53 protein-coding genes, 1 tRNA gene and 1 riboswitch (2 of these 55 running past the window's edge) are annotated in these 56,788 nt (G+C 65.8%); of the genes, 33 read left to right on the top strand and 21 right to left on the bottom strand.

Annotated features, from left to right (window positions below):
• Positions 1–595: the 3' end of a VaFE repeat-containing surface-anchored protein gene (locus ACUYV6_RS08220; RefSeq protein ID WP_449278171.1), read on the top strand. It extends 1,217 nt beyond the left edge of the window; only the last 595 of its 1,812 coding nucleotides appear in the window; the start codon falls outside the window, past its left edge; it ends in the stop codon at positions 593–595.
• Positions 596–683: 88 nt separating this feature from the next.
• Here the strand turns inward: ACUYV6_RS08220 and glsA are convergent, their stop codons facing one another.
• The 6 genes from glsA to xseA all read right to left on the bottom strand — a co-directional run bounded on the left by glsA (position 684) and on the right by xseA (position 7,061).
• Entirely contained in the window at positions 684–2,483 is a 1,800-nt protein-coding gene (gene glsA / locus ACUYV6_RS08225) for a glutaminase A (RefSeq protein ID WP_449278172.1), read from the bottom strand.
• 153 nt (positions 2,484–2,636) lie between these two features.
• Complete coding sequence (locus ACUYV6_RS08230; protein ID WP_449278173.1) at positions 2,637–4,046, bottom strand: class II fumarate hydratase; 1,410 nt, start codon at positions 4,044–4,046, stop codon at positions 2,637–2,639.
• 133 nt (positions 4,047–4,179) lie between these two features.
• A complete protein-coding gene (locus ACUYV6_RS08235) occupies positions 4,180–4,854 on the bottom strand; it encodes a carbonic anhydrase (protein WP_449278174.1) in 675 nt (224 codons plus the stop codon).
• Positions 4,851–5,519, bottom strand: coding sequence for a DUF4245 domain-containing protein (locus tag ACUYV6_RS08240; protein ID WP_449278175.1), 669 nt, complete (start codon positions 5,517–5,519; stop codon positions 4,851–4,853). Before ACUYV6_RS08240 ends, ACUYV6_RS08235 begins: the two co-directional genes overlap by 4 nt.
• Positions 5,520–5,524: 5 nt before the next feature.
• Entirely contained in the window at positions 5,525–5,797 is a 273-nt protein-coding gene (locus ACUYV6_RS08245) for an exodeoxyribonuclease VII small subunit (RefSeq protein ID WP_449278176.1), read from the bottom strand.
• 10 nt (positions 5,798–5,807) lie between these two features.
• On the bottom strand, positions 5,808–7,061 hold the full coding sequence (gene xseA, locus ACUYV6_RS08250; RefSeq protein WP_449278177.1) for an exodeoxyribonuclease VII large subunit: 1,254 nt from the start codon (positions 7,059–7,061) through the stop codon (positions 5,808–5,810).
• Positions 7,062–7,197: 136 nt separating this feature from the next.
• Here xseA and ACUYV6_RS08255 point away from each other — a divergent pair, with 136 nt between their 5' ends.
• Positions 7,198–8,229, top strand: coding sequence for a 4-hydroxy-3-methylbut-2-enyl diphosphate reductase (locus ACUYV6_RS08255; RefSeq protein ID WP_449278237.1), 1,032 nt, complete (start codon positions 7,198–7,200; stop codon positions 8,227–8,229).
• An 81-nt stretch (positions 8,230–8,310) separates the two neighbouring features.
• Here the strand turns inward: ACUYV6_RS08255 and ACUYV6_RS08260 are convergent, their stop codons facing one another.
• Entirely contained in the window at positions 8,311–10,077 is a 1,767-nt protein-coding gene (locus ACUYV6_RS08260; protein ID WP_449278178.1) for an acetyl/propionyl/methylcrotonyl-CoA carboxylase subunit alpha, read from the bottom strand.
• Between the two features lie 529 nt (positions 10,078–10,606).
• On the opposite strand from ACUYV6_RS08260, the gene ACUYV6_RS08265 reads away from it, so the two are divergent.
• From ACUYV6_RS08265 to panB, 6 genes are read left to right on the top strand one after another with little or no spacing between them, the layout of a single operon-like run.
• Positions 10,607–11,053: an FAS1-like dehydratase domain-containing protein gene (locus ACUYV6_RS08265; RefSeq protein ID WP_449278179.1), complete on the top strand. Its 447-nt coding sequence runs from the start codon at positions 10,607–10,609 to the stop codon at positions 11,051–11,053.
• Positions 11,053–11,472, top strand: a complete 420-nt coding sequence (locus ACUYV6_RS08270) for a MaoC family dehydratase (RefSeq protein WP_449278180.1) — start codon at positions 11,053–11,055, stop codon at positions 11,470–11,472. Before ACUYV6_RS08265 ends, ACUYV6_RS08270 begins: the two co-directional genes overlap by 1 nt.
• Before the next feature lie 50 nt (positions 11,473–11,522).
• Positions 11,523–12,710 (top strand): FAD-binding protein, encoded by a 1,188-nt coding sequence (locus ACUYV6_RS08275; protein ID WP_449278238.1) that lies wholly within the window; start codon positions 11,523–11,525, stop codon positions 12,708–12,710.
• A 25-nt stretch (positions 12,711–12,735) separates the two neighbouring features.
• On the top strand, positions 12,736–13,485 hold the full coding sequence (locus ACUYV6_RS08280; protein WP_449278181.1) for a DUF2520 domain-containing protein: 750 nt from the start codon (positions 12,736–12,738) through the stop codon (positions 13,483–13,485).
• Positions 13,482–14,357: a pantoate--beta-alanine ligase gene (gene panC, locus ACUYV6_RS08285; protein WP_449278182.1), complete on the top strand. Its 876-nt coding sequence runs from the start codon at positions 13,482–13,484 to the stop codon at positions 14,355–14,357. Before ACUYV6_RS08280 ends, panC begins: the two co-directional genes overlap by 4 nt.
• A gap of 1 nt (position 14,358) precedes the next feature.
• On the top strand, positions 14,359–15,207 hold the full coding sequence (gene panB, locus ACUYV6_RS08290; RefSeq protein ID WP_449278183.1) for a 3-methyl-2-oxobutanoate hydroxymethyltransferase: 849 nt from the start codon (positions 14,359–14,361) through the stop codon (positions 15,205–15,207).
• Between the two features lie 4 nt (positions 15,208–15,211).
• On the opposite strand, the gene ACUYV6_RS08295 is transcribed toward panB, so the two are convergent.
• The 6 genes from ACUYV6_RS08295 to ACUYV6_RS08320 form a co-directional block, all read right to left on the bottom strand.
• Positions 15,212–16,633: an O-acetylhomoserine aminocarboxypropyltransferase/cysteine synthase family protein gene (locus ACUYV6_RS08295; RefSeq protein WP_449278184.1), complete on the bottom strand. Its 1,422-nt coding sequence runs from the start codon at positions 16,631–16,633 to the stop codon at positions 15,212–15,214.
• A gap of 45 nt (positions 16,634–16,678) precedes the next feature.
• Positions 16,679–17,878: a MalY/PatB family protein gene (locus ACUYV6_RS08300; RefSeq protein ID WP_449278185.1), complete on the bottom strand. Its 1,200-nt coding sequence runs from the start codon at positions 17,876–17,878 to the stop codon at positions 16,679–16,681.
• A 69-nt stretch (positions 17,879–17,947) separates the two neighbouring features.
• Positions 17,948–19,612, bottom strand: a complete 1,665-nt coding sequence (locus ACUYV6_RS08305; RefSeq protein ID WP_449278186.1) for a SulP family inorganic anion transporter — start codon at positions 19,610–19,612, stop codon at positions 17,948–17,950.
• Positions 19,609–19,980 (bottom strand): ArsR/SmtB family transcription factor, encoded by a 372-nt coding sequence (locus ACUYV6_RS08310; protein ID WP_449278187.1) that lies wholly within the window; start codon positions 19,978–19,980, stop codon positions 19,609–19,611. Before ACUYV6_RS08310 ends, ACUYV6_RS08305 begins: the two co-directional genes overlap by 4 nt.
• A 145-nt stretch (positions 19,981–20,125) precedes the next feature.
• Positions 20,126–21,106 (bottom strand): diacylglycerol/lipid kinase family protein, encoded by a 981-nt coding sequence (locus ACUYV6_RS08315; RefSeq protein WP_449278188.1) that lies wholly within the window; start codon positions 21,104–21,106, stop codon positions 20,126–20,128.
• A 23-nt stretch (positions 21,107–21,129) separates the two neighbouring features.
• On the bottom strand, positions 21,130–21,828 hold the full coding sequence (locus ACUYV6_RS08320) for a hypothetical protein (RefSeq protein WP_449278189.1): 699 nt from the start codon (positions 21,826–21,828) through the stop codon (positions 21,130–21,132).
• Here ACUYV6_RS08320 and ACUYV6_RS08325 point away from each other — a divergent pair.
• From ACUYV6_RS08325 to ACUYV6_RS08375, 11 genes are all read left to right on the top strand, one after another.
• Positions 21,827–23,449 (top strand): deoxyguanosinetriphosphate triphosphohydrolase family protein, encoded by a 1,623-nt coding sequence (locus tag ACUYV6_RS08325; RefSeq protein ID WP_449278190.1) that lies wholly within the window; start codon positions 21,827–21,829, stop codon positions 23,447–23,449. The two genes, ACUYV6_RS08320 and ACUYV6_RS08325, sit on opposite strands and share 2 nt — an antisense overlap.
• A gap of 117 nt (positions 23,450–23,566) precedes the next feature.
• Positions 23,567–24,412, top strand: a complete 846-nt coding sequence (locus ACUYV6_RS08330) for a GntR family transcriptional regulator (RefSeq protein WP_449278191.1) — start codon at positions 23,567–23,569, stop codon at positions 24,410–24,412.
• Positions 24,330–25,397, top strand: coding sequence for a BMP family lipoprotein (locus ACUYV6_RS08335; protein WP_449278192.1), 1,068 nt, complete (start codon positions 24,330–24,332; stop codon positions 25,395–25,397). The genes ACUYV6_RS08330 and ACUYV6_RS08335 overlap by 83 nt, the downstream gene beginning before the upstream one ends.
• Positions 25,398–25,426: 29 nt before the next feature.
• Positions 25,427–27,058 (top strand): ABC transporter ATP-binding protein, encoded by a 1,632-nt coding sequence (locus ACUYV6_RS08340; RefSeq protein WP_449278193.1) that lies wholly within the window; start codon positions 25,427–25,429, stop codon positions 27,056–27,058.
• Positions 27,055–28,188, top strand: a complete 1,134-nt coding sequence (locus ACUYV6_RS08345) for an ABC transporter permease (protein WP_449278194.1) — start codon at positions 27,055–27,057, stop codon at positions 28,186–28,188. Before ACUYV6_RS08340 ends, ACUYV6_RS08345 begins: the two co-directional genes overlap by 4 nt.
• Positions 28,185–29,087, top strand: coding sequence for an ABC transporter permease (locus tag ACUYV6_RS08350; protein WP_449278195.1), 903 nt, complete (start codon positions 28,185–28,187; stop codon positions 29,085–29,087). Before ACUYV6_RS08345 ends, ACUYV6_RS08350 begins: the two co-directional genes overlap by 4 nt.
• A 16-nt stretch (positions 29,088–29,103) precedes the next feature.
• Positions 29,104–29,673 (top strand): cysteine hydrolase family protein, encoded by a 570-nt coding sequence (locus ACUYV6_RS08355; RefSeq protein ID WP_449278196.1) that lies wholly within the window; start codon positions 29,104–29,106, stop codon positions 29,671–29,673.
• Positions 29,670–30,557, top strand: coding sequence for a carbohydrate kinase family protein (locus ACUYV6_RS08360; protein ID WP_449278197.1), 888 nt, complete (start codon positions 29,670–29,672; stop codon positions 30,555–30,557). The genes ACUYV6_RS08355 and ACUYV6_RS08360 overlap by 4 nt, the downstream gene beginning before the upstream one ends.
• An 89-nt stretch (positions 30,558–30,646) precedes the next feature.
• A complete protein-coding gene (locus tag ACUYV6_RS08365) occupies positions 30,647–31,384 on the top strand; it encodes a phosphorylase family protein (RefSeq protein ID WP_449278198.1) in 738 nt (245 codons plus the stop codon).
• 58 nt (positions 31,385–31,442) lie between these two features.
• Positions 31,443–32,231, top strand: a complete 789-nt coding sequence (locus ACUYV6_RS08370) for a sugar isomerase domain-containing protein (RefSeq protein ID WP_449278199.1) — start codon at positions 31,443–31,445, stop codon at positions 32,229–32,231.
• Entirely contained in the window at positions 32,231–33,685 is a 1,455-nt protein-coding gene (locus ACUYV6_RS08375; RefSeq protein WP_449278200.1) for an aldehyde dehydrogenase family protein, read from the top strand. Before ACUYV6_RS08370 ends, ACUYV6_RS08375 begins: the two co-directional genes overlap by 1 nt.
• A 48-nt stretch (positions 33,686–33,733) precedes the next feature.
• Here ACUYV6_RS08375 and ACUYV6_RS08380 read toward each other — a convergent pair whose 3' ends face one another.
• From ACUYV6_RS08380 to ACUYV6_RS08390, 3 genes are read right to left on the bottom strand one after another with little or no spacing between them, the layout of a single operon-like run.
• Complete coding sequence (locus ACUYV6_RS08380; protein ID WP_449278201.1) at positions 33,734–34,435, bottom strand: NUDIX hydrolase; 702 nt, start codon at positions 34,433–34,435, stop codon at positions 33,734–33,736.
• Between the two features lie 14 nt (positions 34,436–34,449).
• Positions 34,450–34,725 carry a hypothetical protein gene (locus ACUYV6_RS08385; RefSeq protein WP_449278202.1) on the bottom strand — a complete coding sequence of 92 codons (276 nt, stop codon included), beginning with the start codon at positions 34,723–34,725 and terminating at the stop codon, positions 34,450–34,452.
• 30 nt (positions 34,726–34,755) lie between these two features.
• Entirely contained in the window at positions 34,756–36,360 is a 1,605-nt protein-coding gene (locus tag ACUYV6_RS08390; RefSeq protein WP_449278203.1) for an acyl-CoA carboxylase subunit beta, read from the bottom strand.
• Between the two features lie 198 nt (positions 36,361–36,558).
• Here ACUYV6_RS08390 and ACUYV6_RS08395 point away from each other — a divergent pair, with 198 nt between their 5' ends.
• Positions 36,559–37,464, top strand: a complete 906-nt coding sequence (locus tag ACUYV6_RS08395) for a biotin--[acetyl-CoA-carboxylase] ligase (protein WP_449278204.1) — start codon at positions 36,559–36,561, stop codon at positions 37,462–37,464.
• A gap of 41 nt (positions 37,465–37,505) precedes the next feature.
• Here ACUYV6_RS08395 and purU read toward each other — a convergent pair whose 3' ends face one another.
• Positions 37,506–38,402 carry a formyltetrahydrofolate deformylase gene (gene purU / locus ACUYV6_RS08400; protein ID WP_449278205.1) on the bottom strand — a complete coding sequence of 299 codons (897 nt, stop codon included), beginning with the start codon at positions 38,400–38,402 and terminating at the stop codon, positions 37,506–37,508.
• Between the two features lie 167 nt (positions 38,403–38,569).
• Positions 38,570–38,656: riboswitch (ZMP/ZTP riboswitch) on the top strand.
• A 61-nt stretch (positions 38,657–38,717) separates the two neighbouring features.
• On the opposite strand from purU, the gene glyA reads away from it, so the two are divergent.
• The 3 genes from glyA (at position 38,718) to ACUYV6_RS08415 (ending at position 42,874) form a co-directional block, all read left to right on the top strand.
• Positions 38,718–40,001, top strand: coding sequence for a serine hydroxymethyltransferase (gene glyA, locus ACUYV6_RS08405; protein ID WP_449278206.1), 1,284 nt, complete (start codon positions 38,718–38,720; stop codon positions 39,999–40,001).
• A gap of 3 nt (positions 40,002–40,004) precedes the next feature.
• On the top strand, positions 40,005–40,889 hold the full coding sequence (locus ACUYV6_RS08410) for a bifunctional methylenetetrahydrofolate dehydrogenase/methenyltetrahydrofolate cyclohydrolase (RefSeq protein WP_449278207.1): 885 nt from the start codon (positions 40,005–40,007) through the stop codon (positions 40,887–40,889).
• 137 nt (positions 40,890–41,026) lie between these two features.
• Complete coding sequence (locus ACUYV6_RS08415) at positions 41,027–42,874, top strand: ABC-F family ATP-binding cassette domain-containing protein (RefSeq protein ID WP_449278208.1); 1,848 nt, start codon at positions 41,027–41,029, stop codon at positions 42,872–42,874.
• Between the two features lie 79 nt (positions 42,875–42,953).
• Here the strand turns inward: ACUYV6_RS08415 and ACUYV6_RS08420 are convergent, their stop codons facing one another.
• Positions 42,954–43,373 (bottom strand): PIN domain-containing protein, encoded by a 420-nt coding sequence (locus ACUYV6_RS08420; RefSeq protein ID WP_449278209.1) that lies wholly within the window; start codon positions 43,371–43,373, stop codon positions 42,954–42,956.
• Positions 43,370–43,606 (bottom strand): FitA-like ribbon-helix-helix domain-containing protein, encoded by a 237-nt coding sequence (locus ACUYV6_RS08425; protein WP_449278210.1) that lies wholly within the window; start codon positions 43,604–43,606, stop codon positions 43,370–43,372. The genes ACUYV6_RS08420 and ACUYV6_RS08425 overlap by 4 nt, the downstream gene beginning before the upstream one ends.
• A 438-nt stretch (positions 43,607–44,044) precedes the next feature.
• Between ACUYV6_RS08425 and ACUYV6_RS08430 the strand changes: the two genes are divergently transcribed.
• Complete coding sequence (locus tag ACUYV6_RS08430) at positions 44,045–45,226, top strand: acyl-CoA dehydrogenase family protein (protein WP_449278239.1); 1,182 nt, start codon at positions 44,045–44,047, stop codon at positions 45,224–45,226.
• Positions 45,227–45,281: 55 nt separating this feature from the next.
• On the opposite strand, the gene ACUYV6_RS08435 is transcribed toward ACUYV6_RS08430, so the two are convergent.
• Positions 45,282–45,818 (bottom strand): MarR family winged helix-turn-helix transcriptional regulator, encoded by a 537-nt coding sequence (locus ACUYV6_RS08435; RefSeq protein ID WP_449278211.1) that lies wholly within the window; start codon positions 45,816–45,818, stop codon positions 45,282–45,284.
• Positions 45,819–45,939: 121 nt separating this feature from the next.
• On the opposite strand from ACUYV6_RS08435, the gene ACUYV6_RS08440 reads away from it, so the two are divergent.
• The 7 genes from ACUYV6_RS08440 (at position 45,940) to mfd (ending at position 54,910) form a co-directional block, all read left to right on the top strand.
• Positions 45,940–46,011: transfer RNA gene (locus ACUYV6_RS08440), tRNA-Gln, on the top strand.
• A 187-nt stretch (positions 46,012–46,198) separates the two neighbouring features.
• On the top strand, positions 46,199–47,632 hold the full coding sequence (glmU, locus tag ACUYV6_RS08445; RefSeq protein WP_449278212.1) for a bifunctional UDP-N-acetylglucosamine diphosphorylase/glucosamine-1-phosphate N-acetyltransferase GlmU: 1,434 nt from the start codon (positions 46,199–46,201) through the stop codon (positions 47,630–47,632).
• On the top strand, positions 47,629–48,606 hold the full coding sequence (locus tag ACUYV6_RS08450) for a ribose-phosphate diphosphokinase (RefSeq protein ID WP_449278213.1): 978 nt from the start codon (positions 47,629–47,631) through the stop codon (positions 48,604–48,606). Before glmU ends, ACUYV6_RS08450 begins: the two co-directional genes overlap by 4 nt.
• Before the next feature lie 204 nt (positions 48,607–48,810).
• Positions 48,811–49,542, top strand: a complete 732-nt coding sequence (locus ACUYV6_RS08455) for a TSUP family transporter (RefSeq protein ID WP_449278214.1) — start codon at positions 48,811–48,813, stop codon at positions 49,540–49,542.
• A 189-nt stretch (positions 49,543–49,731) separates the two neighbouring features.
• Positions 49,732–50,325 carry a 50S ribosomal protein L25/general stress protein Ctc gene (locus ACUYV6_RS08460; protein WP_449278215.1) on the top strand — a complete coding sequence of 198 codons (594 nt, stop codon included), beginning with the start codon at positions 49,732–49,734 and terminating at the stop codon, positions 50,323–50,325.
• A 248-nt stretch (positions 50,326–50,573) separates the two neighbouring features.
• Complete coding sequence (gene pth, locus ACUYV6_RS08465) at positions 50,574–51,185, top strand: aminoacyl-tRNA hydrolase (protein WP_449278216.1); 612 nt, start codon at positions 50,574–50,576, stop codon at positions 51,183–51,185.
• The gene (gene mfd, locus ACUYV6_RS08470; protein ID WP_449278217.1) at positions 51,182–54,910 is read left to right on the top strand and encodes a transcription-repair coupling factor; all 3,729 of its coding nucleotides are present in this window, start codon (positions 51,182–51,184) and stop codon (positions 54,908–54,910) included. The genes pth and mfd overlap by 4 nt, the downstream gene beginning before the upstream one ends.
• A gap of 143 nt (positions 54,911–55,053) precedes the next feature.
• On the opposite strand, the gene ACUYV6_RS08475 is transcribed toward mfd, so the two are convergent.
• A complete protein-coding gene (locus tag ACUYV6_RS08475) occupies positions 55,054–55,533 on the bottom strand; it encodes a hypothetical protein (RefSeq protein WP_449278218.1) in 480 nt (159 codons plus the stop codon).
• A 196-nt stretch (positions 55,534–55,729) separates the two neighbouring features.
• Here ACUYV6_RS08475 and ACUYV6_RS08480 point away from each other — a divergent pair, with 196 nt between their 5' ends.
• A complete protein-coding gene (locus tag ACUYV6_RS08480; RefSeq protein WP_449278219.1) occupies positions 55,730–56,506 on the top strand; it encodes an enoyl-CoA hydratase in 777 nt (258 codons plus the stop codon).
• Between the two features lie 41 nt (positions 56,507–56,547).
• Positions 56,548–56,788: the 5' portion of a MazG nucleotide pyrophosphohydrolase domain-containing protein gene (locus ACUYV6_RS08485; RefSeq protein WP_449278220.1), read on the top strand. The gene runs 482 nt beyond the window's last position; 241 of the gene's 723 nt are visible here — the first part of the coding sequence; its start codon is at positions 56,548–56,550; its stop codon lies off the right edge, out of view.

Genomic DNA, 56,788 nt, shown 5'->3' on the forward strand with positions numbered 1-56,788 from the left:
TGAGGATGCTGTGGCTGAGCACACCGATATTGATGATGCGGCGCAGACGGTCACTGTTGAGGAGGCGCCCAGCGCTTCGGAGCCGGTGATTGGTACGTCGCTTGTGGATACTGCTGATGGTGATCGGGTGTTGGCTTGGAATGGTGGTGTCGTGCGTGACACGGTCGCCTACCAGAACCTGGTGCCGGGTACTGAGTACACCGTTTCGGGTGAGTTGATGGACAAGGCCGATGGTTCGGGTACCGGGATCACAGCGGAGCGGACGTTCACTCCGACTGAGGCGAACGGTGAGATCGATCTCGAGTTCACGGTTCCCGAGGGGTATTCCGGGTCTGATCTGGTGGCGTTCGAGTGTTTGTTCGAGGGCGACGTTGCGGGTGACCGTGAGGATGCTGTGGCTGAGCACACCGATATTGATGATGCGGCGCAGACGGTCACTGTTGAGGAGGCGCCCAGCGCTTCGGATGCGCAGGAATCGGCAACGAAGGACGCTCTGAGCAAGACCGGTGGCTCTCTTCCAGCCTTCGGTTTGGCTATCGCGGCTCTGCTGATTGTTACGGGTATTGCATTGCCGCTGACCGCCCGCCGATCGTAAGATCTGGTCGGCCAGCCTCACCCTCTGAGGTGCCGCGAAGGCCCGAAGCATCGTGACTGCTTGTCACGATGCTTCGGGCCCTCTCTCTTTATTCCCTGAATCGGGTCGCGAGCGCGCCGCTGAGTCGATCCACTCGCACCGAAGCATCGCGTGCCAAGGCGCGCCACAACAGCACAGCCAGTCTCGGATCCTCGGTCTCGAGCCGTTCGATGACTTCTGATTCCAGCACCATGATGTCGACGAGACCCTCCGCTTTCACCGTAGTTCCCTCGCGCTCATCATCACCGATCACGGGCTCACCGAAGGTCATCCCGGCGCCCAGCGTCCGCAGCCTGAAACGAGTCCCATCCTCGCGGGTCGCGACGATGTCGACGAGCCCTGAACGGATGAAGAACAGGCCGCCGAATCGTTGGCCGACACGTCGAATGACCTCCCCGTCCTCGTAACGACGGGCGGTCATCAACGAAACGAGCTTCGCCGCATCCGCGTCGTCGAGTCGCGCCAGAACTGAGGAGTCCGTCACCGACACCGCTCGAGGCAGCGCCGAGGGGCCGCCGTAGCGCTCCAGCAGCAACTGCTCGCAGATCGCGATGGCGTGATCGTAGGAATCAAAGCACCGTATGCCATCGGTGGCGACCCCCTCGAGCACCTGCTCCGGGTCGATGAGGAGTACCCTGCGATCCGAATCCCGAAGCTCGGCAAAGATCGCGTTGATCATGCGAAGACCGACAGCGCCCACCTCGTCGACATCGCGCGCGTCGACCACGATGAAATCGATATCGGGATCAAGCGCCGTGAGCTCCCGCACCACACTCTCGGTGCCCGCGAAGAACAAGTCTCCGGTCAGTTGGAGCACGAGAGCTCGGCGGCTGTGCTCTCGCAGCACCTCGGCACCCTCCTCGGTGCGGCGGATGTTCGAGGGCTCATGATCGATCGTGTGCGATGACTTGATCGACGAACGGCCGGTTCGAGCGGCCCGAACGAAATGCATCTGCATATCGCGCGAGATGCGACGGCACGCTGCGACCCCGCGCACGCTATTGCCGTGCCTGTTCAGCGGCGGTGAGTAGACGGCGAGACCGGCCTGACCCGGAAGCACCGCCATGATGCCCCCGCCCACCCCAGATTTCGCGGGCATTCCGACCTGTGTGATCCAGTCGCCCGCATCGTCGTACATGCCCGAAGTCATCATGACCGACAGCACCCGTTCCACTGCTTCGAAGGGCAGTGCCTCGACACCGGTGATCGGATTCGTCCCACCCGCGGCAAGGGTTGCTGCCATGATCGAGAGATCGTGGCAGGTGACCTCTACTGCGCACTGACGCAGATAGATCTCGAGAGCGCGAGTGGGATCGTTCTCAATGATGCCGGCCGAACTTAAGAGGTAGGCGAGTGCGTGGTTCCGGTCACTGCGAGACCGCTCGGCGCGGTACTCGCGCTTGCTGCTGCGGAGCTCACGAGCAGCGAAGTCGGAGTATGTGCTCTCGATGCGCTGAATCGGCGAGCGACCCCCGGAGCCTTTGATCAGCGAAGCCACGGCGATCGCACCGGCATTGATCATCGCATTTGCGGGGCGACCGGTATCGGGATTCAACGAGATCTCATTGAACGGGTCTCCCGAAGGCTCGACATCGACCTTCTCATCGACGGCCTCGGCGCCGAGGTCTGCCAGCACCAACCCGTAGCTGAGCGGCTTCGAGATGGACTGGATGGAGAACGGCGTGCGAGTCGTACCGACCTCGTATACGTGGCCGTCTGCCGTGGCGAGGGCGATGCCGAAATCATCGGGGTCTGGCGCGGTCGAGGCGAGCGGAGACGGCGTGCCATCGCTGAGCCGAGCGAGCTCCTCGTGTACTCGGCGCAGGTACTTCAAGACCGGCGATTCCATACCGTTGAGCTTAACCGTCGAGGGTCTCAGGCGCGCGGGTGAGGAGTGCTGGCGGTGCGAGAAGCGGCGGAGCGCCGGAAACTTCGGAGCGCCGGAAGCGGCAGAGGGGCTCGAGACCTTGCGATCCCGAGCCCCTCTGTCTGAGGCGCAGCCTTACTTCGCGACGCCTGGGTGCGTCATCGACAGCAGATCGAGGGCCTTGTCGAGGTCGGCCTCGGTGACGTCGCCACGTTCGACGTAGCCGAGATCGACCACTGCCTCGCGCACGGTAATGCCCTTGGCGACCGAGTGCTTTGCAATCTTCGCGGCCGCCTCGTAACCGATGAGGCGGTTCAGCGGGGTGACGGTCGACGGGCTCATACCCGCGAGCGTGGCCATGCGCTCGACGTTCGCCTTGAGGCCGTCGACGGTCTTGTCGGCGAACACGCGTGCAACGTTCGAGAGCAGGCGGATCGACTCGAGCAGTGCGGTGCCCATGACGGGAATCATCACATTGAGCTCGAAGTTGCCGCGGGCGCCGCCCCAGGCGATGGTTGCATCGTTACCGATGATTCGGGCGCACACCATCAGTGTTGCCTCGGGCACGACCGGGTTGACCTTGCCGGGCATGATCGAGGACCCGGGTTGCAGATCCGGGATGTGGAGCTCTGCGAAACCGGTGTTCGGGCCCGACCCCATCCAGCGTACGTCTTCGGCGATCTTCGTGAGCGAGACGGCGATCGTGCGCAGCGCGCCCGAGGCCTCGACCAGGCCGTCGCGGTTGGCCTGGGCCTCGAAGTGGTTGCGTGCCTCGGTGATCGGCAGACCGCTCGACTGCGCGATCTCGGCGATGACCTTCTCCGGGAAGCCGAGCGGGGTGTTGATGCCGGTGCCGACGGCCGTGCCGCCCTGCGGCACCTCGGCGACGCGGGGAAGCGCGGCCTCGATGCGCTCGATCCCGTAACGGATCTGCGCGGCGTAACCACCGAACTCTTGGCCGAGGGTGACCGGCGTCGCATCCATGAGGTGGGTGCGCCCCGACTTCACTGCGTCCTTCCACAGTTCGGCCTTCTTCTCGAGAGCCTCGGCCAGATGCTCGAGCGAGGGCTTCAGCTGCTCGATCAGCGCGCCGGTGACCGCGATGTGCACCGAGGTCGGGAAGACGTCGTTCGACGACTGCGATGCATTGACGTGGTCATTCGGGTGCACCGGCGAGCCGAGGTGCTTCGAGGCGAGGTGCGCGAGTACCTCATTGGTGTTCATGTTCGACGAGGTGCCCGAGCCGGTCTGGTACGTGTCGACCGGGAACTGATCGTGGTGCTCGCCCGCGATGACCTCATCGGCAGCGGCCACGATCGCCTGGGCGATGGGAGCCTCGAGAATTCCGAGCTCCTGGTTCGCGATGGCCGCGGCGCGCTTGATGCGGGCCAGTGCCACGATCTGAGCGGCTTCGAGCCCGGTACCCGAAATGGGGAAGTTTTCGACGGCGCGCTGCGTCTGTGCGGAGTAGAGGGCGTTCTTCGGGACGCGCACTTCGCCCATCGTGTCATGCTCGATGCGGTAATCGGTATCAGTCACGGTCATCCTTACTCTTCGTCTTCCTGCGCGGACTCGCAGGATCTGATCGTGCATTCGGTTCTCAGTAGTGGGTCCTGCGACTCGTTGGGCTCGCGCAGGGTGTCGGGGGGCAAGGGGGGCAGGGGAGCGACGAGGATCCCTAGAGGGTCGGCGCCAGATCGATCTCGAGGTGGCCGACAGCGGTGTAGGGAACCGCGCGACCCTCGGTCAGGCGGTACTGGCAACCGACGATCGCGAGTTCTCCTCGATCGACGGCATCGCTGATGGTGCGGGAGGCGCGGAGCAGCTGATTGACGGTCGAGGCCAAGTGGATCCTGCCCGCCGCATTCGCGTCGATCTTCGCCGGATCGACATATGGGGTCTCATGCTGCTCGCGGTGCCACAGCTGCTGTACCGACGGCTGGATCGGAGCCAGCGTGTTCGCGATGGTCTGCGTGACTTCGCCCGGTGTACGGCTCGACTGATCGATCGCCGCAGCAACGGCGCCGCAGGAGTCGTGCGCGAGCACGACGATGAGCGCCGAACCGAGCTCCGCCACCGCGTACTCCATAGACGCTGTGATGGATTCCGCGACGACGTGCCCCATGTTACGGGCGATGAACAGATCGCCCAGGCCGCAGTCGAAGATGATCTCGGCGGCGAGGCGGGAGTCCGAGCAGCCGAAGAGCGCCACGTCGGGGGTCTGCGTGTTGACCAGTTCGCTGCGGCGCTCGACATCCTGGTTCGGGTGGTTCGAACTGCCGCTGATGAAACGCTCATTTCCGGCAATGAACGCGTCCCAGGCCTGCTGCGGGGTGACACGGGGTGTGGTCATGGAAGCTCCTTTGCGACTGAGGCTGCGAGGGTGCGGATCGTGCCGCTCGTATCTGTCCCGTAGACGAGCACAACCGTGTCGGCTCCATCTTCCCGGGGGGTCGAGGTCTGCATGCCGAACAACATATTGGCATCGTCAGCATCGCGATCCGAATGATCGTAGACGGTCCAGTCGAAGCCGCCCATCTGCTCTGCACCAGTGGGATCCTGCTCCTCCAGGTGTTCGGCGACCCAACGCTCCGACACCTCGGAGCCGTCTTCCGTGAAAGCCTGCACGACAGCCGCGTACTGCTCATCCGCGGTCGTGTAACCGACGTACCAGAAGGTCACGCCATCGGCGTCCGAGTATCTGAGCTCCGCCTGCTTCGCTTTCCACCCCTCGGGCACGTCAGGCGCGACCAGGTCGAGGCCCGTGCCGGCCGAGGCCTGCTCAGCGAGCTCTGGGACGTCGACCGAACGGTCCGAGTACTGATCGACACCGCGCGGCACCATCAGGAAGATCACGAGCATCAAGCCGAGGCTCACGAGCAAGGAGAAGACCAGGTTGTTGACTGTCTTGCGCTCCCGGTACAGGCGGCTGTCGCGAGCCTTCCGTGCCGAAGTCTCCTCCGCAGTCTCGGGACGCCCGAGCTCTGCAACGACGACGGGGGCCTTTTGCTTCTTCACCACGGTTACGCGAGGGTTCCTGACTCGGCGGCGCTCGATGATCCAAGCTCATCGTCCGTCGACCCCTGCGAACGCTCCCGGGCTTCCTCAAGACGCTTCCGGGCGCCGAGTAGCCACTCCTCGCACCGCGACGCGAGCGCCTCACCCCGCTCCCACAACTGCAGCGACTGCTCCAGCGTGGTGCCGCCCTGCTCGAGACGACCGACAACCTGAACGAGCTCGTCGCGAGCCTCTTCGTAGCTCAAATCGGCGACCGCTGCGGGTGTCTGGGCACTCATGGGCTCCAGTCTACGCCTCACCCGACTGATCATGCCCCGAAGAGACCGCAGCAAGACGCCCGCCCGCGAGCACCACACGCAACCGCGCGCCCTCGGGGGCCTCAGACGGATCTCGCAGCACCCGCCCCGCCCCGTCGTCCTCGGACTCGATGAGCTGCGCGATCGCGTACCCCCGCTCGAGCGTCGCGCGCGGGGAGAGCGCCGTCAGGCGGGCCCGCGCCTGACCGAGCTCGCGTGCGCGATCCTCAACCGCGCGCTCCGCGAGCTCAGCACCCCGCGCCGCCCATCGCACGAGCTCATCGGCTTGCGTATCGATCAAGCGCTCCGGCTGCGCGAGCACCGGGCGACCCCGCAACTGAGAGATGCGCTCTGCTTCATTCGCGAGCAGATGCCCGAGCCGAGAACTCATGCGCGCTCGCGCCTGGTCGATGCCCGCCAGCTCCTCACCCACATCGGGAACCACTCGCTTCGCGGCATCGGTCGGGGTGCTCGCCCGGAGATCTGCCACATCGTCAAGCAGCGGGCGATCCGCCTCGTGCCCGATCGCACTCACGATCGGAGTGGTCGCGCTCGCCGCAGCGCGCAGCACGCGCTCGTCGCTGAACGGGAGGAGGTGCTGGAAATCGCCTCCGCCGCGGGCCACGATGATGACGTCCACTTCCGGATCCTGATCGAGCGCCTCGATACCCGCCGCGACCTCGGCCGCCGCCCGATCGCCCTGCACCGCGCTGTACCGAATCTCGAAACTGACACCCGGCCACCGCAGGGTCGCATTGCGGATCACATCTTTCTCGGCATCGGAGTCCCGACCTGTCACGAGACCGATCCGGTGGGGGAGGAAGGGCAGGCGGCGCTTACGTTCCGGAGCGAACAGGCCCTCGGCCTGCAACTGACGACGCAGCCGCTCGAGGCGCTCGAGAAGCTCGCCCAGACCGACGTGCGACAACTCGAAGACCTGCACGGTGAGCGTGCCGCCCTTCACCCAGAAATTCGGCTTCACCAGGGCGATGACCCGGTCACCCTGAGCGAACTCGCTCGTCAGCTTCTGCGCGACCGAGCGCCACACCGTGAAGCTCACGGTCGCGTCCTGGCTCAGATCCTTGAGCTTGCCGTAGACGTGACCGCCGCGTGGCTGCCACTGGGTGATCTCGCCCTCGATCCAGACCGTGCCCAGACGGTCGATCCAGGCGGCGATCTTCTCGCTCATGAGCCCGACCGGCCAAGGATCCTCGCGCGTCGCAGGGGAGACGGTGGTTTCGACCATGCGTCGAGCCTAGCCGCAGGCTTCTCGGCCCGGGGAGTCGATCAGTTGAGGGCGGTAAACTCGGAGCATGACTGAAAGCCGAACCCTGACGCCGCAGGAGCAGCGCACGATCGGTGCTCCGGTGGTGAGCCTCGCGATGCCGCGACTGCGGCGCGAAGTCGGTCGGTTACAGGATCGTCCCGTCGATGGCGAGAAGAAGGTGCTGCTCGCGGCGCCCCGCGGATACTGCGCGGGAGTCGACCGAGCCGTCGTCGCCGTCGAGAAGGCGCTCGAGCGTTACGGCGCCCCGGTCTACGTGCGCAAGCAGATCGTGCACAACGTTCATGTCGTGCGCACGCTCGAGAAGATGGGCGCAATCTTCGTCGACGAGGTCGACGAAGTGCCCGAGGGGGCGAACGTCGTGTTCTCCGCTCACGGGGTCTCTCCCGCGGTTGTAAACGCGGCTGAGGATCGGGGCCTCCACGCCATCGATGCCACCTGTCCGCTGGTGACCAAAGTGCACCGCGAGGCCGTGCGCTTCGCGAAGCAGGATCGCGAGATCCTGCTCATCGGGCACACCGGACACGAAGAGGTTGAAGGTACCGCGGGTGAAGCGCCGGATCACATCACTATCGTGAATTCGCCGGAAGACGTGGACACACTCGAAGTGAAGGATCCGAGCCGACTGGTGTGGCTGTCGCAGACGACGCTGTCGGTCGACGAGACGATGGAGACCGTGCGCAGGCTGCGCACGAAGTTCCCAGAACTGCAGGATCCGCCGAGTGACGACATCTGCTACGCGACGCAGAACCGCCAGGTCGCGATCAAGAAGATCGCCCCGCAAGCAGATCTCGTGATCATTGTCGGGTCAGCGAACTCCTCGAACTCGGTACGACTCGTCGAGGTCGCGCTCGAATACGGCGCCAAGGCCGCGTATCGTGTCGACTTCGCTTCGGAAGTGCAGCAGGAGTGGCTCGACGGCGTGCGCACCGTCGGAGTGTCGAGCGGAGCATCGGTTCCCGAGGTGCTCGTGCAGGAGCTGCTCGATGACCTCGCCGATGCCGGCTACGGCGACGTCGAAGCGACGGTCACCGCGGAGGAGGACCTCGTCTTTTCACTGCCGAAGGAACTCCGTCAAGACGCGATGGGCAAGCGCGATGCCCGCGCGCTCGGCGGACGCGTGCGCTGAGGCGCTTGCCGGCGACGCTTAGCGGCGGTGGAGCGAGGCGATGCTGGGGTGAGTCGACTCTGACGTGAGGTGACGCCGGCGTTAGGCAGGATCCACAATGCTGAGCAGCAGGTGCCCGTTCGGCACCGTCTGACCGATCGGCGCCTCGATGCCCTGGACCACGCCGTCGCGGTGCGCGTAGATCGACTGCTCCATCTTCATCGCCTCGAGTACGACGACCAGATCCCCGTTCTCCACGGGCTGGCCCTCTTCGACCGCGACCTTGACGACGGTTGCCTGCATGGGCGCGGCCACGGAGTTGCCCGCGGACCCTGCGATGGCGGCGTTCTTCGCGCGACGGGGAGCGGGGCCGCGGGTCACGTCCTGGTTCACGAGCGGCAGCAGTGTCGCCGGCATCGTGACCTCGACGCGACGCCCCGCGACCTCGACGACGACCGACTGGCGCTTCGGATCCTGCGAGAGTGCCTCGAGCTCGCCTTCCCAAGGCTCGATGTCGTTCTCGAACTCGTTCTCGATCCAGAGGGTGTACACGCCGAATGCTCCATTCGGGGCGGTGAATGCCGGATCACGGACGATCTTGCGATGGAACGGCAATACGGTCGGGAGCCCGAGCACCTCGAACTCGTCGAGCGCACGACGCGCGCGCTCGAGCGCGATCTCGCGTGTGGCACCGGTGACGATGAGCTTGCCCAGCATCGAGTCGAACGCGCCCGAGACGATGTCGCCCGAGCGAACGCCAGTGTCGACACGCACGCCGGGGCCGGAAGCCGCTTTGAAGTGAGTGACGGGCCCGGGGTTCGGAAGGAAGCCGTTACCCGGATCCTCACCGTTGAGACGGAATTCGAAGGAGTGACCGTGCGAAACCGGGTCGTCGTAGTCGATGACGCCGCCCTCGGCGATACGGAACTGCTCGCGGACAAGGTCGAGCCCGGTGACCTCTTCGGACACGGGGTGCTCGACCTGCAGGCGGGTGTTCACTTCGAGGAACGACACCGTGCCGTCCTTCGCGACGAGGAACTCGCAGGTGCCGGCACCGACGTATCCGACCTCGCGGAGAATCGCCTTCGACGCACGGTACAGCTCGGCGTTCTGCTCGACGGAGAGGAACGGAGCCGGCGCTTCTTCGACGAGCTTCTGGTGGCGACGCTGCAAGGAGCAGTCGCGAGTCGAGACGACGACGATGTTGCCGTGCTGATCGGCGAGGCACTGGGTCTCGACATGGCGCGGCTTCTCGAGATACTTCTCGACGAAGCACTCGCCGCGACCGAACGCGGCCACCGCTTCACGGGTCGCGGACTCGAAGAGTTCGGCGACCTCATCACGCTCGTAGGCGACCTTCAGACCGCGGCCGCCGCCGCCGAACGCGGCCTTGATGGCGATGGGCAGGCCGACCTCGTCGGCGAACGCCAGAACTTCGTCGGCGTTCTCGACCGGGTCGCTCGTGCCCGCGGCGAGCGGAGCTCCCACCTTCTCTGCGACGTGACGGGCTGACACCTTGTCTCCGAGCCGTTCGATGGCGTCGGGGCTCGGTCCGATCCAGATGAGACCCGCGTCGATCACGGCGCGCGCGAAGTCGGCGTTCTCCGCCAGGAACCCGTAACCCGGATGCACGGCGTCAGCACCCGAGCGGCGGGCGACACCGAGGATCTTGTCGATGACGAGATACGTCTCAGCGCTGGTCGCACCGTGCAGGGCGTACGCTTCATCGGCGAACTGGGCGTGCATGGCATCGCGATCCTGGTCAGCGTAGACGGCGACCGAGGCGATGCCGCTGTCGGCGGCTGCTCGGATGATGCGGACGGCGATCTCACCACGGTTTGCGATGAGCACTTTACGGATGCGAGACATGGTTTCCACCTTATTCCAGGTCGCGCGCTGACCCTTGGATATACGGCACAAAAGTTCGCCGGGAATCGTTGGGTGAAATGCGACACCGTGCGGCGTGCTCGGGCTGGTGCGTTCCGCGCTCGGGCTGGCGTCGGGCATGCCTCACGCCCGAGCGCCGGGCGCTGAGCGCCGGACGCGGGCCGCGGCGAGATGAGCCGGAGTGTTGGGCGCAGAACCGGGCTGGCGTTGGGGTGCCTCTGCCCTGAGCCCTGAGCCCTGAGCCCTGAGCCCTGAGCCCTGAGCGCCGGCGCAGACTCCGGCGAGATAAGCCGAAGTGTTGCTTCGCGAGTGCCGAAGCAACACTTCGGCTCATCTCGGTGAAGGTGACGGCCAGGGAGAGGGAACGGGAGCGGGAGTGGGAGAGGAGAGGGAAGCCGGGGATGCTCGGGGAAGGGCAGGGAAAAGAAGGGCCGGGAAAGTGGGAAAGGGGAATGTCAGGCGAGGGCCGCGGATCCCCCGCCCGGCACCCGCGTCTCTGTAGACTGGCGGAGTGGTGAATCCAGAGATCCAAGGACGGGTGTACCCGTCGACAGCTCCCTATCTCGTGGGCCGGGAGAAGGTGCGCGAATTCGCTCGCGCGGTCCTCAGTTCCTCGCCCGTGCACATCGACGTCGCAGCCGCTCGTGAGGCCGGCTACGCCGACGTCGTCGCCCCCCCGACGTTTCCCGTCGTGGTGCAGGAGGCGACGCTCGCGCAACTCCTCGCCGACCCTGATGCGGGTGTGGACTTCTCGCGTGTCGTGCACGGCGACCAGCGCTTCACCTACAGCCGTCCGGTGGTCGCGGGTGATGAGCTCACCGCGACGCTTACGATCGCCGCGGTCAAGCAGCTCGGCGGGCACTCCATGGTGACCGCCTCGAGCGAGATCGTCGATGCCGACGGCGAGCACGTGGTGACCGCGATCTCCACGCTCGTAGTGAGAGGGGAAGAGGACTGATGCCGAGCTTCGAAGAGCTGAATCGTGGTGACGTGGTGGCCGAGCGCGAGCTGACCCTCACCCGTGACCGTCTCGTGCGTTACGCGGGTGCCTCGGGCGATTTCAATCCGATCCATTACCGCGACGATGTCGCGCAGTCCGTCGGGCTGCCGGGTGTGCTCGCGCACGGCATGTTGACGATGGGGGTGGCGGGCTCGGTCGCGACCGATTGGTTGGGCGACGCCGGCCGTGTGGTCGACTTCCAGTCGCGCTTCACCCGCCCGGTTCCGGTCGACGCGCAGGATGGCGCCGTGGTCACGGTGACCGCCACGGTCGGCGCGCTCGATGAAGAGGCGCGCACCGCTCGCATCGATTTACGTGTCGTGTTCGACGGCGCGACCGTGCTCGGCAAGTCGCAGATGGCGGTGGCATTCGCGTGACCAACGCCGAAGTCGGGGCCGGGGAGCAGACCCTCGCCGATCTCACGACCATGCGTGTCGGTGGCCCGGCACAGCGGATCCTGACCGCACACACCTCTGATGAGCTGGTCAGGTACGCCTCTGAACTGCAAGACAGCGGTGAGCCGTGGATGCTGCTCGGTGGCGGCTCGAACACGGTGGTGTGCGATGAGGGGTACCCGGGGACGGTGCTGCTCGTGCGCAACAGCGGTGTTGAGCGGGTCGCGGATCCTGAGGGGAAACTTCCCGAGGGCACGGTCAGGCTGCGGGTGCAGGCCGGGCACGACTGGGATGATCTCGTCGCGTTGACGGTCGAGCAGGGTTGGGCCGGCATCGAGGCGCTCTCGGGGATTCCCGGGCTCGCTGGTGCCGCACCCGTGCAGAACATCGGCGCGTACGGCCAGGAGCTTTCGGACGTGCTGCACTCGATCACGTTCTTCGATCTCGAGACCGAAGAGGTGCGCCGCATCCCGGCGGCCGAACTCGAGCTGGGGTACCGTACTTCGGCGATCAAGCAGGGGCTCGAGGGCGTCGTGCTCTCGATTGACCTCCTGCTGTCGGATGAATTCGGGGGTGAACGCGAGACGCATCAGGACGACCTCGTCATCATGCACGGCAGCGTGCCGCGGCACGGGATCGTCGGTGAGGCCGCTCAGGTGATGTCTGCCCCGATCGCTTACGGTCAGCTCGCAGATGCGCTCGGTCTCTCGGTCGGAGCGCGGGTCTCGATCCTTGAGCTGCGTCGCACGGTGCTGCGGTTGCGCGCGTCGAAGGGCATGGTTCTCGATGCGGCGGATCACGATACGTGGAGCGCCGGATCCTTCTTCACGAACCCGATCGTGTCCGAACGCTTCGCCCGCACGCTCCCCGATAACGCGCCGCGATTCCCGGTGCAGGGGCAGGAGCCCGAGCCCGCGGTGACGAGTCTCGAGGAGCTTGCGGCGGGCATGCCGTTGCGTCTACCGGAGGCTCCTCAGGAGCGCTTGATGAAGCTCTCGGCGGCCTGGCTCATCGAGCATGCCGGGATCGATCGTGGCTTCCGTCTCCCGGGTTCGGGGGCGGCGGTATCGACGAAGCACACGCTCGCGATCACCAACTGCGGGGCGGCGACCGCTGCCGACGTGGCGCAGCTCGCCCGGTACATCGGGCAGCGCGTACAGCAGGAGTTCGGCGTGATTCTCGTGCCCGAGCCGAATCTGTACGGCTTGGAGGTCGGCTGACGGTCAGGCGGCCGAGGCTGTGAACATGCGTATCCAGATCGTCGGGCACGGCCGTGTCGCGTCTGCCGTGCACGCGGTGCTGCTCGAGGGTGGACTGGATCCGCTTCCGCTTGCAGGACGCGGCGCGGATGGTGCGGGCAGCGATCTCGTGCTGCTCGCAGTTCCTGACGCTGCGATCGGGCAGGCTGCTGCGAAGATCGCCCCGGGCCCCGTTGTCGGGCACTGCTCGGGGGCGTTGCCGCTCGACGTCCTGGGCGAACGAGAGTGCTTCAGCATGCATCCGCTCTTGCCGATCACCGGGGCGGGTATACGGTTCGACGGCGCGTTCGCTGCGGTCGACGGGTCGACCGAGCGGGCGCGAAGCATGGCGAGGGAGCTCGCCGAGATGCTCGGGCTGCGGACCTTTGCCGTCGCTGCGCAGGATCGCTCCGCGTACCACGCCTCGGCGTCGATCGCCTCGAATCTGCTGGTCGTTCTCGAGGGGTTCGCCGAGCGTCTCGCGGCGACCGCGGGTGTGCCGAGGGAGGCGCTCGTGCCTCTCGTCCGTGCGACCGTTCAGAACTGGGCAGATCTCGGCGCGGAACGAGCACTCACCGGGCCGATCGTGCGCGGTGATGAGGAGACGGTGGACTCGCAGCGGGAAGCCGTGGTTGCGCGGCTGCCGGAGGCACTCGAATCGTTTGACGCGTTGGTCGACGCCGCACGGCAATTGCTGAGGAGTTCGGACGCCGGGGAGGAACAACGGCGTACCGAGGGAGGGGAAGCGAACGTATGAGGGTCGTGCGAACGATTCGGGAGTTGCGCGCCGAGCTCGCGGAGCGGCGTGGCGCTGGCGCAGCTCGCGTCGGCCTCGTGCCGACGATGGGCGCGCTGCACGAGGGGCATCTGTCGCTGCTGCGTGCGGCGCGTGCCGAGAACGATGCGGTGGTGCTCTCGATCTTCGTGAACCCGAAGCAGTTCACGGAAGGGGCGGATCTCGACGCCTACCCGCGTACCGAAGTATCCGATACCGACGCGGCGGAAGCCGCCGACGTCGACATCGTCTTCGCCCCGGCTGCCTCCGAGATGTACCCTGCGGGGTACGCGACGACAGTGAGTGTGGGCGGAGCGCTCACCGAAACGCTCGAGGGCGCCGGTCGCGGAACGGCCCACTTCGACGGCGTCGCCACGGTCGTGGCGAAACTGCTCATCGCAGTCGGGGCCGACGCCGCCTATTTCGGGCAGAAGGATGCGCAGCAGCTGCTCGTCGTGCGACGGATGGCGGCAGACCTCGGAATCCCGACCCGTATCGTTTCGTGCCCGACTCAGCGAGATGACGACGGCCTCGCACTGTCGAGTCGCAACACCCTGCTGAGCGACGAGGAACGAAGTCGAGCGGTCGCGATCCCGCGCGCCCTACAGGCCGTTCGCTCGGCAGTGCTCGAAGGAGCTCGGGACGTCGCCGAACTGCGCACTATCGCGCTCAGCATGCTGCACGCGTCGAATCTCGAGCCCGAGTACCTGGCGTTCGCAGACCCGGCTACCCTAGAAGAGGTTGCGGTGATCGACCGACCGGTGCTGGTCGCGATCGCCGCGCGAGTGGGGGCCGTGCGCCTGATCGACAATTTGCTGCTGGGCTCCGAGCCAGAGCAGCGTGAGGAGAGCTGAAGTGCCGAAGGTCTCGATCCCGGAATTGCAGGAGCGGAAGCGCTCGGGAGAACCCATCGTGGTGGTCACCGCCTACGACTATCCGACGGCTCGTGCTGCCGAACGTGCCGGCGTCGATATGGTGCTCGTCGGCGATTCCGGCGCGCAGGTCCATCTCGGGTATCCGACGACCGCTGAGGTCACGACCGATGAGCTGCTGGTACTCGCCGGTGCCGTGTCGCGAGGCACCGAATCCGCGTTCCTCGTGTGCGATGTCGCGTTCGGCACGACGGAGGAATCCGATGCGCAGGCCGTCGCAACGGCCGTGCGCTTCGTGAAGGAGGCGCGTGCGGATGCCGTGAAGCTCGAAGGCGGCAATCCGCAGAAGCTGAGCCGGATCCGCGCAATCGTCGCCGCGGGCATCCCGGTGGTCGGCCACATCGGACTCACTCCTCAGACTCCGACGGCGCTCGGCGGCCTGCGCGCGCAGGGCCGCACCGAGGCCTCGGCAGCACGTCTGGTGGAGGAAGCTCTCGGGGTGCAGGAGGCGGGTGCGTTCTGCATGGTCGTCGAGGCGGTGCCCTCGGAGGTGACCGAGGTGCTTCGGGGAGTGCTCGACATTCCGATCATCGGGATCGGGGCCGGGCCCGCTGAAGGTCAGGTGCTCGTGAGCGACGACCTGCTCGGGGCGACTGAGGGTCGTACGGCGAAGTTCGTGAAGTCGTTCGGCAGTATCGGCGACAATCGGGTCGCCGCGATCGCGGCGTACGCTGCCGAGGTGCGCTCCGGGGCATTCCCCGCAGCCGAGCACCAGTACGCTGCGAACGCTGACGCGGTCGCAGCGGCGCGAGCAGCTGCCGTCGGGCGGTAAGCGCTTACAGCCCCGCGGCGGCCACGCGGTCGAGACCGCCGCGCAGATCGCGGATCAGGTCGTCCGCGGTCTCCAGCCCGATCGACAGCCTGAGCAGACCCTGCCCGATGCCGAGGCGTTCGTTGATCTCGGGTGCGAAGGTGGCGTGGGTCGAGGTTGCGGGGTGGATCACCATCGTGCGCGTATCGCCGATACCGGTCATGCGTGAGAACACGCGCAGTCCGTTCACGAATTCGCGAGCCCCCTCGATGCCGCCGCGAATGGTGACACCGAACACTGACCCGGTGCGGCCGTAGCCTTCGGCATCGGCGCCGTAGTCGCGCACGGCGAGCGCGTGCAGCGGATTCGAAGGCAGACCCGCGTAGTCGACCAGTTCCACCTCGGGCTGCTCTTCGAGCCACCGGGCGATGGCGATCGAGGTGTCGACGTGGCGCTCCATGCGCAGCGACAGCGTCTCCATGCCCTGGTGCAGCAGGAAGCCGTTGAACGGCGAGAGCGACGGCCCGATGTCGTTCACGACGGCCTCGCGTGCCGCGCGCCCGTAGGCGCCGGGACCGAAGCGGTCGAGCATTGACGAGGCGCCGGGGCGCGGGGCCGATGCGATGAGCGGATACGAGCGACCGGCGCGTTCGGCGGCGGCCCAGTCGAAGTTGCCTCCATCGGTGATTGATCCGCCGACAGCGGTGCCGTGACCGGTGAGAAACTTCGTGGTCGAGTGCACGACGATGTTCGCTCCGTGTTCGATCGGCCGGATCAGGGCGGGCGTACCCACTGTGTTGTCGACCACGACCGGCAGGTTGTAGCGGGCAGCGACCTCGGCGATACGGCGCAGGTCCATGACATCGTTGCGGGGGTTCGGGATCGTCTCGGTGTAGATCGCCTTGGTGTTCGGCCTGATCGCTCGCTCCCACTCGGCGTCATCGTCGGCGTCCCAGACGTAGTCGAACTCGATGCCGAAGCGCTTGAAGCTGCGCCCGAAGAGGATGCGGGTGCCGCCATAGATCGACGCGGTCGAGACGATGTGATCGCCGTGCTGCGCGAGCGTGAAGAGCGCTGATGAGATGGCGGCTTGCCCGCTCGAGACGAGCACGGTATCGACGCCGTCCTCGAGCGACGAGAGCCGGCGTTCGGCGACGGCGTTCGTGGGGTTGCCCTGGCGGGAGTAGATCGGAGAGGGCGCATCTTGCGGGAAGGCAGCGTCGCCGCTCAGGTCTGCGGTCGCGGTGCCGCGCGCGGGTCGGCCGGAGAAGCGCTCGATGCTGTCGTCGAAGTCTTCGAACACGTACCCGGCAGACAGGGCGATCGGGGGAACGCGCAACCCGCTGTTGCGGTCGGGATACTCGCCCGCGTGTACCTGGCGGGTGTCGAAGCCGAAGCTTTCCCAGTCGTCGATCGGTGCGGCTGCGGGGTTCGAGGAGCTGGTCATCTGCGTGCTTTCTTCGTGGATCGTGCAGGGAGGGGCGCCGGGCGCTCAGGCAGTCGAGGGGAGGATCGCCGCAATACGGCGAACGGCCTCATGGATGGTCTCGGGGGGGCAGGCGAGGTTGATGCGAACGTGACCGGATCCGCCTTCGCCGAAGTAGGCGCCGTTGTTGAGTGCGACTTTCGCTTCGTCGAGGATGCGTCGATACGGGTCGTCGCCGAGACCGGCGTTGCGGAAGTCGAGCCAGGCGAGGTAGCCGGTCCGGGGGATGATCACGTCGACACCGGGGAGATGCTCGGCGGCGAGACGATCGAAGAGGGCGACATTCTCGGAGATCTGCGCGATGGCGCGGTCGAGCCAGTCTCGCCCGTCGCGGAAGGCGGCGACGCTCGCATGGAGGCCGAGGAGGCTCGTGCGGGTGTGCACTTCCGGCGGCAGGTTGTGGAGCAGCTCGTTCGCGCGGTCGTCGGCGGCCACGATGACCGCGCACTTCGCGCCCGCGATGCTCCAGCCCTTGCTCGCGGAGGTCACGGTGGCGGAGAGGGCCGCGTGCTCGGCGGCGAGCGGGGCGAACGGGGCGAACTCGACACCGGGGAAGGTCAGCGGTGCGTGCACTTCGTCGCTCACGACGGCGACATCGTGCTGGGCGGCGAGCCGGGCGAGCTCGGAGAGCTCGTCACGGGTGAATGCGATGCCGTGCGGGTTGTGCGGGTTGCAGAGGATGAAGGCGTCGGCGCCGGCGACGAACTCCCGCTCGATGGCGACAAGATCGAGGCGCCCGCCGTTGCGGTGCACTTCGGTGAGTGGCACCTCGACGGTCTCGAACGGCAGTTCTTCGAGCATCTCGAAGAAGCCCGGGTAGGTCGGGGTCGGGATCACGAGTCGTGCGGTGGTGCCCGCGGCGCTCGGTCGCAGCACGCGCAGCGCCTCCACGACACCGGTCGCGACGTCGGTGGTGAGGTGGAGATGCTCGGGGCTCGGCTCCCAGTTCCACCGGTCGCGGGCGAAATCGGCAAAGGCTTCTGCCAGGGGGAGTGGGCTCTCGACGTAGCCGATATCGGAGGCTGCGATGCGCTCGATCATGGCCTCGCGGATGACCGGTGCGACCGCGAAATCCATCTCCGCGACGAAGAGCGGCAGCACATCTTCGGCGAAGCGGGTCCACTTGATGCTGGTACGCGTCGTGCGCAGCAGTGCAGGGTCCAGCTCACTGAAGGGCACGCCGCTCGGATCGGTACAGGAAGCCATGCATTCATGTTCTCGCATCGCTGCGAGTGACGCGAGCCGGCCGGTAAGGAAGTGTCATCTTCCCGGGGGTCAGGCGCGTGCGGTGTCGTCGGTACGTCGGATATGGCTGCGCGCGTGTTCCAGGGCCGGATCCAATTCCGCGAAGAGGTGATCGGGGTGCCGCAGCGATGCGATCACACCGAGACGTTCCAGCAGTACGCGATGCTCCGAGCGGACGCCCTTGATGAGTACGACGATGCCTCGGCGTTCAAGCGCGGCGACGAGTTCGGCCAACGCGTTCGCGCCGGTCGCGTCGAGGATCTGGAGTCGAGAGAGGCGCAGGATCACGACTGCGACGTTCGGGGCGTCGGAGATCGACTCGATGAGCCGGTCCGCTGCGCCGAAGAACAATGACCCTTCGACCCGGAAGAGCGCGATGCGTTCGTCGCCGGGAACGGGAGCACCGGGGAGTCGCTCGCGGTGCGCTCCACTCAGTCGGCTCAGCGCGCGCAGCGAGAAGAATGCGGCGGTCGCCATGCCGATTCCGACCGCGATGACCAGGTCGAAAGCGACAGTCACGCCGAGGGTGACGGCGAAGACCGCGGCGCTCGACCTCCCGGAACGAGCGACGCGGCGCATCGTGCTCAGCGACACCATGCGTGCTGCGGTCATCATGAGGACCCCGGCAAGCGCGGCGAGCGGGATCTGCGACACGATCTCCGCGGCGACGAGCACGATGAGCAAGAGGACGAGCGAGTGCACGATGGCGGCGACCCTGGTTCGGGCTCCGCTGCGTACGTTGACCGCGGTGCGGGCGATGGCACCGGTCGCGGGCATACCTCCGAAGAGACCAGCGGCTACAGAGGCCAGACCCTGCCCGACGAGTTCTCGGTCGGCATGCACCCTGCCGGTATCGGCGAGCGTAGCCGCGACGCGCGCCGAGAGCAGGGACTCGATCGCGGCGAGTGCGGCGACGGCTACCGCCGGGCCTGAAAGCGACACGAGCAGAGCCGGGTCGAGAGATGGGAGGGAGGGAGCCGGGAGCGTGCGGGGAAGCTCGCCGATCGTGTCCAGCGGCAGTCGTGCGAGTGAGGCGAGCAACGACACGACGACGATGGCGATGAACGACCCGGGCAGGGCCGAGGCATAACGGCCGATGAAGAGCATGATGACCCCGACTGCGACCACGGCCGCGAGCGGCAGCAGCGCGCCGGGCCAGCTCGCTTCAGCAACTGTCTGCCAGGCCGCGACTACGGCGTTGGTGGAATGCGGAGCACCGTTGCCGCCGACGTCTACGCCGAGCGCCGACGGAACCTGCTGCAGAAAGATGATGATGCCGATCCCTGCAGTGAATCCCTCGATGACCGGCCACGGGATGTAGCTCACGGCGCGACCGAGCCGTAGCAGCCCGGCTGCCAGGACGATCACTCCAGCCATCAGGCTGACCGTCACGACGGCACCCGTGCCGTGGGTGGCGACGATCGGCGCGAGTACGACGACCATCGCACCAGTTGGACCCGACACCTGCACGTTCGAGCCGCCGAACGCGGCCGCGACGATGCCCGCCACGATCGCGGTGACGATGCCGGCTTCAGCACCGACGCCAGAACTCACGCCGAACGCGAGGGCGAGCGGCAGCGCGACGATTCCCACCGTGATGCCGGCGAGCAGATCGGGTCGCCACGAGGAGCGGGCTCCGCGGTAGTCATCGAGCGATGGGAGGAGGCTGCGCAGCCGAGCACGTGACGACGTCATCGTTGGGCGCTCGCAGGGAGCGATGGGAGAGAGGCGGCCGCGGCGCCCCGCGCCTCGTCATCGCCGAGGATCCCGTGCAGCAGGCTTCTGGCGACCCGCAGGAGATCGGAGATCTCTGGAAATGCGAGTCGGTAGTAGACGGTGCTCGCTCGACGCTCGGAGTGCACGAGTCGGTATCGCCGGAGCACGGCGAGATGCTGCGAGAGGTGGGAGGCTTCGAGTTCGGTCTCGAGCAGCATCTCGGCAACCGAGGCTTCGGTCGTTCCGCTCAGAATCTCAAGAATCCTGATGCGGTACGGGTGGGCGAGGCCCTTGAACAGGTTGGCTTTGATCTCGTAGAGCGGGCGTTGCGCATCTCCGAGCGGCATGGACACCCTCTCAATCACTGATGCTTGAATGATGAAATGATGAATTCATCATATCAAAAGAGGGGCGATGAAGCCGGTGCGGTTGATCAGCGCGCGTCGAATACGTCGAACGCGCGGCTCCGGAGCGGAGCCGGCAAGAAAGTAATCAGCGCACCCGCAATGCCTGCGGCAGCACCTCGATCTCAAATGCCGTGACCTCGCCGACGTCGTCACCGTCGACTTCGAAGATCAGAGGCTGCGGCAGCTCGGCCCGCAGCGTGCGGGCGCGCAGGTGATCCGCGGATCCTGAACTTTCAGCGTCCCCGCCCCTGATCAAGCGCATGAGCCCGTTGTCCCAGACCATGTTCTTCATGGTGTCGAGCCAGGCCGCCGCATTGTCTGCGCGGAGCAGCAGCAGATCGACCTCCCCGTCGTCTGGTCGTGCGTCGGGCAGCAGGGTCACCCCGCCCTGGAGGCTGCCGCAATTCGCCACGAGCATCGTATGGGCCCGCTCACTGCGCGGTTCCTCGCCGTCGAGGCGCAGGACTACTTCCACTACTTCGGCGCCCGATGCGGCGCGGCCCAGGGACTCGACATAGGCGAGCCAACCGGTCTTCGCCTTGAGGTCATCATCGGTCTCGACGATCATCTGCGCGTCGATGCCGAAGCCCGCCATCACGACGAATCCGAGCTTTCTGGTCTTCCCATCCGTGCTTTCGAGCGCAGCTGTGCAGAGATCGATGGAGGACGGCTCTGCTGCAAGGATCCGCTCGAACGCTGCTTGAGGATCACCGAGCGGCACCCCGAGGTTCCGGGCGAGGAGATTCCCCGTACCAAATGGAACGATGCCAAGGTCTGCTGCAGGCGTACCGCTTTCACCTAGACGCTCGGCGACAGCCCGTACCGTGCCGTCGCCGCCGACCGCCACGACGACAGAGCAGCCCTCGGCGAGGGCCCGCTCGGTCGCCGCCCCGCCCGGATCTTCGCGCGAAGTCTCGAACCAGAGGCATTCAGGGCGATCAGAGTCGTCGTACGACGTGGTCAGTGCATCGTCGAACGCCTCGTTGAGGGCACGATCAAGCGCGGAACGCAGCTTGGGTTCCTCCACCTTCGATGGGTTCCAGACGATACCGATCTTCTCGTTCACGCTTCCGAGAATATCGTCGATGGCTACAGCGCGGCCAGCAGTGTTTTCCAGTGCGTGCGCCACTCCTCGATCCGTTCGCCTGTGGGAAGACCTTCCTGCCCCACGGTGATCGTCGCCCGATCCGAATCCTTCTCTACGGTCGCGACTTCGATTCGGCCGGCGCCGTCGAGGCTGCAACGCCAAAAGCTCCGCTTGTCGGTTCGCGACGTGCGAACCTCGCCAGATGCATGGCCGAGATGCTCGCTCCGGTCGCCGTGCGCATCGACCCAGGCAGCGAGCGCTGCGTCGCGATCGAGCGGGAGTGTGCGGCTCGCGCTCACACGGAAGGTGCCGTCGGACGACTGACCTGGTACGCGCAGACCCGCATGCTGCTCGTAGGCGATCGCTGTTCCCTGCGCCCACCAATCGGGGTTGTGCAGATCGTCTGGCATCTCGGCCCGTGCGATGCGCGCAATCGTCGCGTGATCCTGTTCCTTCGCATTCTGCGCGGTGAAGATCTCGAGCCATTGCTCCCAAGAACGGCCCGTCGCCCGTTCAAGCGCCGGGATATTCCCCGCGCGAGTCCCATTGCCGTTCTCTGCCTGCTGTGTTTGGGCCCGTGTGCTCGTGGATCGATTGCCCGTGACTTCCGTGTCTTCTGCTGCTGCGCGCATAGCTTCCCCATCCATGTCCTCAGGGTAGTCGTCGCCGCTCCAGCCCGCGACTGCTTGAATGGGGTGCATGGAGGCATCGAAGCACGGAGCGGGGCGCGCGGGGCGGCGCCATGTCGAGCGAGTGTCGTCGCAGCATCGGGCGCGGGGCGCCGCGTCTGCCGCTGAGACGCAAGGGGAATTGCCGCTCGGCGCAGGGGAGGAGACGCCGGAGTACCGGATCGATCTCGAACGGATCCGCTTCTCCTCATACTTCGCGCGGTTGTCGGAGGTGACTCAGGTCGTGCCGCAGAGTGGTGTCGGGCCGGTCATGCACAACCGGCTCACGCACTCGTTGAAAGTGAGCGCGGTCGCGCGTGTGATCGCGGCGCAGCTCGCGGGCCATGCGGCCAGTCACCGTGAGCATGTCGCAGGGTCCGGCGACGACGACGAGGTCGGCCGGATCGTCACCGAACTCGGCGGCTGCGACACCGTCGTCGCACAGGCCGCGGCGCACGCGCATGATCTCGGGCACCCGCCGTTCGGGCACCTGGGAGAGCGAGTACTCGACCGTGTCGCGCGCGGGAGACTGGGGCTTCTCGAGGGATTCGAAGGGAACGCCCAGAGCTTCCGGATCCTCACCCATCTCGACACGCTCGGCCGTGAGTTCCCGGGACTGAACCTGACCGCTGCCAGCCGGGCCGCGACACTGAAGTACCCGTGGACGCGGACGGAATGGGTCGGAGTCAGTGAGAATGACCGGCCCGTGACGGAACGGCCGCGGGGCGTCGGTGCCGATCTCACGGCCGGCGCCGAGAAGTTCTCGGTGTACGGGCTCGAGATCGATGAGATGGAGGAGGCGCTCTCAGCGTTCCCGAGGCTCGGACCCGGCATGCAGACGATCGAGTGCGCGGTCATGGATCTCGCTGACGACATTGCCTACGCGGTGCACGACCTCGACGACTTCACGCGGGCCGGTGTGCTGCAGCACGCTGCGGTCTCGGGCGAGTTCCGCGCCTGGTTGACGAAGTCTGCGGAGCTCTCACGACTGCCTGACGAACGGCTCACCGGGAGCGGAGGCACGCTGCGCACACCGGGGCACGCACTCGAGGCGCTGTGGCGGCGGGCCAGATTGAAGGACGGGTGGATCGCCGACCGTGATGCTTTCGAGGCGGCGGTGCGGCGCGTGGACGCTGAGCTCTCGGAAGTGCTGGCCACCCCGTATGACGGAGGCCTCGACAGCGAGCGGGCGGTATCGGGGTTCACACGCCGATGGATCGAGCACCTGCGCACCTCGATCGTAGTCGAGCGCAACCCGCATTTGCGCAGCGGCTACGTGCGACTCGATCGCCAGGCCTGGCATGAGGTCATGGTACTCAAATTCGTGCACGCGCGCTTCGTGCTCGAGAGCCCGGCGCTCGCCCAGTCTCAACGCGGCCAGGCGAGGGTGGTCGAAGATCTCGTACTCGCGTTCGACGAGTGGTTAGCGGATCCGATCGATGCGGATCGCGCACCACGGCGGTTGCTCGAGTGGGAAGAGGAAGCCACCGAGGCGCTCTTCGCGCTGCGGCGGAAGCGCCCGGAAGCCGTTCCGGATGGGCAGGACGAGCGAGGCCTGCGGCGGCAAGGACGCTCGCGAGCGCTGCTTGACTATGTCTCGTCGTTCAGTGATCAGCAAGCGATCTCAACCCATCGCGAGCTCATCGGCGGGTAGGTCGATTCGGCCCGAGTCAGGCTTGCTGGGGTGATTTCTCGGCGTGTTCTTGCATTCCAACCGTCTAATGCGCATACTTGACCGGACAACCGGATAAGTTTCAGAGCGGAGACCAAGGTGCGATTTGAGCTCGACCCGGCCCGAGGGGCTCAGCCGCTGTACATGCAGTTGGCGAATGCCCTCGAGGAGTATGTCGTCGAGCAGGGTCTCGAGCCGGGCACGCAGCTTCCGAGCGAGCCCACCCTCGCTGCTGAGAACAACCTCTCGCGGGCGACCGTGCTCAAAGCCTTCGAATTGCTCGTCGACCGTGGCCTCGTTTCGCGTCGCCGCGGCAAGGGCACCTTCGTGCGATCCCGCCCCATGGAGCGTCGCCTTCCCGAGCTTTCGAGCTTCAGCGACCACATCCAGAGTCTCGGTCTCGCACCCGGCAGTGCATTGCTCGACTACGCCGTCTACCCACCCGGCGCGGCCGGTCGCCCGACCACGCCCTTTCCTGACGACCTCGGCGTGGTTGTGCTTGAGCGTCTGCGCACGGTCGGCGGGACCCCGGTCGGCCTGCAGAGACTCATTCTTCCCGAGTACGTGGCCGCTAAGGCAGGCATTGACGAGCAGGGCGCCGCTGACCCCGCCTTCTCGTTCTACGGCGCGCTTCGTGACGCCGGACTCACTCTCGCCGAGGGAGAGGAGACGTTGCGAGCGATCAACGCCGTCACCGAGGAAGCCGAGCAGCTCGGCGTGGAGCCCGGCACCGCCCTGATCGAGGTCGATCGCCACTCCCGCGATACCTCGGGCCAGCTGATCGAGCATGTGCGTGCACGCTACCTCGGCACCCAGTACCTCTACCGAGTCACTCTCAACCATCTACCTAACGGAGGAACCCATGAAACGAAACCGGGCAATGGTGCTCGTACCGGCGGCGGCTACGATCCTCGCCCTGACGGCGTGCTCGGGCGGCGCGACTGACGGCGGCAGCGAGGAAGGCAGCGACGGTCGGGCCGCTCTCGTGATCGCCCAGGGCGGTCTGGGAGACCAGTCGTACAACGACCTCGCGAATACCGGATTCGAGCGCGCGCTCGAGTCAACAGGTCTCGAGGGCAGCACGATCGAGTCAGATGATGTCGTGGGCCAGGGCGAGCAATTGCTGCGCCGGGCAGGCCAGTCGGGCATCGATCTCGTCGTCGATCTCGAATTCTCGCACAATGAGGTCATCGGATCGGTAGCGTCCGACTTCCCGGAGAGCGACTGGGTGATCTTCAATGCCGAGGCGGAGGGAGACAACGTCGCCTCGGTGCTCTTCCAGGAGCAGGAAGGCTCCTATCTCGCAGGTGCGCTCGCCGCCATGCAGACCTCGGAAACCGATGATCCCCGTATCAACGAAGACAAGGTGATCGGGGTCATCGGCGGCACCTCTGGCGTCGGCATCGACAAGTTCTTGGTGGGCTTCATCCAGGGTGCGAAAGACACCGATCCCGATGTCGAGGTGCTGACCGCCTACTCGAACGACTTCGCCGACCCCGCGAAGGGGCAGCAGCTCGCCCAGTCGATGTTCGAGCGCGGTGCCGACATCGTCTACTCGGTTGCAGGAGGCACGGGCGCAGGTGTCATCCAGGCGGCTGAAGAAGAGAACCGCTACGCCATCGGCGTCGATGACAATCAGGACGATGTCGCTCCGGGAACGGTGCTCACGAGCGTGCTCAAGCGCACTGACCTCGCCGTTGAATCCATCGTCGGCGACTATGCAGAAGGCACCTTCCCCGGCGGAGAGACGACCACCTTCGGACTCGCTGAGGATGCGGTCGGACTCACCGAGTTAGAGCACACCAAGGATGCGATCCCGCAGGAGACGCTCGACAAGCTCGACGAGCTGCGTCAGGGCATCATCGACGGTGATATCGAAGTCTGGAACGTCGTCACCGACGGCTACCCCGACTTCTACGAAGGCAGCTGACCCCAAAACGGACCGGATTCGATAGCGCAATGGTGACAGAAGACATCGCGGCGGCCCCGCCGCGGATCGAGGCTCGAAGGATCGCGCGATCCTTCGGACCGGTGAGAGCGAACCGCGATGTGTCGCTGGTCGCGCATCGCGGCACCGTTCTCGCCGTGATCGGTGAGAACGGTGCCGGCAAGAGCACGCTCATGAAGATGCTCTACGGGCTGGACCGTCCCGATTCGGGCGAGATTCTGGTCGATGGCGAGGAAGTGCGATTCGCGAGTCCTCGCGACGCAATTCGGCGCGGGATCGGTCTCGTGCAGCAGGAGCTCGCAATCGTTCCCGAGCTGACGCTGCTCGAGAATCTCGTGCTCGGCGGCGAACCGACGCGCGCCGGCCGCATCGATTGGCCAGCAGCGCGCGAGGAGGCCGCACGGCTCGCCGACTCCGTCGGCACCGCGATCGACTGGGATCTGCAGGCTGCGCATGCGCCCATCGCGATCCAGCAGCAGGTCGAGATTCTGCGGCTGATCGGCCGTGGTGCCGACCTGCTGATTCTCGACGAGCCCACGGCCGTGCTGGCGCCGGCGCAGGCCGCCCAACTGCTCGATCTGCTGCGACGGCTTGTCGACGACGGCAAGACCGTCGTGTTCATCAGCCACAAGCTGGGTGAAGTGATGCGCGTCGCCGATGAGATCACTGTGCTGCGTGCTGGCGAGACTCAACCCGCCATCCCGAGCTCCGAGGCCTCCGTCGAAATACTTGCCCGCCTCATCATGGGCGGCGATCCGATGCCTGTCGACTCTCCACGGGTCGGCGACCCCGGCAAGGTGGTCTTCGAATGCTCGGATCTCGCGGCGAGTGATGATCGCGGCGTCGAGCGACTCTCGGGAGTCGACATCGCGGTGCGCGAGGGCGAGATTCTCGGGATCGCCGCGGTGTCGGGCAATGGGCAGGATGAGCTTGCGGAGACACTCATCGGGCTGCGGAAACCCGATCGCGGTGACGTGCGCCTCGGCGGCGAACGATTGACTCGGCCGTCGGTTCGTGCTCGCCGTCGGGCGGGCATCGCTTACGTCAGCGCGGACCGGAAGAACGAGGGGCTCGCTCTCGATCTCTCCATCGCGGAGAACGCGGTCGCCACTCCTGCGCTCGGCGCTCTGTCTCGGTTCGGCTGGCTGCTCTCATCGCGGGTCAAAGCCGCGGTTGCCGGCGTGCTCGACTCGGGCAAGGTGCGGTTCGGTAACGAGAAGGATCCGATCTCGAGCCTTTCCGGAGGCAATCAGCAGCGCGTGGTCATCGCCCGTGAACTCCGGGAGCGGCCGGCAGTACTCATCGCGAGTCAACCGACGCGCGGTGTCGACATCCGCGGTATCGGCTTCATCCATGAACAACTCCGCGATGCCCGCGACGCGGGAAGCGCGGTCGTACTGTTCAGTGAAGAGCTCGACGAGATCCAAGCGCTTTCAGATCGGGTGGTCGTGCTGCATCAGGGCCGTGTCGTCGGAGAACTCGGACGCGACGCGGATCGCGTGACGCTCGGAAAGCTCATGCTCGGATCGACCGATGACGAACCCGTCGCTCACGTTCCTGACGCTGCGGGCGAAGACGCCGTGGACGGCGCAACCGACGGCGGAACGCGCGGCAGTAGCGGCCGGAACGGAGGTGCGGAATGACGATGCAGGAGACTCCTGACACCGGGGCGAACACGAGTTACGTGCCGGTACCGGTGCAGCGGGGTGTGTCATGGACGAAGATCGGCAGCTCGGTCTGGCACATCGCGGTGCCCGTGGTGATCGCACTGGTCATCGGTGCGCTCGCTCTGCTGCTCGGGGGTGAGAACCCGATGCGCATCTACGGCATGCTTGTACAGGAGGCCTTCGGCGACTCCGCTCGTCTGAACGCGACGCTCACCGCGTCTACTCCGCTGCTGTTCACCGGACTCGCAGCGGCGGTAGCGTTTCGCGCCGGCGTCTTCAACGTCGGGGTCGAAGGCAGCTTCGCCTTCGCAGGTCTCGCGGCTGCGGTCGTCGGAGCGCAGGTCGGAGGGCTGCCGCCGGTGCTTGCGATCATCGCCTGTCTCACCGCGGGAATGCTCGCGGGAATGCTCGTAGCGCTTGTGCCTGCCCTGCTCCGCGCCTGGCTCGGCGTCGACGAGGTCGTGTCGACACTGATGTTCAACTTCATCGTGACTGGCCTCACGGCATGGCTCGTCCAATCGTTCTTCCTCGCCCCGGGGCAGGCGAACTCCGCCACCGCCTACGTTGCCGAGTCGGCTGAGCTGCCGCTCCTCGCTTCACCGGGCCAGCTCAGCATCGGGTTCATCATCGCGATCGCACTCATCGCGATCTACGCGGTCTGGACTCGCCGTAGTCAGCTCGGATTCGAATTCGACGCGGTTGGACGTGCTCCCAGGTTCTCGGTCGCGCAGGGAATGCGGGTCCGCACCGTACTCGTCTCCGCGATGCTCGCAGCCGGTGCGATCGGCGGTATCGGTGGCGCCGTCCACGCACTCGGCGTCGTGCACCGCTTCTCGGTCGGATTCTCAGCGAACTTCGGATTCACCGGAATCGCGATCGCACTGCTCGCGCGCTTCAACCCCGTCGGCATCGTGGTCGGATCGGTCGCCTTCGGCGCACTGGCCGCAGCAGGGGCGACCGTGCAGCTCTTCGTCAACATTCCGATCCAGCTCATCGATATTCTCCAGGGCACCGTCATGATGCTCGCGGTCGCGCAGTTCGCGATCCCGAGACTGCGTCGACGCGCGGCGACCGCCCGCGCACGACGACAGGAGGCCGGAGCATGATCGACAGCATCATCAACTCGACGCTGCTGCTCGCGGTGCCGCTGGTGCTCGCGGCCCTCGGCGGAGCAATCCACCGGCGTGCGGGAGTCGTGAATATCGGACTTGAAGGTCAGATGCTCGTGGGAGCCTTCGTGGGCATCCTCGCGAGCGCCGGATCGGGGAACTGGTTCGTCGGAGTACTCGCGGGGGCGGTCGCCGGTGCGATCGCAGGGCTGGTGATGAGCCTGGTGATCACGCGCCTCGCGGCGAACGAGATCATCGTCGGACTCGGTTTCAACATCGTCGCGTTAGGCATCGTGGGCTTCCTGCTGCGTACCCTGTTCCAGGTCTCCGGCACGCTGCGATTCCCCGAGCAGCCGCGTATCCCACGCATCGCGATCCCTGTGATCGAAGACATTCCCGTACTCGGCGCGATCCTGAGCGGCAAGGACGTCCTGTTCTGGTTCTCCGTGCTCCTGATCCCCTTCCTCGCATGGGCTCTCGCCAATACGTCTTGGGGCATCCGCACCCGTGCAACCGGAGTCAATGAGCACGCCACCGCGTCGCTCGGCGTGCGGACCCTGGGGCTCCGAGACACTGCCGGTATGCTGGCGGGCCTGCTCGCAGGGCTCGGCGGCGTTGCACTCGCACTCGGTGTGAGCGGGCTGTTCAACGAGAACATGATCGCCGGGCGCGGCTTCGTCGCGCTCGCAGCCTTCTACTTCGGACGTTCGAAGCCGCTGCCGACGGCGCTCGCCTGTCTGCTGTTCTCGTTCTTCGACGCGCTCCAAGTGCGTTTGCAGACGAGTGGCGGCTTTCCGTCCGACCTGATCCAGACGCTCCCGTACATCGCCGTAGTCGCAGTGCTTGCTTGGACCGGAATCCGGTCGCTGCGCCGCCAGACCCGAGTGACCGCCTGAACGCATGGAGAATGACATGAACGACCGCACCTCCACGTCGACCGCTCTGCTGCTCGTCGACGTGATCAACTCCTTCTACGAAGCCGGCCAGCCGAACTACTACCCGGAGGTCGAGCAGACGCTGCCGGCCCTCGAGCGATTGCGCGACGCCGCTCGGGCTCGCGACGCGCTGGTCGTGCACGCGGTCGAGCGGCACTATCGCGGGCTCGACGACTTCGAGTTCGCGAAGCTCCCGAGACACCACCAGGCGGGGGAGCGGGATGCCGACTTCTTCCCGGGTTTCGAGCCTGCGGGTCGGGTGCGCGAGATCGTTGTGCCGAAGCGACGGTACTCGGCCTTCTACGCAACCGATCTCGATCTCGTGCTCCGCGAGCAGGGCATCGACCGGGTCATCGTCGCCGGTGTGAAGACGAACGTCTGCATCCGTGCCACGGTGCAGGATGCCTTCGCCGGTGGATTCGAGACGATTGTGCCCCGCGAAGCGACCAACTCCAATCGCCCGCACCTTGCCGAGGCCAGCCTCGAAGACATCGACCGCTACTTCGGCCGGGTCGTGACCCTCGCCGAGGCGGAGGAGATGCTGTGACCAATCGGCTGCCGACACTCATCGTGAGCGGATACGCGAGCATCGACTATGCCATGCGGCTTGCGCCCTTCGAAGGGCACGACGCGACGACTCTCGTGCGCGACCGTGCCGAGGAGTGGCCGCGCTCCGGAGGCATCGCCCACGTCACCCGGGCCGCGAGCAGGGAGGCCGGCGACGCGGTGCGCGTCGCAGCGCTCTCCTGGGTCGGCCCGGACCCTGAAGGCACAGCCTGGCTGCACGCGGTCGAGGCCGATGGAGTCGAGATCGTAGGCGTTGCGCGGCGTGGCACGCGCAGTCCGAGTTCCCACCTCCTGTATCCCGACGGGCAGGGAACCATCTGTCTCTTCGACGCGGCCGATTGCCACGGTGAGCTCGATGAGAGACAACGCGAACTGCTGTCCGGTGCTGACCTGGCCGTCGTCACGATCGGACCCGAGCGCGCAACCAGGGAGCTGCTCGATGCGATCCCGGGTTCGTGCGCGGTGCTCTGGGTGATCAAGCAAGACCCCTCATCGCTCACCGATGAGCTCGCTGCTGCACTCGGTGGGCGGGCGAATGTGGTCACCCTCAGCGATGGAGAACAGAGCTATCTCGATGGGATCGTCGCCTCGGCTGCTCCGGGCGCGTACATCATCGTGACCCGTGGATCGCGCGGCGCAGTGCTCCATCGCGTCAGTGACAACGGCGTGCTCGAACGTATCGGCGAGGTACCGGCCCACCCGGTCACCGGTGTCGACACCACAGGAGCCGGCGACACGTTTTCAGGCACGCTCGCCGCGCTGCTCGCCGCCAGGCCCGATCCGGAACCCGATGAGATGCTTCGATACCTCCACCGTGCCTCGGAAGCGACGGCCGAGATGCTTGCCGCGCGCCTGCCCGACTGAACCCTGAAACCCATGTCAACCGAGTGCCCACCGATGCCGGCCCGGGCACGACCAGACCACACACGAATGTACAACGAGAAGAGGAAGTCATGACAACGCCGAGAGAGGCCTGGTACCTGCACTGCACCCCTGATCAGGTCGGTGAAGACGCCATCATCGTCGGCGATCGAGGCCGGGTGCTGCTCGCCACCGAGCTGCTCGAAAACGCCGAGCTGCTGAACGAAGACCGCGGGCTCACCACCGCGACCGGCACCTACCGCGGACGCCGTATCACCGTCAGCGCGTTCGGTATGGGCGCCCCCATCGCCGCCGTTGTGGTTGACGAGCTCGCCTACATCGGCGTGAAGCGAGTGCTGCGACTCGGAACCGTGATGACCGCAGGGCCGAGCGCACTCGGCGACCTGGTCGTTGCACACGGCGCGACCCGCGGCGAGGGCACCTCCGAGAGCTACCTGCCCCTCGAATACCCGGCCGTGCCCGATTTCGCTCTCACGGCGCGAGCCGAAGAGGCTGCGCGTGCGACTGGTCGGCCCGTGCGCAGCGGCATCTACGCCACGGCAGACGGCTTCTACACGGAGATGATGCTGCGCGACGCTCCTGCAGGTCAGGCGGAACTCGTCGCCGAGCGGGATGCCCAGGGCATCGTGGGCACCGATATGGAGACCAGTGCGGTCTTTATCGTTGCCCGAGCGCGAGGGATCGCCGCGGCTTCACTCTGCTTGGCGAGTGTGAGCGGGAGCGATTTCTCGAAACTCGACACCGAGCCGCGCCGTGAGGCCGAGCTCGACCTGCTGCGCGCCGGCCTCGAGGCGCTGGCGGCGCAGTAGCCGCTGCGCCCACCGTGCACGACACCGACCACAGACACTGAATACAGGAAGGAACCCCATGAGCATCGCTACTGGATACTTCGATGACGTCATCGCCAAGCTTGCGAAGGTGCGAGACACTCAGGATCAAGCCATCAAGGAGGCCGCTGAGATCTGCGCGGACACAATCGCAGGTGACGGGCTGGTTTTCACTTTCGGTACCGGGCACGGCGGCTTCGCAGCGCTCGAGATGTTCCCTCGCACCGGCGGGGTGACCGGCTTCCGACCGATCGTCGAGAGCTCAATCGCGCTGATGCACCACGTACTCGGCGACCAGGGAACCGCGCAGTATCGTTTCCTCCATACCCGTGAAGGCTACGGCAACGCGATTCTGCGCTCGCACCAGATCAAGGAGGGGGACGCGCTGATCCTCTTCTCGCACTCGGGCATCAACGCCGTGATCCTCGACATGGCAGTGGAGTTCAAGGAGCGCGGGCTGAAGGTCATCGCGGTGACCTCCGTGCCACACTCGTCCCGCGTCGAGAGCCGCCACTCCTGCGGAAAGCGCCTCTACGAGATCGCCGATGTCGTCATCGACACCGGCATCCCGCTCGAAGACGCGTCGCAGTTCATCGAAGGTCTTGAGCACCCGGTCGGCCCGACGTCGACGTCGATCGCGGTTGCCGTCGGTCACGCGATCAACGCCTCGACATCGGCGGCGCTCGTCGAGCGCGGTGTAGAGCCGATGATCATGATCAATACGAACTCGAACCGCACGAAGTTCGCGCACCAGCAGAACGACCGCAACTACGCGGAGCTCTGGCGCCGGTTGCGTTCGCGCGAGTTCTCGGCTCCGGAGGTGAAGTGATGAGCGCCGTCGAACGGGGGCTCTGCATCGGAGGCGAATGGCTGCCCGCGATCTCCGGCGACACCATCGAGGTCCGGGACCCGGCGACAGGAAAGATCGTCGGTGTGAGCGCCGTCGCGGGAGCCGACGACGTGGATCGCGCCGTGGTCGCGGCCCGAGCTGGCTTCACACGCTGGTCGAAGATGCCGGCCGATGAGCGTGCGACGATCCTGAACCGCGCCGCGGCGCTCGTCGACGAGCGCATCGACGCCATCGCCGAGCTGCTCACCCGTGAACAGGGAAAGACCGTCCCAGACAGCAAGAAGGAAATCGCCTTCGGGGCTCAGGTGATCCGCTACTACGCGGAGGAGGGACGTCGGGTATCCGGCTCCATCCGCCCGAGCGCCCGCCCCGATATCCGCTCGCTCGTCACCTGGGAACCGCTCGGAGTCGTCGGCGCGATCGTTCCGTGGAACTACCCGGTAGACCTGTACGCCTGGAAGGTGGGGCCGGCGCTCGCCGCAGGCAACGCCGTGATCGTGAAGCCGCCGATCGAGACGCCGCTCGCCGTCGCCGAGTTCGTGCGCTGCTTCCTCGATGCCGGCCTGCCCGAGGGCGTGCTCTCCGATCTGCCTGGCGCTTTCGAAGCCGGTTCTCGGCTCTCGGAGCACCCGCGTATCGACGCGATCACCGCGACGGCGTCGACTGCGACCGGCCAAGCGATCATGCGTTCGGCAGCCGCGACGATGAAGCGGGTCACCCTCGAACTCGGCGGGCACTCACCCTTCATCGTGCTCGACGACGCGGACATCGCGGAGGCTGCCGCCGCCGCCGCCCGCCGCTCTTTCTCGAATGCTGGTCAGATCTGTATCGCGGTCAATCGAATCTTGGTCGATGAGCGGGTGGCGGATGCGTTCACCGAGGCGGTGGCGGCCGAGGCACGGGCGATCAGGATCGGCCACGGCATCGAGGCCGGGATCACGGGTGGCCCCGTCACCACTTCTGCGGTCATCGAGAAGGCCCGTCGTCACATTGACGAAGCGGTGGCGCAGGGAGCAGTCGTGCGCGCGGGCGGCAAGGCTGCCGAAGTCGACGGGAGGCTCGACCCCTCGCTGTTCTTCGAACCCACGGTGCTCGACGAAGTTCCCGCAGATGCGCTGGTGATGCATGAGGAGAGCTTCGGTCCGCTCGTCGCCGTGCACCGTTTCGGACGGAACGACGACGTGGCAGAACTCGCGAACCGAGGCGACTACGGTCTCGCCGCCTACGTGTACGGCAACGATCTCGACCGAGCCTGGGGCATCGCTGAGCGAATCCATGCCGGCGGCGTCGGGGTCAATGTCAACGATGTCTCCGAGTTGCAGGCTCCCTTCGGCGGATGGAAGATGTCTGGTTTCGGCCGCGAGCTCGGGACTGAAGGGCTGCAGGGCATGATGCAGCAGCGACACATCAAGATGCGTCGTCGCTTCGGCTGACCCGGCCCGACGGTCGGCCTCAGCTGCTGGGGCTCGACTGCCGGACCCTCAGCGGCTGAGATGGAAGAGACGTCCGCGATCCCACTCGACCGCCCAGCCGAGACGATCGAAGAGGGTGGCGAGCAGCGTTCCTGTAAAGCCCCACACGAGGTGCCCGCCCAGGTGATCACCGAGCCGGAAGGCGGGCCCTCGGTAGGTATGCGGGCCTCGGCTCAGCACCGACGTGCCCCTGGCAGTGGGAGCAAGCAGCTCTGACACCGGGGCGCGGAAGACATCGACGGACTCGGTATGATCGGCGGCCACCTCGCTCGGCAGACGCCACCACCCCACGACCGGGGTCACGATATTGTTGCTCACGGGAATCGTGATCGGCGGAAGCATTCCGAGCACCTCCACCCCGCTCTCATCGAGGCCAGTTTCCTCCGCGGCCTCGCGCAACGCTGTGCGCACCGGGTCGCCGCCGTCGGACGGCTCCTCGCCGCCACCCGGAAACGCGATCTCGCCCGCGTGGTGCCGCATGCCCGTCGCACGCCGAGTGAGCAGCACATCGAGCTCCCGTGCCACGTGCGGCGCGGCGGGATCGCCCGAACCTCCGGCGGGAAGCTCGTCGAGCGCCCCGAAGAGGATGAGCACTGCCGAGCGTCGCAGGGGAAGGTCGGATGGCGGACCCTGCGGTGGAATACCGAACGCCTCGCCGGTCTCGAGCACGCGGATGAGATCGTGCCGTGCGCGCCCCTGTGATTCCGTCATGCCTGCGGCCGAGGCTACGGCTCGATCAGCAGATCGTTGATGCCTTCGGGAACGCGCTGCGACCGGGCCCAGGGCTCGCGGTCGCGTCGCTCGATCCGCTTGACCTGATGCGTTTCCTCCTCGCGCACCCGAGTGAGCACCGCGATGACGGCCGCGCGCTCCTCATCGCTCACACCACGGGTGACGAAACGGAAGTCGTCACCGGTGACCGCGGGATTCGAATCGCCCTGCTCCTCGCGGCGCGCAGCATCACGCGCCGAAGCATCGGGGGGCAAAGAGGTCGTGTTCACGTCAATCTCCGTCTCGGTTGTCGTCCCGATCTAGAGCGGGATATTCCCGTGTTTCTTGGCCGGCTGCTCGGTTCGCTTGCTGCGCAGCCCGCGCAGCGACTTGATCACCGCGAGGCGTGTACCCGCGGGCTCAAGCACATTGTCGAGCTCGCCGCGCTCAGCAGCGAGGAACGGAGAGGTGACGTCGGCCGTGTACTTCGCCGTGAGCTCAGCACGCAGCGCCTCCACGTCTTGCCCGGCCTGCTCAGCAGCCTTGAGCTCCTTGCGATACAAGATATTGACGGCGCCGGCGCCGCCCATCACCGCGATCTCGGCGGTGGGCCAGGCGATGTTGAAGTCGGCACCCATCTGCTTCGATCCCATGACGATGTACGCCCCGCCGTACGCTTTGCGGGTGATGATCGTCACGAGTGGCACGGTCGCCTCGGCATACGCGTAGAGCAGCTTCGCACCACGACGGATGACGCCCTGGAACTCCTGGTCGGTGCCGGGCAGGTAACCGGGCACGTCGACGAGGGTGAGGATCGGGATCGAGAACGAATCGCAGAATCGAACGAAGCGTGCAGCCTTCTCGCTCGCATCGATGTTGAGCGTTCCCGCCATCTGCGCCGGCTGGTTCGCGATGATGCCCACCGTGCGACCTTCGACCCGGCCGAAGCCGATGAGCATGTTCGGAGCGAACAGCGGTTGCACCTCGAGGAAGTCACCGGAATCGAGGATGGTCTCGATCACGACTTGCATGTCGTACGGCTGATTCGGGCTGTCGGGAATGATGCTGTTGAGCTTGCGGTCAGTATCGGTGATCTCGAGGGCCGCGTCGCTGTCGTAGACCGGAGCCTCCGCGAGGTTGTTGTCGGGGAGGAAGCTGATGAGTGCGCGGGCGTAGTCGAGTGCGTCGTGCTCATCACTCGCGAGGTAGTGCGATACACCGCTCGTCTGATTGTGAGTGAGCGCGCCACCGAGTTCCTCGAAGCCCACCTCCTCACCGGTCACCGTCTTAATGACGTCGGGGCCGGTCACGAACATATGGCTGGTCTGGTCGACCATGATCACGAAGTCGGTGAGTGCCGGAGAGTACACCGCTCCGCCGGCCGAGGGGCCCATGACAATCGAGATCTGAGGGATCACTCCCGAGCACATCGTGTTCAGGCGGAAGATCTTGGCGTAGTTCGAGAGCGCGACGACACCCTCCTGAATACGAGCGCCGCCCGAATCCAGGATGCCGAGCATCGGAGCGCCTGTCTTGAGGGCGTACTCCATGGCCTTCACGATCTTCTCGCCCGCCACCTCGCCGAGCGAGCCGCCGAAGGTGGTGAAGTCCTGGGAGTAGACGACGACCTGGCGGCCATGGATCATTCCGGCACCGGTGACGACCGAGTCGCCGAACGGTCGGTTCTCTTCCATGCCGAAGCCGTGGCTGCGATGCCGCACGTACTTGTCGAACTCGACGAAGGTGCCCGCATCGAGCAGCTCGGCGATACGTTCCCGCGCCGTCAACTTGCCACGCGGATGCTGTTTCGTAGCGGCCGCGGCGTCTCGGTCTCCGACCGCCTGCTGGTACTTGCGACGGTGGTCCGCGACTCGGCCGGCCGTCGTGGCGAGGTCCTCTCGCTGGGGTGCGTTCTCTGCAGTCACGCCTGTCAGCCTAGCGCGGGATCGACGTGGTTCGCCGCAGGACTCCTCCAAAGGAAGCCGAGATTCCTTCGTGGAACTCTACGAAGGTGCTGATGAGCTGAATCACGAGTTCCCGCACCAGCAGCACAGCTGTATGCCGGAGCAATCAGAACGTGGACACGGTCATTCGACCGAACTCGGCCCGATAGGCTCACGGCCATGGAACTGCCGCGCACCCGTGCCCTGCTGCCCGCACTCCTCTGGAGGGAGAGCACGCCATCGACGAATGCGGAACTCCGCGATCTCATCGTGCGAGGCGGGCAGGAGCTGCCTCACGGCGCGATGCTCGCAACCACGAATCAGACCGCGGGTCGCGGGCGCGCTGGACGCGGCTGGGTGACGCCCCCGGACACTTCCATCGCAGCCTCGGTGCTGTTGCGGAGCGCCGGGGTGGAGCACGTGGTGCGGGGGCTCGGGCCCGGCTGGTTGCCGCTCATCGCGGGATCGGCGATTGCGGAGGCGCTGCAGCCGTCGTTCGACGCCGGAGCAGTTGAACGTACGAACGGAGCGGGGCTGGTCGGGGCCCGCACCGTCAAAGTGAAGTGGCCCAACGATGTGCATGTGCGCGACGCTGCGGACACCGCGACCGGGCGTCCAGGAAGAAAACTGTGCGGGATCCTCTGCGAACTCTTGGGGGATGGGTCCGTGATTGTCGGCACCGGCATCAATCTGCTCATCGAAGAGCGGGACCTGCCGACCGAACGGGCCTCTTCACTGCTTGCGGCGGGCGCTGACACGCTCGGTGCTCGCACGCTGGCCGAACCCGCGGGGGCGGAGCTCACCGATCGAGTGCTGGCAGCCTATGCCGAAGCGTTGCGCGAGCTCATCTCACTGGCGCGCACGAACCCCGCAGCGGTTCGAGATCGCGTGCGTGCTGATTCGGCGACGCTCGGGTGCCGTGTTCGCGTGCATCTGCCCGGAGGCGAGGTCGTCGATGGGTTCGCCCGTGAGCTTGCTCACGACGGCTCGCTCGTCGTCGAACGGTACGACCACGGAGGCGGCGAGCCCGAACAAGGCGCTCGTGATCTCGTCGTCTCGGCGGGAGACGTCGAGCATCTGCGGTAGCGGCCCGCTCGAGGCATCGGGGCCCGAAGACCCGCCGCCCGTCAGTCGAAGATGATCGTGCGATCGCCGTCGGCGAGAATCCGATTCTCGGCGAACCAGCCCACGGCGCGACGCAGCGTGCGCGCCTCCTCATCCTGTCCGAGCTGCACGAGCTGGCGGGGTGACAGGGAGTGATCGACGCGAGCGACATCCTGCTCGATGATCGGCCCCTCATCGAGGTCCGTGGTGACGAAGTGGGCGGTGGCGCCGATGAGTTTCACGCCGCGCTGATGCGCCTGCCGGTAGGGGTTCGCTCCCTTGAAGCCGGGCAGGAAGGAATGGTGGATATTGATCGCCTTGCCCGCGAGCGCCTCGCAGAGTTCGGGGGAGAGGATCTGCATGTAGCGCGCCAGCACGACGAGCTCGATGTCGAGTTCATCGACGGCTGCGAGCACGCGCGCTTCAAACGCCGCTCGGTCGTCGGTGTTCGCGATCGGTCGGTGCTCGAAGTCGACGCCGTAGAACTCCGCGATGTCACGAACCGTCTCGTGGTTCGACAGCACGAGCGGCACCTCGATCGGCAGCTGGCCGCCGCGCTGATGGTAGAGCAGGTCGTTGACGCAGTGCGTCGCAGTCGACGCGAGCAGGAGCGTACGGACCGGACGCCCGGCCTCGTCGAGCCGCCAGGTCATGTCGTACTGCGCGGTCACCGTCTCAAGGGTGCGGGAGAAACGGGAGCCGAAATTCTCCGGGCCCGAGGCCGTATCGGTCGTCGCCACCTCTACCTGCAGGCGCATGAAGAACCGACCGGTGTCGGGGCTCGCGAACTGCTGACTCTCGACGATGTTGCCTCCGGAGGAGACCACTGCTCCACTGATCGCATGCACGATGCCGGGTTGGTCGATGCACGACAGGGTGAGCACCCACTGAGGAGTCTGGTTCGCAGTCGTTGTAGTCACTCGAGTAAGGGTAGTGGATCGGCGGTCGTGCGATCCTGTGGCAGCCTCACGCGCGGGAGCCGCTGAGTCACGGCCGGGGTTCTGCGAACCTGACGGCGATTCTGGTGAGAATTCCACGAGAACGATGGAGGACTCACCGTTTCGCACGTCCACGTGAATTGCTAAGCTCAGAACGTCGTGACTGGCGTACAGATGGGACACCATCGGGGAACGACAACTCTTCTGAGGAATGGCCGCTCGCCTGGGTCAATGATTTCCGAAGCATTTTCCGCGCGGGCATTGAGCCTGTCGGATACCGAGAAAGAGGAGCATCGAATGTCCACCCAGTCAGAGTTCTTCAACGAGCCACTTGCGGTCGTCGATCCGGAGATCGCGGAGGTGCTGAAGAACGAGCTCGGCCGCCAGCGCTCCACGCTCGAGATGATCGCCAGCGAGAACTTCGTTCCGCGCGCCGTGCTCGAGTCGCAGGGATCTGTGCTCACCAACAAGTACGCCGAGGGCTACCCCGGTCGCCGCTACTACGGCGGCTGCGAGTACGTCGACATCGCCGAAGACCTGGCGCGCGAACGGGCGAAGAGCCTCTTCGGCGCCGCATTCGCGAATGTGCAGCCTCACTCGGGTGCTTCGGCGAACGCCGCTGTGCTCTCGGCAATCGCCGAGCCGGGCGACACGATCCTCGGCCTCGAGCTTTCGCACGGCGGTCACCTCACGCACGGCATGAAGCTGAACTTCTCGGGCAAGCTGTACAAGGTCGCCTCGTACGGTGTCGACCCCGATACCTTCCTGGTCGACATGGAGGTGGTGCGCCAGAAGGCGCTCGAGCACAAGCCCAAGGTCATCATCGCTGGTTGGTCGGCCTACCCCCGGACTCTGGATTTCGCGAAGTTCCGCGAGATCGCAGATGAGGTCGGCGCCACGCTCTGGGTCGATATGGCCCACTTCGCGGGTCTCGTCGCGGCGGGTCTCTACCCGAACCCGGTTCCTCATGCCCACGTCGTCTCCTCTACCGTGCACAAGACCATTGGCGGCCCCCGCTCCGGCTTCATCCTCACGAACGGCGCTGAGCTCTCGAAGAAGATCAACTCGAACGTCTTCCCGGGGCAGCAGGGAGGCCCGCTCATGCATGTCATCGCGGCGAAGGCCACGGCATTCAAACTTGCCGCGACCGAGGAGTTCGCCGGGCGTCAGCAGCGCACCCTCTCCGGTGCGAAGCTGGTCGCTGAGGCGCTGACATCCGAAGCCTCTCGGGCGGCCGGTGTCGACGTGCTCACCGGAGGAACTGATGTGCACCTCGTGCTTGCCGACCTGCGTCACTCGACGCTCGACGGTCAGCAGGCGGAGGATGCATTGCACGCCGTCGGCATTACGGTCAACCGCAACGCGGTGCCGTTCGATCCTCGCCCGCCGATGGTGACCAGCGGTCTGCGCATCGGCACCCCGGCACTCGCGACTCGCGGCTTCGGCGACACCGAATTCTCGGAGGTCGCGGACATCATCGCGCAGACCTTGCAGCAGACGGGTGACCTCGAAAGCCTCAAGGCTCGGGTGACCGCCCTCGCCGAGGCGTTCCCGCTGTACCCCGGCCTCGAGGAGTGGTGAGCCATGGCAGCTGAGATTCTTGATGGCACGAAGGCTGCCGCCTCCATCAAAGCTGATCTGAAGGTGCGGGTAGCCGCGCTCGCGGAACAGGGCATCGTCCCCGGTCTTGCGACGGTGCTGGTCGGAGAGGACCCCGGCTCGCTCTGGTACGTCGCCGGCAAGCATCGCGATTGCGCAGATGTCGGCATCGCGTCGATCCGTCGCGATCTGCCCGCCGATGCGACGCAGGAGGATGTGGAGGCCGTGCTCAAGGAGCTCAACGAGAACTCCGAGTGCACCGGCTACATCGTGCAGCTCCCGCTGCCCGACCACATCGACACCGACCGCGTGCTCGAACTCATCGATCCTGACAAGGACGCAGATGGGCTGCACCCGATGAATCTCGGACGCCTCGTGCTGAACGCGAACTCCGAAATCACGAGTCCCTTGCCCTGTACTCCGCGCGGAGTCATCGACCTGGTCGAACACAACGGAATCTCGCTGGCCGGCAAGCACGTCGTGGTCGTCGGCCGCGGTGTGACAGTCGGTCGCCCGATGGGCCCCCTGCTGACTCGCCGAGCGGTCAATGCAACGGCGACGCTCACGCACACCGGCACCAGTGATCTCGGGGCTGAGCTGCGTCGGGCCGACGTCATCGTGGCCGCAGCCGGTGTCGAGGGGATCGTGCGCGCCGAGAACGTGAAGCCGGGTGCGATCGTGCTCGACGTGGGCGTCTCTCGCAAGGTCGATGCTGAGACAGGCAAGAGCCGCGTGGTCGGCGATGTTGATCCGGGCGTGGCAGAGGTCGCGGGCTGGGTGTCGCCGAACCCCGGTGGAGTCGGGCCGATGACCCGAGCGCTGCTGCTCAAGAATGTCGTCGAGATGGCCGAGCGAACGGTGAACGCGTAGGCACTGATCGCCCGCAATCGTACGGATACGTCATCGTACGGACGCGGGACGACGCATCCGCCATGCATCCACCGCTCGCCGCCCGCGAGCGGTGGATGCGGCCGTCGTGAGGCGTAGACCGGATAGGCTGGGAGCCTATGGCGCATCTGCTCGGGGCCGAAGCCCTGCACCTCGAAGTCCCCACCAAAGTCGTATTCGACTCCGTGACGCTGGGCGTCGCGGAGGGGGATCGCATCGGCATTGTCGGGCGCAACGGCGACGGCAAGTCGAGTCTGCTCATGATGCTTGCAGGCCGACGGGAGCCCGACAGCGGTCGAGTGACGGCACGCAGCGGCACACGCATCGGAGTGCTCGACCAAGCCGATGTCTTCGATGCCGGCGAGACAGTGGGCAACGCGATCGTCGGCGACCGCCCCGAATACGAATGGGCGAGTGATGTCCGCATCCGCGACGTCATCTCGGGGTTGGTCGCTGACCTGCCCTGGGACGCTCCGGTCGAATCGCTCTCCGGAGGTCAGCGCCGCCGTGTCGCCCTTGCGCGGCTGCTGATCGGGGACTGGGAGATCCTCGCACTCGACGAGCCCACCAACCACCTCGATGTCGAAGGCATCGCCTGGTTGGCGCGGCACCTCGCGCGGCGCTGGCCGGCGAATCAAGGCGCGCTGCTCGTGGTGACGCACGACCGCTGGTTTCTCGACGAGGTGTGCACGACGACCTGGGAAGTGCACGACCGTATCGTCGAACCCTTCGACGGCGGCTACGCGGCATACGTCCTCCAACGAGTCGAGCGCGACCGTCAGGCCGCGACGATCGAGCAGAAGCGACAGAATCTCGCCCGCAAAGAGCTGGCATGGTTGCGACGTGGGGCGCCGGCGCGCACTTCGAAGCCGAAGTTCCGTATCGATGCGGCGAACGCGCTCATCGCCGACGTCCCGGAGATTCGCGACCGCGTGTCGTTGCAGTCGATGGCGGTGCAGCGTCTCGGGAAAGAGGTTGTGAACCTGCTCGATGCCGGGGTGACGTACCCTGACCCGACGACGGGCTCGGAGCGGGTCGTGCTGGAAGACGTCGAGTGGCTGCTCGCTCCCGGCGAGCGCACCGGCATCCTGGGAGTGAACGGCGCGGGCAAATCGACGCTGCTCGGGCTCATCTCCGGAGACGTGGAGCCGACAAGCGGACAGGTGAAGCGCGGCAAGACCGTGAAGGTCGCGACGCTGACGCAGCGACTCGACGAATTGGAGGAGCATCTCCACGAACCTGTGCGGGTGGTGATCGGACGCCTGCGCACGAGCTTCACCGTCGGGTCGGGTTCCAAAGCCCAAGAGCTCACACCGGGGCAACTGCTCGAACGCATGGGCTTCTCGAATGCGCAGCTCTCCACGCCGGTCAAAGACCTGTCTGGCGGGCAGAAACGGCGGCTGCAGCTCCTGCTGATCCTGCTCGATCAGCCGAACGTCCTCATACTCGACGAGCCGACCAACGACCTCGACACCGACATGCTCGCCGCGATGGAAGATCTGCTCGACTCTTGGCCCGGCACGCTGATCGTGGTGTCGCACGACCGGTACTTCCTCGAGCGTGTGACGGACCAGCAGTACGCGATCCTGTCGCGGCGGTTGCGGCACCTGCCGGGCGGGGTCGACGAATATCTGCGTCTACGGGCGGCGGAGGATGACCAGGCCGCAGCCCCTCGCGCAGCGGGTGCTGCCGGTTCCGGGGCCGCAGCGGTGCCGCAGACGACCGCGGAACCCGCAGACACGCTTTCGGGTGCAGAACGACGTGCTGCCGAGAAGGAACTCGCCGCGGTCGAACGCAAGATGGAGCGATTGCAAGGCGACATCGTGAAGGGTCGGGACGGACTGGTCGAACTCGATCAGAGCGACTATCAGCGGTTGAACCTCGAGATGGAGAAGATCACGGCGCTCGAGGACGAGGTCGTCGCGCTCGAGGAGCGCTGGCTGGAATTATCTGCCCTCTTGGAATAGTTGGTACGCGCCTGCAAGAGGCGAGTAACCGCCTGGATACCAGGGATCCTGTCAGGTCATCGAGTCAGGAAGAGGTCGATCAACGGATCCACGGATTGAGCAATTCGATTCCGGTGCCGACGAAATCCTTTGCGTTTCGGGTTGCGCAGGTCGCCCGGCGGCTGCGGCAGATCGCTGCGATCTGTGCATCGGCCATCGTGATGGGAAGGCCGGAACGTTCTCGGGCTACAACGATGTCTGCATAGTGCTCTGCGGCGGCATCATCGAACGACAGAACCGCGTTCGTATCTCGATACGACTGCAGCGCCGTGTTGATGCTCGTGAGGAGGGCCGATTTGCGGCGGCCGTCCGGCAATCGACGAACACCGGCCAGGAGCTCGGCGAACGTAATCGTTGTGATCGCCACATCGCCAGTGAGCGCTTCGAGCCAGGCAACGACCTGAGGGTTCGGTTGTGGCTTGAACACCTCTGAGATCACGTTTGTATCGAGAACAATCACTCGAAGTTCACTATCCGTGCCATGTCAGTGCGCGCGGGAATTTGCAGCTCGCAGGTTCCGTCTATGTCTTGGGCTGCTTGCATGAGTGCGAGACCGATATGAGGGCGATGAGCGGCACGAGTCAGAATGTCACGCACTTCTGCCTCCATGGATCGGCCATGTTCCTTTGCCTGTTCAGCCAAGCGTTGCTTGACCGACTCATCGAGTCCGCGAACCATGATCGATGACATCATTCTCACCTCCAGTGCATGAGTGATAGCACTGATGCTAGCACCTCGTTTGGAGCGTTCACAGAGCGTTCTTTGAAGCCAGTGACTTGTGTTGGCCTGGCGCTGTCTGGGCTCCTGGACTGATGAGCACTCGTTTATGCAGACCGTGAGGCGACGTCGATTGTGGGGAGACTACGACTCGGCGCCCACCACCCGTCGCCCGTTCGGAGGATAGGCTCCGAACATTCGTACATCGATATTTCAGTGACTAGCGTGTGCAACCGTAACGAAGGGATCCACTGAACGGAGCAGGGTCGGTTCGACTACGGTCTCGACCCCGCGGGCGAAGGAGCGAGAGTGGCAAGGAACGCTGACGCGGCGAACGCAGTTGCGAACTCATCGGCAACGGGCACATCCGAGAAGCGGCACGTCGGGCTCGGCACGGAGGAGCCGGCCTACGACTTGTGGGAGCCGCTCAATCCCGACCTCGCCGGTGTCTTCGCCGATATTTCGGCCGATGATCTAGCCTATCGGGATCGTGCCCGAACCTTCGTGCAAGACGAAGTACGCCCCGTCATCGACGGCTACTGGGATCGCGCTGAGTATCCGCTCGACCTTGCGAAGCGACTCGGTGAGCTCGACCTGCTGCGCGACGGCATCGACGTGCCCGGATTCCCGGAGCAGAGCCTGCTCGCCGCCTGCCTCACGACCATGGAGTTGAGCCGTGGCGACGGCTCGGTCGGCACGATCGTGGGGGTGCAAGGGGCGCTCGCGCTGCGATCCATCGCGATGTGCGGCTCCGAAGAACAACAGCACCGTTGGCTCGCATCGCTCGCTCGCGGAGACGAACTCGGGGCCTTCGCGCTCACGGAACCCACGCACGGCTCCGATTCGGTCAGCCTCGAGACTCGCGCACGTGCGGTGTCTGACGACGCCGGCGATGGATTCGTCATCGACGGGCACAAGAAGTGGATCGGATCAGGCAGTGTCGGGCAGATCTCCGTCGTGTGGGCCCGAGGTGACGACGGTCAGGTGCAGGGCTTCCTCGTGCCGCAAGACGCGGAGGGATACACGGGCACTACGATCGAGGGCAAGGTCTCCTTGCGCGCCATCTGGCAGGCGCACATCGAGCTCGACGCCGTGCGGGTTCCGGCTTCCGCCAAGATGCCCGGCGCGAACAGCTTCGCAGACACCGCGCGGGTGCTGCAGGCCACTCGTCTGGGCGTCGCCTGGTCGGCGCTCGGCCATGCGACCGCCGTCTATGAGACCGCCGTGCACTACTCGCGGCAGCGCATGCAATTCGGTCGTCCACTCGCGGCTTCGCAGATCGTGCAGAACCGACTCACTGAAATGCTCAGCGGGCTCACTGCGCTGCAGACGCTGCTCATGCGGCTCACGCGACGCGAACAGGCGAAAGAACTCACCGGCCCAGCAGCCTCAATGGCGAAATACACCGCGACCCGCACTGCTCGGGATCTCGCACGCAACGCGCGCGACTTGCTCGGAGGCAACGGGATCCTGCTGGAGAATCGCGTGGCCCGTCACTTCGCCGACATCGAGGCTCTGCACACCTACGAAGGCACCGAGACCGTGCAAGCGCTCATCATCGGACGCGACATCACCGGTCTCTCGGCGTTCGCGTAGGAGATCTGCTCGGCGCGCTATTTAAGGCTGCGGGCGACTCACATCTGCGGGCGACTCACGGCTGCGGCGCTTCGTCGGCGTCTTCGGTGAACTCCGAGAAGCGATCGACGCTGAGGGCGAGCCGGCGCAGCAGAGTCGCGAGACGTTCGCGTTCCGAACGCGGTACGCCGCGCAGCAGCTGCTCCTCGGCATCGGTGAGCCGAGTGATCGCCGCGTCGACGAGTGTCTGGCCCTGGTCGGTCATCTCGACCAGCACGCCCCGCCCGTCGTTCGGGTCGGTGAGACGCCGCACAAGCCCGCGCTGCGTCAGGCGATCGATGCGGTTCGTCATGGTGCCGCTCGACACCATCGTCTTCTGCACCAGAATCTTCGGGCTCTGACGGAATGGCGATCCACTCCGACGCAGCACAGCCAGAACGTCGAACTCCCAAGAAGCGAGGCCTGAGCGCTCGAACGCGTGCGCTCGCGCCCGGTCGAGGTGCTTCACGATGCGGGTCATGCGCGAGAACACCGCCAGGGGTGCAAGGTCCAGGTCGGGGCGGGCCGCGGTCCACTGGGAGAGGATCTCGTCGACCTCGTCAGGCTGCTTCATGTCGACCATTATCGCGGTTTCTGGGGTCTCGTAGTGGATGAGCGGCGCAGAAGATGGGAACGGGCGGCGAAGGTTGGCGCAGTCATCTGGCAGACTATTACGGGTGCCGATACCGGCACGATCCGCCTTGGTGTAATGGCAGCACGACAGCCTTTGGAGCTGTTAGGTCTAGGTTCGAGTCCTAGGGGCGGAGCTGCGGCGCTGCATCTGAGCTTCAGCGTCGTAGCCTTGACAGGTGCGAGCCGGTTGGGGTGACCTGGCGGGAGACTGGACGGCATTGCATGCACCGGTGCTGAAGCGCGTAAGCTTTTCCGTGTGTCGGGAGCGGCTGGTCGCTCGAAGAACGGCGTCTGAGGGCGCTGACTGGAAGGAACCCCTACATGGCAGACAGGTCGCTCGCGGTGATCATTCTCGCGGCAGGCCAGGGCACGCGCATGAAGTCAGCTCTGCCGAAGGTGCTGCACCGCATCGGCGGTCGCTCGCTCATCGCGCACGTGCTCGATACTGCAGCCGCGCTGAGCCCCGAGCGCATCATCGCCGTGGTGAGGCACGAACGTGACACCGTTGGTGCGGCGATCGTCGATCACGCGTCAGACACGGTGCTCGTCGATCAAGATGAGGTTCCCGGCACGGGTCGTGCGGTCGAGCAGGCGCTCGAAGCACTGCCTGACAGCTTTGAGGGAAGCGTCGTGGTGCTCTCCGGTGATGTGCCGCTGATCGACGCTCAGACTCTGGATCGTCTGGTCGGTGGGCACATCGAGGGCGGTCGATCGATGACCATGCTCTCGGCGATCTTCGACAACCCGACTGGTCTCGGTCGAATCCTGCGCGACCCGAGCGGCAGCGTCGCGGGCATCGTCGAAGAGAAAGATGCCGACGAGGCGCAGCGACGCATCACCGAGATCAATGGTGGCATTTACGTTTTCGCGCGGCGCGAGCTCGAAGCCGCACTGGCCGCAATCGATACGAACAATGCGCAGGGTGAGAAGTACCTCACCGATGCTGCGGCCCGCATCCTTGCGGGCGGCGGCATCGTCGAGGCAGTCGCGACGGATGACCCGTGGATCATTGCCGGGGTCAATGATCGTGCACAGCTCTCCGAGGCCGGTCGCGAGATGAATCGACGCATCGTGCGCGGGCACCAGCGCGCGGGCGTCACGATTCAGGATCCGGCTTCCACCTGGATCGATGCCGATGTCGCGATCGAGCCCGATACCGAAATTCTGCCCGGCACGCACCTGCAAGGTGCTACCACGATCGCCGCGGGAGCGACCATCGGTCCTGACACCACGCTCGTCGATTGCGAGGTCGGTGCGGGGGCGCACGTGCGTCGCAGTGAGGCGACGCTCGCGGTCATCGCGGCGGGCGCCAGCGTCGGCCCCTTCGCTTACATCCGGCCCGGAACCGAGTTGGGCGAGAACGGCAAGATCGGCGCGTTCGTCGAGGTGAAGAACAGCAAGATCGGTGACGGCAGCAAGGTGCCGCATCTCTCCTATGTCGGTGACGCTGAGATCGGCGAGGGCAGCAACATCGGGGCCGGCACCATCTTCGCGAACTACGACGGCGTGCAGAAGCACCGGGCCGTCGTCGGTGATGCGGTGCGCATCGGGTCGAAGAACGTGTTGATTGCTCCGGTCGTCGTCGAAGATGGCGCGTACTCTGCAGCGGGCACCGTGATCCGCAAAGATGTACCGGCGGGGTCGCTTGCGGTCAATGTCGCCCCGCAGCGGAACATCGAAGGCTGGGTCGGCGAGAACCGGCAGGGAACGAGCAGCGCCGAAGCGGCGGATCGGAAGCAGGGAGAGCAGTCATGAGCGCTATCGAGATGGCAGGGCAGAAGAAACTCGTACTCGTCTCGGGCCGGGCGCACCCCGAGCTCGCCGAGAGCGTGGCCGCTGAACTGGGGGCGGAACTCGTGCCCACCGATGCGCGCACCTTCGCGAACGGTGAGCTCTACGCGCGATTCGATGAGAGTGTGCGCGGATGCGATGCGTTCGTGATCCAGTCGCACACGCATCCGATCAACGAGTGGCTCATGGAGCAGCTCATCATGGTCGATGCGCTCAAGCGTGCTTCCGCGAAGAGGATCACCGTCGTGGCTCCTTTCTACCCGTATTCTCGTCAGGACAAGAAGGGCCGCGGTCGCGAGCCGATCTCGGCGCGACTCGTCGCCGACCTGTTCAAAGCGGCCGGTGCAGATCGCATCATGTCCGTGGATCTGCACGCGCCCCAGATCCAGGGGTTCTTCGACGGCCCGGTCGACCACCTCTTCGCGATGCCCGTGCTGCTCGACCACTTCAAACAGACGATCGACCGCGACGATATTACGGTCGTGTCCCCAGACATGGGGCGGGTGCGCGTCGCCGATGTGTGGAGCGACAAGCTCGGCGCGCCGCTCGCGATCATCCACAAGCGCCGCGATCCGAGCGTGCCGAACCAGGCATCGGTGCACGGCATCGTCGGTGATGTGAAGGATCGCTGGTGCATCATGGTCGACGACATGATCGACACTGGCGGCACCATCTCGAAGGCCGCCCAGGCGCTCAAGGACAATGGTGCGAAGGGAGTCACCATCGCCTGCACCCATGCGATCTTCTCGGGCAGCGCGATCGATCATCTGTCGCAGCCCTTCATCGATCAAGTTGTGGTCACTGACACTCTGCCCCTGCCGGCGGAGAAGCGTTTCGACAAGCTGACGGTGCTGTCGATCGCGCCGTTGCTGGCGAAGGCTATTCACGAGGTCTTCGAAGATGGTTCCGTCACCAGCATGTTTGAGGGCGCGGCCTAGCAAAAACGCGGAGCGTTTTTGGTCGGCCGCGGTGCCGCCCACGGCGGCAGCCCATGGAGCGGAGCGCGGGGTGGCGGCCTAGCAAAAACGCGGAGCGTTTTTGGTCGGCCGCGGTGCCGCCCACGGCGGCAGCCCATGGAGCGGAGCGCGGGGTGGCGGCCTAGCAAGAACGACCTTCCGCGGCAGCCGGTAGCGTAGAGCGTGATGGTTTCTGTTCCGCTTGTGATCGCATGCGTGGTCGTGCTGATTGCTTCGGTCGTGCAGCACATCACGGGGCTCGGGTTCGCGCTCGTCGCTGCCCCAGCGCTGGTGCTCGTCTACGGCGCCGTTGACGGAGTGAAGGCGGTCGTTGTTCTCGGGCTCGTGGTCTCGATCGCCATGCTGCTGTCGATGTTTCGCGATGTGCACTGGAGTCGAGCTTGGCGTCTTGTGCTGGGAGGCGCGGTAGCTGCCCCGCTGGCGGCATGGGTGACGTTCCTGCTTCCGCCTCCGGCATTGCTGATGTGTGTCGGCGCTGCAGCGCTGCTATCGCTGGTCGGTGGGCGGATCATGCCGGTGGGTCGCGGACCGAGCGGCACTCCGGGGGCGCTCGTGACCGGCGCGGCGAGTGGCTTCTTGCACGTGACGAGTGGGCTCTCGGGTCCGCCGTTGGTGGTGTACGGAGTGCGCAATCGTTGGGAGCAGCGCAGCTTCGTGGCCACGCTCCAGGTGGTGTTCATTGCGTTCCACCTGTTCACACTGGGACTCCGCGGTGTGCCAGAACTGCCGGGCAGTGAGTTGCTCGTATTGGTCGTTGTTGCACTGGTGGGGCTGGGAGTCGGGATATTGATCCGTCCGGCGATTCGCGACCGTTGGGCTCACCGTGGGATGCTCCTCGTCGCCTGGGTCGGTGCGATCGCCGTGCTGGTGCGAGGAATTCAGGGCGTGCTGTTCTGATTCACTCGATGTGGGGTGAGGATCACCAATCGTGTAAACTCTCTCCTTGTACTTCGGCGAGGGGCGCGTGCGCCCGTGATCGACGCGGTAGAGCCTTCTGCGGGCCCTTCTGACGCGCCATTCGGCGAGACACCAAACCAGGCGGGTCGCACCCGCCCCGTTCGGGCACTGCCCGCAAGGAGAAACATCATGAGCGATACCAACAAGCTCGTCACGAAGACCCGCGATTCATTCGGCAAGGGTGCTGCCCGCAAGCTGCGCGCCGCCGGTCTGACCCCGGCCGTCGTGTACGGGCACGGCACTGAGCCGCTCCATCTGACGGTTGAGACCCACCCGCTGAGCCTGATCGTTCGCCAGGCGAACGCGCTGATCGAGCTCGATATCGACGGCAAGAAGCAGCTGGTGCTCGTCAAGGACGTGCAGAAGAACCCGGTTCTGCAGCAGATCGAGCACATCGACCTGGTCACCATCGTGAAGGGCGAGACCGTCGAGGTCGAGGTGCCCGTGCATGTGGCAGGCGAGTCCTTCTCGGGTACGATCGCGGTGCAGGACCTGAACACCCTGCGTCTGAGTGTTCCTGCAACCAACATCCCCGAGTTCCTCGAGGTCAGCGTCGAGGGGCTCGAGGAGGGTGCGCAGATCTTGGCCGGTCAGGTGAAGCTCGCCTCTGATGAGGAGCTGCTCGATGATCCCGAGGCGCTCGTCGTGCAGGTTGTCGTGCCGCGCGGTTCGGCTGCGGACGAAGAGGACGACGAAGCCGCCGAGGAGGAGGCCGCAGAGTAATTCTGCGTCCACTCACGGATTTCGAACCCGTCGGAGCGCTCGTCGGCGCTCCGACGGGTTCGCCCTTTTGGGGCGACGTTGCTGGACTGAACGTCGGTGTGAGTTGGGTGAGCAAATGTCGGTGGTTCCTGCCACGATAAGAGTGTTGGATCGGAGGGCCCGTGGTTCGGTGGCGCGGTCTGAGTTGGTTGAAATCTGCCCGGCGCACTGGTGCTGAGCGGCGTGAGGAAGACGTGAACGAGGTCGGTATGAGCGGTACACGTGCAGCATCCGCAGATGCCGAGAGCTGGTTGGTCGTCGGGCTCGGCAACCCCGGTCCGAAGTATGAGACGACCCGTCACAACATCGGGCAGATGGCGCTGGATGTGCTCGCTGATCGCGTCGGCGGGCGTTTCAGTACCCACAAGACCAATTCCCGCATCGCGGAGGGACGCTTGCGCCCAGGTGCATCCAAGCTGATCCTGGCGAAGTCGAACGGGTATATGAACACGTCGGGTGGGCCGGTCTCGGCGCTCGCCAAGTACTTCTCGATTCCGGCGGAGCGCATCGTGGTGCTCCACGACGAACTCGATATTCCGTTCGATGCGGTGCGACTCAAGCGCGGCGGAGGTCATGGCGGCCACAACGGACTTCGCGATATCGCGAAGGCGCTGGGCACTCCCGACTTTCTCCGCGTACGTATCGGCGTAGGGCGGCCTCCCGGGCAGCAGAACGCGGCAGACTTCGTCCTACGGCCGTTCTCCTCGACGGAGCGCGCCGCACTCGGTGTGCTGCTCGAAGACGCGGCTGACGCCACTGAATGCCTGATCGAGCATGGACTCCTCGAGGCGCAGCAGCGATTCCACGGGAGGGGCAAATGAGTCTCGCAGGTATCGAACGACTGCTCCGCAGATCTGACTCGTTCGCACGGGCCCTCGACGCAAGCGAGAGTGATGCCGAGTTCTCAGCCGCCGAGCCGTTGCGTGCGCCGCTGATCGCGGGACTCGTGCGGAGACGGCGGGAGAACGGCGATACCGGGCCGCTGCTGTTGATCGCGGCGACGAGTCGCGAAGCCGACCTCCTGCGCTCGGCCCTCGCCTCGCTCATGCCCGAAGCGATCACAGCAGAATTTCCCGCCTGGGAGACGCTGCCGCATGAGCGACTGAGCCCGAGCGCCGAAACCGTCGGACGCCGCTCACAGGCGCTCAGCCTCCTGCGCGGGCACACCGGCGAAGTCCCGCTCATTCTGGTGGCATCGGTGCGTGCAGCACTGCAGCCGGTATCGCCGCACGCCGCCGCCGCGCAGCCGATCCTGCTCGAAACCGGCAGCGATGCGCAGACGGCGAAGGGCACCGGGCTCGACGCGGTGGCGGCCGCGCTCGTCGAGTACGCCTACACGCGAGTCGATATGGTCACACGACGCGGCGAGTTCGCGGTGCGCGGCGGCATCCTCGATGTTTTCCCACCGACCGCCGAACAGGCGGTGCGCGTCGACTTCTTCGGAGACGAGGTCGACCTGATCAAGCGATTCGCGGTCTCCGATCAGCGCAGCGCGGGCGAGCCATTGACGTCCGTCGAGCTCTGGCCGGCGCGCGAGCTGCTGCTCACCCCGGAAGTCCGTGAGCGGGCAGGGGAGCTGCTGCCACGCTTCCCCGCACTCGCGGGTCTGCTCGAGAAGATCGGCCAGGGCATCCCGGTCGAGGGTATGGAGAGCCTGCTGCCGCAGCTCGTGCCTGGCATGGCTCCCCTCACCGCGCTCCTGCCCCAGGGCGGGGCAGTCATGGTGGTGTCGCCCGAGCGTGTCGCGAGCCGCGCAGTGAGTCTTGCCGAGACCAACCGAGAGTTTCTGGAGGCGGCCTGGAGCGCGGCGACGGCCGGTGCCGATGCCCCCGTGCCCACCGACGACAGCGGCATGTTGTCGGTCGCCGAGCTTCGCGCTGCCAATGCGGCTCGACCCTGGTGGACGCTCTCGATGTTCGAGAGCGGCATAGCCTCTCCCGAGTCCACGGGAGACGGCGACGACATCGCCGACGTCGAAGACAGTTCCGGATCCGGCTCCATGGCCGGCGAGATCGTCGTACGCGGAGGACACTTCTCCGTACCGGGCGCATCCGCTGATCCGGCCGCCGCCGCGATTGCGCTGCTGCGGAAGCGGATGTCTGAGGGGTGGAATGCCGTCGTCGCCGCACAGGGCATCGGCCTGGTCGAGCGGGCCCGTGACGTGCTCGCCGAGCAGGGTGTTGCCGGGCGCATGGTCGAGGAGCTCCCTCAAGAGTGCGAAGCAGGCGTGATCTACCTGGTCGTCGGCACCGCCTGGTCCGGTTTTGAGAGTCCGGAGGCGGGACTCATCGTGGCGACCGAGGCCGAGTTCTTCGGTCGAGCCGTCTCGAATCAGGCGGGAACCGGGCAGAAGCTGGCGAAGCGGCGCGGCAAGAACGTCGTCGACCCGCTGAAACTGGTGCAGGGCGACTACGTCGTGCACGAGACGCACGGCATTGGCCAGTTCGTCGAGCTGACCAGGCGGATGGTGCCGAACGGGATCGGCAAGAACGCCGGCAAGACGATGCGCGAGTACCTCGTGCTCGAATACGCCTCCTCGAAACGGGGGATGCCCAAAGACAAGCTCTACGTGCCGACCGACCAGCTCGACCAGCTGTCGCGCTACGTCGGGGGAGAAGCCCCCGCGCTCTCCAAGATGGGCGGCAGCGACTGGGCCAACGCGAAGAAGAAGGCTCGCAAAGCGGTGCGAGATATCGCGGTGGAGCTCGTCAAGCTCTACTCGGCGCGCATGGCCTCGAAGGGCCACGCGTTCTCCTCCGACACGCCATGGCAACACGAGTTGGAGGAGGCGTTCCCCTACGCGGAGACCATGGACCAGCTCACCACGATCGATGAGGTGAAACGCGACATGGAGAAACCCATGCCGATGGATCGCCTCATCGCGGGTGACGTCGGCTTCGGAAAAACCGAGATCGCCGTACGGGCAGCCTTCAAGGCCGTACAGGACGGCAAACAGGTCGTGATGCTCGTGCCGACGACCCTGCTCGTGAATCAGCACCTCGAAACCTTCCACAACCGCTTCGCAGGCTTTCCCGTGCAACTGCGCGCACTCAGCCGCTTCCAGAGCGACAAAGAAGCGAAGGACACGATCGAGGGGCTTGCCGCCGGAACTGTCGATGTCGTCATCGGCACGCATCGCCTGCTCTCCGAGAGCATCGTCTACAAAGACCTCGGGCTCGTCATCATCGACGAGGAGCAGCGCTTCGGCGTCGAACACAAAGATTCCCTGAAGAAGCTCAAGACGAACGTCGACATCCTCGCGATGAGTGCGACACCGATTCCCCGCACGCTCGAGATGGCGGTGACCGGTATTCGTGAGATGTCGACACTCGCAACGCCGCCTGAGGAGAGGCATCCGATCCTCACCTTCGTCGGTGCGCGCAGCGACAAGCAGATTGCTGCAGCCATCCGGCGCGAGATGCTCCGCGAGGGGCAGGTGTTCTTCGTGCACAATCGCGTGTCGTCGATCTCGCGCATTGCTAACCAGATCGCAGAGCTGGTGCCGGAGGCTCGCATCGCGGTCGCGCATGGCAAGCTCAGCGAGCACCAGCTCGAACAGGTGGTGCAAGACTTCTGGGAGCGCAAGTTCGACGTGCTCGTCTCGACCACGATCATCGAGACCGGTCTCGACATCGCGAACGCGAACACCATCATCATCGATAACGCCGACAAGTACGGGCTGAGCCAACTGCACCAGCTGCGCGGGCGTGTCGGGCGCAGTCGCGAACGCGCCTACGCCTATTTCCTCTACGACCCCGAGCGTCCACTCACCGAAACCGCGCACGAGCGACTCGAGACTCTTGCTACTAACAACGAGCTGGGGAGCGGCATGCAGGTCGCGCTCAAAGACCTCGAATTGCGCGGTGCCGGGAACCTGCTCGGAGGCGAGCAGTCGGGTCACATCGCGGGAGTCGGATTCGATCTATACCTGCGCATGATCGGCGAGGCGGTCTCCACGTTCAAGGGAGAGGACGTCGCAGGCACGACGGAGCTGGTGCTCGAGCTGCCGGTCGACGCCCACATCCCCGACGACTACGTCGAGAGCGAGCGGCTCCGACTCGAGGCCTATCAGAAGTTCTCGGCCGCATCGCACCCGCAAGCTCCAGAAGAGCATGTCGACCTCGTGCTCGAAGAACTCACCGACCGCTACGGCGAACCCCCGGAGCTCGTCCAGCGGCTCGCTGCGGTCTCGAAACTGCGGCGCAGAGCGGCTCGCCTCAGCCTGACCAAGGTCGTCGCCGCTGGACCGACGCTGCGTATCGAACCAGTTGTGCTCGAAGGCTCACGCAAGATGCGAATGAACCGCATGTATCCGGGGGCGCGGTACACCGAGGCGACGAAGACGCTGACCGTGCCGCTTCCCGGGGCCGTGGAGTCCCGTGCAGGGTCCCGCAGCCCACTCGCCGGCGTCGGCGCACGGCGCGGGAACGACACCGCCGCGGATGGAGACATCGTCGCCTGGGCCGGACGGGTCGTACAGACTCTGCTCGAGCCCGATCCGACCCCAGACACTGGCTCGAACCCCACTACGGATCCCGCGGACTAACGGGGGAACGGACTGACCGGGGAACGCACTAGCGGGGCAGCGCGGCCGCGACTCGGAGACGGCGATGGCCCGGATGCGTTCAGCATCCGGGCCATCGCGCCGGCGCTCCCGAGTATCACCGGGACCGCCGTTCGCCGAGTCGATCAGCCGGCGTTGCAGGTCTCCTGCAGGTCTTTGCCCGCGGCCATGAGCGACTCGCTGCTCTCCTGCATGTCGGTCGACAGCTGCTCAAGCTCAGCCTGCTGCGACTCGAGGTCTGCCATCGCATCCGGGTCGGTCGGGTCGATGTTCGACATGTCGGGTATCTCGACGCCCTCGAGCTTCGACGACATCGCCGAGAACTCGTCCTGCACCTTGCCGAGCTTGGTCGCGACCTCCTCGTTGGTGATCTTCGACTGCGCGTCGTCGAGCGCCTTCTCAACCGGAGCGAACAGCTCCGACATGTCGCCGCCCGAAAGCGCGTCCTGCATGATCTGCTGGGTGTCTTGGTTGACCTCGTTGACGGTCTCGTTGGCGACCTTGCAAGCCTCGGCAACGCTCTGGCCGCCGGAGCAGGCGGACATCGAGAGCGCGAGGCCGGCGGCCGCCACGAGGGCGCCGGTGCGGGCGAACTTCTTGAGCATGATTGGGGTGCCTCCTGTGTCGGTGATCCGGGGATCGCCGACCGTGGCTGATCCTCCGCTGGAAATTCTATGGCGCGAATCGCCAAAACATCGAACTTCGTCAGATGAGGTAGATCTCAGACAGGTGTGTGCGTGTCATCGCGCGTGCCAGACTGGATGGTATCTGGTTCCCATCTTCGCGACGAGAGGTAGTTCCGTGACCGACTACGAGTCCATTCTGACTGAGACCCGGGGGCGGGTCGCGACGATCACCCTCAACCGCCCGGATGCGTTGAACGCGCTCAACGCCGACCTGATGCGCGAGGTCCTCGAAGCGGGCCGTGCCTATGATGCCGACCCGGAGATCGGTGCGATCGTCATTACGGGCTCTGAGAAAGCCTTCGCCGCAGGCGCAGACATCACAGAAATGGCGGATCTCGGCTACGCCGACATGTACCTCCGGAGCCCGTTCGGGGACTTCGAGAAGTTCGCCGATCTGCGTACTCCGGTGATTGCCGCGGTCGCCGGATTCGCGCTGGGCGGCGGATGCGAGCTCGCCATGATGTGCGACATCATTCTTGCCGCCGATACCGCGAAGTTCGGCCAACCCGAGATCAACCTCGGCGTCCTGCCCGGGCTGGGCGGATCGCAGCGCCTGCCGCGCGCCGTTGGTGCGGCGAAGGCGGCCGACCTCGTACTCACCGGCCGCATGATGGGTGCCGAGGAGGCCGAACGGTCGGGTCTTGTCGCCCGAGTCGTACCCGCCGAAGAACTGCTCGAAGAGGCGGCGAAGACCGCCGAAACGGTCGCTTCGAAGTCGCTGCCAGCGGTCTATGCGGCAAAGGCTGCGCTGCGGGCGGCGCAGGAGACTTCACTTGCGGAAGGGCTGCGCTTCGAGCGTCAGTCGTTCGCCTCGGCGTTCGCACTCGCAGATCAGAAAGAAGGTATGGCCGCGTTCCGCGAGAAGCGCCGGCCCGACTTCGCGCACGGCTGACCTGGGGAGCGCGATAAGGGGCGCTCGCTAAGCTGGTGGATATGGACGACGCGGACTGTACCCGTACCTGCTCGCTCTGCGCCCTGCGCGACACTGTCAGACGCATGGTGGCTCCCGGAGGGTGTGCGTGGCACGAAGAGCAGACCCACGAGACCCTGATCCCGTATCTCATCGAGGAGACGGCCGAGTTCATCGACGCTGTCGAACGGGAGCGCCCTGCGGATGAAGTCAGAGAAGAGCTGGGAGACGTGCTCTACCAAGTCGTCTTCCATGCTGCGATTG

This window comes from Leucobacter sp. GX24907 (genome assembly GCF_053567335.1).

Coding starts and splice junctions, on each gene's coding strand:
- ACUYV6_RS08450 (WP_449278213.1), top strand. CDS start 47,629: ATGAGCGCTATCGAGATGGCAGGGCAGAAGAAACTCGTACTCGTCTCG.
- pth (WP_449278216.1), top strand. CDS start 50,574: ATGAGCGGTACACGTGCAGCATCCGCAGATGCCGAGAGCTGGTTGGTC.
- ACUYV6_RS08460 (WP_449278215.1), top strand. CDS start 49,732: ATGAGCGATACCAACAAGCTCGTCACGAAGACCCGCGATTCATTCGGC.
- ACUYV6_RS08325 (WP_449278190.1), top strand. CDS start 21,827: ATGGAGGCATCGAAGCACGGAGCGGGGCGCGCGGGGCGGCGCCATGTC.
- glyA (WP_449278206.1), top strand. CDS start 38,718: ATGTCCACCCAGTCAGAGTTCTTCAACGAGCCACTTGCGGTCGTCGAT.
- ACUYV6_RS08395 (WP_449278204.1), top strand. CDS start 36,559: ATGGAACTGCCGCGCACCCGTGCCCTGCTGCCCGCACTCCTCTGGAGG.
- ACUYV6_RS08340 (WP_449278193.1), top strand. CDS start 25,427: ATGGTGACAGAAGACATCGCGGCGGCCCCGCCGCGGATCGAGGCTCGA.
- ACUYV6_RS08235 (WP_449278174.1), bottom strand. CDS start 4,854: ATGACCACACCCCGTGTCACCCCGCAGCAGGCCTGGGACGCGTTCATT.
- ACUYV6_RS08355 (WP_449278196.1), top strand. CDS start 29,104: ATGAACGACCGCACCTCCACGTCGACCGCTCTGCTGCTCGTCGACGTG.
- glmU (WP_449278212.1), top strand. CDS start 46,199: ATGGCAGACAGGTCGCTCGCGGTGATCATTCTCGCGGCAGGCCAGGGC.
- ACUYV6_RS08435 (WP_449278211.1), bottom strand. CDS start 45,818: ATGAAGCAGCCTGACGAGGTCGACGAGATCCTCTCCCAGTGGACCGCG.
- ACUYV6_RS08365 (WP_449278198.1), top strand. CDS start 30,647: ATGACAACGCCGAGAGAGGCCTGGTACCTGCACTGCACCCCTGATCAG.
- ACUYV6_RS08280 (WP_449278181.1), top strand. CDS start 12,736: ATGCGTATCCAGATCGTCGGGCACGGCCGTGTCGCGTCTGCCGTGCAC.
- ACUYV6_RS08375 (WP_449278200.1), top strand. CDS start 32,231: ATGAGCGCCGTCGAACGGGGGCTCTGCATCGGAGGCGAATGGCTGCCC.
- ACUYV6_RS08455 (WP_449278214.1), top strand. CDS start 48,811: ATGGTTTCTGTTCCGCTTGTGATCGCATGCGTGGTCGTGCTGATTGCT.
- ACUYV6_RS08345 (WP_449278194.1), top strand. CDS start 27,055: ATGACGATGCAGGAGACTCCTGACACCGGGGCGAACACGAGTTACGTG.
- mfd (WP_449278217.1), top strand. CDS start 51,182: ATGAGTCTCGCAGGTATCGAACGACTGCTCCGCAGATCTGACTCGTTC.
- ACUYV6_RS08370 (WP_449278199.1), top strand. CDS start 31,443: ATGAGCATCGCTACTGGATACTTCGATGACGTCATCGCCAAGCTTGCG.
- ACUYV6_RS08230 (WP_449278173.1), bottom strand. CDS start 4,046: ATGACCGTGACTGATACCGATTACCGCATCGAGCATGACACGATGGGC.
- xseA (WP_449278177.1), bottom strand. CDS start 7,061: ATGGTCGAAACCACCGTCTCCCCTGCGACGCGCGAGGATCCTTGGCCG.
- panC (WP_449278182.1), top strand. CDS start 13,482: ATGAGGGTCGTGCGAACGATTCGGGAGTTGCGCGCCGAGCTCGCGGAG.
- ACUYV6_RS08275 (WP_449278238.1), top strand. CDS start 11,523: ATGCGTGTCGGTGGCCCGGCACAGCGGATCCTGACCGCACACACCTCT.
- ACUYV6_RS08270 (WP_449278180.1), top strand. CDS start 11,053: ATGCCGAGCTTCGAAGAGCTGAATCGTGGTGACGTGGTGGCCGAGCGC.
- ACUYV6_RS08310 (WP_449278187.1), bottom strand. CDS start 19,980: ATGCCGCTCGGAGATGCGCAACGCCCGCTCTACGAGATCAAAGCCAAC.
- ACUYV6_RS08335 (WP_449278192.1), top strand. CDS start 24,330: ATGAAACGAAACCGGGCAATGGTGCTCGTACCGGCGGCGGCTACGATC.
- ACUYV6_RS08410 (WP_449278207.1), top strand. CDS start 40,005: ATGGCAGCTGAGATTCTTGATGGCACGAAGGCTGCCGCCTCCATCAAA.
- ACUYV6_RS08350 (WP_449278195.1), top strand. CDS start 28,185: ATGATCGACAGCATCATCAACTCGACGCTGCTGCTCGCGGTGCCGCTG.
- ACUYV6_RS08380 (WP_449278201.1), bottom strand. CDS start 34,435: ATGACGGAATCACAGGGGCGCGCACGGCACGATCTCATCCGCGTGCTC.
- ACUYV6_RS08260 (WP_449278178.1), bottom strand. CDS start 10,077: ATGTCTCGCATCCGTAAAGTGCTCATCGCAAACCGTGGTGAGATCGCC.
- ACUYV6_RS08255 (WP_449278237.1), top strand. CDS start 7,198: ATGCCGCGACTGCGGCGCGAAGTCGGTCGGTTACAGGATCGTCCCGTC.
- ACUYV6_RS08415 (WP_449278208.1), top strand. CDS start 41,027: ATGGCGCATCTGCTCGGGGCCGAAGCCCTGCACCTCGAAGTCCCCACC.
- glsA (WP_449278172.1), bottom strand. CDS start 2,483: ATGGAATCGCCGGTCTTGAAGTACCTGCGCCGAGTACACGAGGAGCTC.
- ACUYV6_RS08300 (WP_449278185.1), bottom strand. CDS start 17,878: ATGGCTTCCTGTACCGATCCGAGCGGCGTGCCCTTCAGTGAGCTGGAC.
- ACUYV6_RS08245 (WP_449278176.1), bottom strand. CDS start 5,797: ATGAGTGCCCAGACACCCGCAGCGGTCGCCGATTTGAGCTACGAAGAG.
- ACUYV6_RS08295 (WP_449278184.1), bottom strand. CDS start 16,633: ATGACCAGCTCCTCGAACCCCGCAGCCGCACCGATCGACGACTGGGAA.
- ACUYV6_RS08320 (WP_449278189.1), bottom strand. CDS start 21,828: ATGCACCCCATTCAAGCAGTCGCGGGCTGGAGCGGCGACGACTACCCT.
- ACUYV6_RS08425 (WP_449278210.1), bottom strand. CDS start 43,606: ATGATGTCATCGATCATGGTTCGCGGACTCGATGAGTCGGTCAAGCAA.
- ACUYV6_RS08475 (WP_449278218.1), bottom strand. CDS start 55,533: ATGCTCAAGAAGTTCGCCCGCACCGGCGCCCTCGTGGCGGCCGCCGGC.
- ACUYV6_RS08305 (WP_449278186.1), bottom strand. CDS start 19,612: ATGACGTCGTCACGTGCTCGGCTGCGCAGCCTCCTCCCATCGCTCGAT.